Genomic DNA, 57,671 nt, shown 5'->3' on the forward strand with positions numbered 1-57,671 from the left:
GTGCATTGCGTAAAGCTATATCCTGAATAATCTTTTAAAATTGTTCCTATTACTTCATCATATGTCATATTAACATTTTGAAATGACCTGCTTTTTTCTTTTATATCTAATTCAAAACTTGATGTAAATGCTTGTATTTCTAAATAATAAATTCCATTCATATGGCTTGTCCTTATATTTTGTACTATTCCATTAAATATTATTTTGCTTTTGCTTTCATTTACTACATTAATATCTACAGCACTTTTATTATAAGAACTTTCATCTTCTATTTCTTCATAAACCCATATTTTATCATTAGTGGAAGCATTTATAGCAGCCTGAAAATTTACTGAATCATCTATCAAACATTTTAAATACAAGTATCCATGTTCATTAGGTTTATTTTCAATTTCTATATTTTCTATCTTTAGTAATTGATACGGTGATTTAACCCTTAGTGCATGAACTGCTCCCATTTATACTCTCCTTTCTTTGCTGTATTCTCTATTCCAACTACTCTTCTTCTTGACCATTACTTTCAAATATTATTTTTCCTCCATAATAGCAGGCAGCCCATGAGTCTTTTGTAAGTGCTGCTTTTCCTTCAACCAATGTATCTTCTTTAACTTCACTCCAATCCTCTAATATTTGCACACGACATTTTTTTCCAGGTGGAAGTTGTTGTTTTCCATATTCGTCTATCAAATAAATATCTTCACCTTCTTGACATCCTCCCCTGCATATTCCAAAGTAACTAATATTTTTATTTACTACCCTATCACTTTTATTCATCATTGGCTTTCCATTTACATATGATCCATGACTTACTGGCAAATTGATTTTTCTTGGATGAGTTCCTTTGTCACATCTCATTTTTGCCCCTCTAACTATATAATACTTATCTCCATCAGCCATATTTTTCACTTCCTATTTCAACTTTCTTTGTTTTCAACTTTATTCAACTTGCACTCTCTCAAGTTTTATTCCTTTAAAATCACGCCTTAACAGGCTTTCAGCCACATCTAGTCTTACCACTATTAATGGTTTTGAACTTTCTTTTATTTTAAAAATCTTTTTACCTTTTATTTTTTCTTTATCTAAGATGATTTTTTTAACTACTGTTTTATTTAAATTAAGTTCTGCTTTATCACTTAAAGCTTCTATTTCTTGAAAGATGGGTAACGAATAATTTTTTTGCCTATAATGTGCTTGATCTATAAGTGCTAAGCTTTTAAATACTATATCTCTGTCATATTTTTCAATTATTTTCTTCATATCTTCTGATATTAAAAACAATTGAGTATCTAAAACATCTAAAAATTCACAATTTTCATCAGCACTAACTTTAAATATTATAATATCTTCAATTTTATGAGCATTTAAAAGATTAAGGTCTTTTATATTAATTTTTTTAAATACATCTATAAGCCTTGGGGTATTCCCATATCTTTCATCTTGCTTTAATAAAAAGTAATCCATAGCTTCTCCTTTTTTATTCTTTTTCAGGATATATTATCTCTGTTTCATCCATATATTCTCCTGCTAATATCATGATATCTTCTGCTTTGCTCATTTCTTTATAAAAAGGTGTTTCTATAAATTTTTCTATAACACCTTTCAAAAACTCCACTGCTAAAATATGATATTTATCAGCTTCTCTAAGAATTATGCTTTCTATGTCCATATCAGTTATATTTCTTCCGTACTCTTTTTTCTTTTCTTTCAGTTCTTCCATATGCCTAAAATTTGAGTCAAATATAAAATTCAAATCTATATTCATTGAGCATTCTTCCTTATCTAAAAACCAGTTTTCATCATACAAGTCAATTCTGTATTCTCCTTTGTTTTCAAGAATACTCGTTCTAAGAAAAGAAAAATAAATATACTTTATTTCTCCTTTTAATTGTTTTTCTTGAAGATATACAGCCTGTTTGCATACTTCATTGAATGTTGAAATCAAATTTTCTTCTATAGAATTTCTATGACTTTTATAAGTTTCATCAATTTTAAGAAATTCATCAACCCATCTATTAGCAACATACTTTTGTTGAAATTCCATCAATAACTCTTCTTTATTTGGTTTTATTATCACTTTAGCTTGTACACCTCCTTTTCATTTACTTCAAATCAACACAATTATTCAATATTAACCTTTCCACCACTCATAGTTACATTATCTTTTATATTAATCTTCGCACTTGCTTGAGTTAAATCCACTCCCTCACTGCCTTGAATGGATACCTTACCTCCTCCATTTATTTCAATATCTTCTTTAGCATCTAAAACTATTTTTTTATTACTTTTAATTTCTATTCCTCCGTCATCTGTTAATCTCATAAGTAAATTTCCGTTTCCTATAATTTCTACAGCTCCTGGCTTCATAACTACTTCTTTTCCATATTTCGTTCCTATACTTTTTACTGCTGGGTCACTACGTTTCTCTGAATTACCTGATTTAAGATTTGTAGAGCTTATTGCATATGCATTTTTCTCTTCATTGTCTGGAAAATATAGTCTTATTGCATCACCAACTTCCGGCATACAGTACCATCCGGTACCATCTGGGGATGAATAAACTGTTGAATACGGGAACCACCTTGCTTCGCCTTTATTTTGCCTTCCATCTATCTCTAAATTAATTTTAACCACATCATTTTTTGTATCTAAAATATTTCCTTTAAGAGATATTCCTACTATTTTGTTATTATATTGTTTTCTTACTTTTGTGCCTTTCTCATCTCTTAATATATACTTATTTGAAATTCCACCATTTACAATTTCCATTTCTGATTTGTATATATAGAGATTTCTACCTTTAAAATTCACTGAATTATTTAAATACATTATTTTATTTGTTATTACTTCATAACTTATTAAATTAATATCGTCTAAATCATCAACATTATTTTCTGATTTAAGCTTGTATTCTTGTAATCCCTTTTTTATTGAATAATTAAATTCATCAAGTTCATACTTTGTGCTGCGTCCTGAATTTCCTATTGAATACTTTGTATCTTCTAATTGACATTCTGATACTACTGGCACATTAAAATGGGAAGCTAATCTTTTTATAAACTGCCAGTCTGTTTCTTTATATTGAACTATTAGCTTGTCTATTTTAGTCCCATTTGTAATATTGTCTAATCTTTGAATATTTGTATATCCTCTGTTTACACTATTCAAAATATCTCCATAACTAAAATTCTTATTTTGAAATGTTCTGCTCTTTTTCTTTATATCCATTAAAAATGTTCTACTTAAAGCTTCTATTTCTAAAGTTCTAACATCTTTATTTGCATTAATTTGAATATTAGTAACTACTCCTTGAAACACATTGGTTACAGAATTTTTGTCATCCTTTAATGATATTGAAATACTTGATTCCACATCTGCTGTTTCAACATATTTATCAACATTTTCTTCATCAATGATTCCACTTATATAAAGTCTTGCATGCTCATTTAATTCTCTAGTTACTTTTAATTGTGTTATTTTTTGAAATTTATAAGGTTCTATTAAGATATCTCCTTGAGTATACATATATTCTTCACTCATTAGTTCTCATCTCCATTTTCCTCTTTTATTACTCTTACTGTATTTATAACTTGAAAAGCAATATCTCTCCATTCATCATATTTCTTATAAGGACAACTGAAAGTTCCCATTAAAGTTTTTTCTTCAAATTCAAAGAAAAACATCAAATTATATAAAAAATCATCTATTGCAGAACTTTTAAATTCAAAAAACCCTATATTTTTAGAGTCAACTTCTAAAATTCCATCTTCGTAAAATACATTAGATGGATTAGTTTTTCTTATAATCATCTTCATTCCATCTTTTAATTCTTCAACACGTTCTTCATCTAATGGACTATCAATAATGTTCAATGTTATAGTTATGCTTCCATCTTCATTACTCTTTATTATTTCTGGGCGATTTTCTGATGGATATTTAAATTTTCTTTCTTCTAATGGCATGTCATCAAAATCTTTCGGAATATATATTTTTAACTTTTCATTTAAAAATTCTTTTTCTTCAAATTCATAATATCTCTCTCCAATTTTTACTGGACCACTGCAAATATCTTTTTTTGCCTCTCTTTTTTCTGCTTCATTTAAAAAATCTAAAATCTTTTCATCAGCTCTTTTATCCATACTTTCATCACTCCTTAATACTATTAATTAAGACATCTGCATAATTACCTTAAGTCTATTAACATGCAAATGTCTTTTATTAACTTACTCTTTCCCTATTAATCAACTAAAATCTTTTTATATCCAATCCTGCCATGACTGCCAAGAATTTCTCTTCCTTCCTTTATATCTTCTAAAATTCTTACTAAATGCCCATAAATCTGCTGATTTGAATAATCTCTTAATAGTATCTTAAGACGGGCTGCAATATAATTTAATATTAACTCTCTTTCTATGACTTTGGGACTTTGTAAACACATCATACAAAATGAAATGTCTAAAGCATTAGTCAAATTATATTGAAATGCCTCTTTTGCAAAATTTCTCAATATTTCAGGTGACAGACTGCTTTTCTCATATGCTGCAAAAGGAGAATTTATAATATTTACTGTGTCGTATTCCGTTGACATGTCTTGAAAATTAATATAATTCCCCCTAAGCTTGGCTCCCATTTTTACTTTAAATCTGCATAATTCCATTTCATCACTTTGAATTTCTAAATTCTCATCTATAAATATTTCTGTGCTGTATCTTATAAAATCACTGTTTTTTGTTTCTCCTAAAAATCTTATTTTTAATATTGCTAAATCATTTGTATGTCTGTATGGAATACTATGATCTTCTTTTATCATATACATAACATCCTCATGTTTTATTAAGCCTTTAGATATAACTATATAATCTCCATTAACCTTTATATCACAACCTAGAATTATTCCATCTGAGTACTGTGATAAAACTATATCTATAAAATCTCTTGGGAAGTCTCTAAGTTGTTCTAGCATTTCAAGCTTTAGTATTCTTCCGCGGTTAAATAAAGGATATGTATTAAAAAACAACTTTTTTCCTCCTTCCCATTTATTTTAAACCATCAAAGAAATTTGTTTCCCATTGGTCATTTTCAAAAGAATAAAATACTTCTTTTCCCATAAAAAGCCTTTCTTCTTGTCTCAATATAGGCACTACAGAAAATCCCCACTCTTCTTCCCTTGCCCATACAAAGAACTTCACTTCATTATTTATAATATTATCTGTCTCATGTTGATTGACAATATCAGGATATAATTTCTCTAATTCTTCTGCCAAAACAGGCTTAAAGTCTTCTATATTAACTTCATAGTCATATTCATATCTGATTAAACCATTTGTATCCTTAAGGTATAACTTTAAAATTATCCTTTCCATGAAACGGGAAATGCACCCCTTTGTTCTATTCCTGTCTACACTGTGGATTAATATTTTTTCATCTCCTGTATGTGTATAAGCACTTATAACATAAGGTAAAGTAGGAGTTTTAGTATGCAGTGTAACATTTGCATATCCAAATTTCTTAGCCTGTAGATATTTAAGAGAGCCTTTAAGACATGAAAGCTTTAAATCATTATTTTCTTTTGTATCTTTTTTATTTCTTTTAAATTGAATAACTTTTCCAGGTATAAACTCCTTCAACGCTTCTTTAAAAATTTCTACTTTACATGATTGTCCTGTTAATTTAATAATTGAAAAATCAAACAATTTATTTTCTTCATATAGTTTTTCCAAAAACCTTTTTATAATATTGTATATATCTGCTTTAAGTAAAACTGTAACTTCATATACACTTAATCCTATCTCTGGCGGTTCTTTTACTCTCTCCAATATGCCATTGTTCACATAGGATAATTTCCATTTATCAAAGTTAATACTTCTTTCGTCTATACTTGAATTTTGTTGTGAAGTTAAAAGTATCTTCAACAAGCTTGGATTGTTGAAAAATTCTTTTTTTACTCTTTCTGCAAGATCAAAAATAAAATAATAATTGCTTTTTACTTTATAATAATCTTCTTTGCTTTTATCTTCATATTGTTTAAATTTTGTTGGAATTATTGTTTCTACCTTTTCATATTCTTTATTCAACTTGCTATATATTTCCACAACTCCGTTTTCGTCAACACACCTGAAAATATCTATATCAAATTCTTCTAAAATTCTCTTTTTAATATCTGTGTTTTGTTTAATAAGTTTATTTGCCATTATTATTTTTATGAATTGCATAATTCTAAAAGTAAGATTGTTGCCTCCAAAATCTGTGTCGCCATTTTCATAAGCAGTTTCTATATCGATTTTATAGGATACCCTGTTGTTATAAATTGTGAAATTGCAAGATGTTAAATCTGTAGTTCCACCTCCACAATCTATAATAAGTGCTTTACATTTTTCTCCTTCAATATACTTATTTTTATCAATCAACTCTGATATAGTATTGAATAATACTGCAGCACCTTCTTCTAATGTGTTTTCACTTTCTATTATGTAATCTTGTAATATGTCTTTAAATAATGTATCAAACTTGTATTTTTGCTTTACTGGAGAAGATATGTGTATGTATTTAAAATTACATTTAAATCTTTGTTTTGCTAAATTTATAATATATTCCAAGTAAGCTTTTATAATATCTTTTCTCTTTATAAATGTTCTTTCACCTGCTGCATCAGTTACTTTTTCCATTTTTTCAAAATCATTTATCCATCTTTTAATATCATAGAATATACTTAGTCCATCATCTATGTAACTCATTTTAGAGGTTTTAATAGCATCATATCCAAAAATATATTCTATCTTTTCATTATTAACAGCTTTAATTCCTACTACACTTGGAATTAAAGGAGTAAATTTAAAATTATTATTTGTACCGTCTATAACTTTAACAAAATTCACTTCGTTTGTTTTTAAATCTTCATTAATGATATTATTTTCATCTAATAAATAAAATGTTTCTTTATTAATATAAATACCCGCTGTAGTATTTGATGTTCCAAAATCTATTGCTAAGGGCGTTGTAGTCTCCATAATTTGTTTAATTTCAAATTGCAATATGGGTAAAGAGTAAAACTTTATGTGTTTTGGTGTAAACTCTTTCTTCCCATGATAAATATCATAAATAAGTTCAGATTCATTTTTTTCAAAATATAATAAGCTGTAATGCTTATCTTCTGATTCTTTAGCAGGAATAGTACCGTCTTTTACAATGAAATATTTTTCTTTTTTATGTTCATTTACCTTTATAATGTTAAAAATAGTACATACTTGAAAGTTATTATCCACTAAAATCATATTTGACTCTTCTAATTTACTTTGGGTATTTACCATATACTTATCAAAAACTTCAACATTTATAGAATCATAGATAGTAATTTTAGCTGGATATTGTATTTCTTTTTTATCTAATACAATCTTTTCTACACCATGTAAAAAACTTTCTATTCTTTCAATACCCTCTTTTTCATAATGACGAATTAACAGACTTTCTTCTTCTCCTCTATATCTCATAATAAGTCTTATTAATTCTTCTTTATCTAAGGGATTAACAATACTTTTTACTATCTTCTCTCTATTACATATCTCTCTTAGTTGAAATGTTGTCATTAACTGCAGTTCTTTTTCTTTATATTTGCTTTTTTTAGTTTGTTCATTTTTATTATTCTTATATAGCTTATATGAATATGTACTCATTTTATCATCCTTAACTTTCTATTAATTTATTACCATTTTATCAATCTTCATGGTTTCATTAACACCTATAACACCAAAATGATGTTCCCAATATACATATACTTTCATATCTATAGGCAAGAACAGATCTATTATCATATCCATTTTCCTCTTTAAATTTTGTGTTTTAGCTTGTCCTAAATAAATTAATATTTCTTTGCTATTTTCTTTATTTGTATATGTAAGGTTATCTTTGAAAATATTTCTCATTACCTTATTAAATAAATGTAATGAGACACCAGTAAGGTATAAAGTAACTAATCCATTTAATAAACAATCCAATTCTTCTTTTTTAAATTCATATATATTTTCTGATAATTCTTTGCCAAATACACCTTTGCATATATCTTTCATAATAAATTTTTTATAAAACTCTTGTTTACATAGACCTTGTTTAAGATCTATTTCTGCTAAATAGTGAATTATTATGTCAAAAAGTACTTCTCTAAGTTTCATGCTTTCTTCAATATTAACATTAAGTAACTCTTTGAAAATATCATAAAACCTATAATAAGGATTCACTTCAATAATATGATTATCTAGTAATGATTGGGTATTAAGATCTTTAAAAGAAATTTCCATATATGGACTATATCTTTTAGCTGGCACAAAACTTATTTTTTCTGCAGGTATATTTTGTTTGTCAGCTTTTAAGAGTACATCCCAAATATAATTCATAGTAATCTTCCTTCACATTTGTATTCTGGATAAAATAATTGAATTTCAGATACTAAAAAACTTAAAATATCACCAGTAAGATAATTAGTATCTATTGCTTTAAAATATAGCACCAATACTTTTTTAATATTATCCTCTCGTATTTCATCAAATATGAAATAATTCATATTGTATGTTTCAATATCTGCTGTATTTGGTTTATCTTCTAATCTTGCATACTTAAATTCAAGATACTTGGAAACTTCAAAGGAATTAATAATTCGGTTCAACTCTGCTTTAGTCTTTACAGTAGTTGTATTCTTTAAGTATACTTTTTCAATAAAACTTGCATTTTTAGCATTTGACAATAGCTCATAATTATACTTCTCTATTTTAGATTGAACAGGATATATGATTTTCCATATATCCCAATTCTGAGTTTCTTCAGCTTTTGCAGATATTATTAAAGAATCTTTATTTCGAATTACATATTGGAGGTTAGCAGAATCACACTCAACTAAATACCCATGCTCTGTACCCTCTTTCTGTAAAGATATAACATGTTCATAATTAATATGATCTTCGGAAGGCATGGGGAACCCGCTGCTTTTTAATGACAGTTTTTTTACATTCCAAAGAGGCACCATGTCATATTCTACAAACTTACTATATTCTCCAAAGTCTATAGATATTTTAGTTATTTTCTCATCTTCATTTATGCCATCCTGGCATTGAATTAAAATGACATCAGCGATTTTAGAAATATAAGGATTATTTATGGTTACCCATGGAATATTATTATCTATAAATCTTCTATATAGCTCACTTGTTTTGTTCCAATATTCTATATTTTTACGTAAAATAAAGTAACCTTCATAATTTCTCTTATTTGTCTCTATTATCCCTTTAAATGTTTTCTTGTTATCAATAATATCTCTATATGTTAAATAGTCACATTTGAAGAATACTTTAAACATTGTTGTTTCTTTTTTTTCAGTAACATTTTGTAAAATTTCACTTATATCATATACTTTTTCTTCTATATCTTCATCTGAAATTGGATATAAAAATTCACTAGTTGGGTCTAAGTGCAGTCTTTTGTTTATAGTGCAAAATATGTTATAGTTTCCCTGTGAATATTGCATTTCTTTAAATACTCTTTCTTCCAAACTATCATATCTTTTTTCTGAATATTCTTGTACACTGGTAAATAAATCATTTAATACTTTTTTTAATAATAATCTATCATTTAAATTATCAATATTACTTAACTTTTGATAAATTTCATCCTTCATATTTTCACCTTATTTTTTAGTTATAGCTTTATTTACTATATCTAATTTTTCTTGTATTTTTTTTGCTTCTTCCACTAATCCTTCTTTTTCATATATATCTTTTGCTAATAAATATAACACTTTGGCTGTATTGGCATCTCCTTTAATATATTTTTCATCTCCATCTTTAGCATATTTATCTGCTTGTGATTTTTGTGTTTGAGCTTCATTTATTTTTTTATCCATGAGATGTATTTTTTCTTCTAAATCATTTAAAAAACTCTTTAAATTTATTTGTTCATACATTTGTTTTGCCATAGTATAATACATTTTTGCACTGATATAATCTCCTGTACTATAACTCATGTCACCTTGTTTAGTGTTTTCTACAGCCTTATCTTGAATATCTAATTTTTCTTTTTCTTTTTTTTCATCTTCTTTTTCTTTTTTGTCTTTTTCATCCTTAGCTTGTTTTTCTTGTTCAGCTTTTTCATTATAAACCTTATCTAATTTATCCATAGCTTCTTTTCTCTCATCTACTAAGTAAAAATCTGTTGCTAAATCTTTTGCTTGTTTATAAGCACTTTCTGCATCTTGTATATTCTTTAGTTCAAAATTTTTGTCACCTAGAGTTAGTAAATCAGTTACTTTAAGAGCATTTCTAACTATTTCTAATTTGTGTGAAATATACTTTGATGTAATATTATCTACATTTTCTGATTGTCCTAAGGCTGCTAAATATTTATCTAGTGCTTCTTTATATTTCTTTTCTTTTAACTTATCATCAGCATCTAAAATTATATCTGTAAACTTATAGTATTTATCTAAGCTATTTTTTTCTGGATTAAGTTTATATTTAGTTGCTATATCTAAAGCAGCCTTATATTCCTTATTCGCCTTTATCATATTGCCATTTTCTATATATTCTCTTCCATTAACCTTATGTGTGTTCATTTCATTAATGCTATTAATTCTCTTGTTTCTATTTATATTCCACATTACTCCACCTATAATTAAGATTATAAGAATAGGTAGTAATATTGTTATTATCTTTTTTATCTTCTTCTTTCTATTTGGATTAACAAATACTTTATCTACAAATGTAAAGGAGAGCGTATAATTTTCTATTTCTTTAAGTTGTTTAGACAACAACATATCTTCAATATTATTACATAATTCTTCTGGGTCTTTTGCCTCGTCAACAGCATCTTCCATTTCTTGTTCATCAATATTTTCCCAAATGCCTCTTGTTAATAAAGCAATGATGTCACCCTCCATTAACTTTATTTTTCTTGATATATATGGTTTTCCTAACTTATTCTGACCCAGATAGCAATATAAATTATTTCTTTCATTATGCTTTGCTATTTTATCAAGCGGTACTTCTTCTTTGTCTGCTAATACTTGAGTTAAAGACTGATCTTCACTTTTATACCTAAGAAATCCATTCCTAAACAAATAAAATCTTGTGTTACCAGCAACTGCATACACTACTTTAGTATAGTTGGTAATCATAATTGTAATCGATGCTTTTAATCTTACATTGCTGCTTTTTGAAATCATTTCATCATTTGCTTGTTTTATAAATCTCTTTATATGTCTTTTTTTAATAGTAGGTTTTTCAGTGAAATTTCTTATAATACTCGTCACTGCTATTTTTGCACTTTCTAATTCTAAATCATTATCTATACCATCTGCTATAACATAACATGCATAATCATCTAGTTCTACAAAAGCAAAGTAATCTTTATTTTGCAAAAAACTGCCTGCTTCTGATATGAAGTTGGTTTTAAACTTTGAATTTAATTTTCTCATATTTTCACACCCTAAACCTATTTAATTACCTACATATTTCATAAGTATAATACTAGCGTTATATTTATTTTGTTTTTTAGTTTTTTTAATAGCTTCTATTATTTCATTTGATAAATGTTCAAATTTTCTATTTTTAATAATTATTTGTTCCAACTGTACCCATTTTAAACAATCATAAACACCTTTATTCATTAAAACAACTATATCCCCTTGTTGAAGTATTACGGGCTTTTCAAACATTTCAATGTCATTAAACCCTTCTTGTCCAACATAATGCAAAAGTCTTTCTTCTTTTAATGCCGCTAATGCGTGCTCTTTAGTAATTTTGCCCTTGTAAAACTCCTTTTTAGCTAATACATTAACAGTATGACCTTCACTTAATTTAAATAATTCTCCTTTTCTATAAACTGCTATCATGGTATTTCCTGCTAACCCATAGTATAATAAATTATCAATTACTATTGCACTTACTACACTTGCACCGCCTTGATTATTATCTACTCTTTTTAAAATCTCACTACTAGCAATATTAAAGGCTCTTTTAAAAAAATATTCTATTTTCTGTCCTATTCCTAATTCCGAAAAAAGACTTGTAAAAGTCTTAACTGCCACAATACTTGATATTCTTCCTGCTTCATTTTTACCTATGCCATCTGCTAGAACAGTTAGTATTCCATGGGGTGAATAAACTATATCTAAATAGTTTTCTTGTATCTCTTCCTTACCAATAGTAGTACCATTTTCTATTTGTATACTAGGTCTTTTTATTTTTTTTATTAATAGATTTCTTAATATTAGCAAAATTGATAATAGGATTACTAAAGCAAGGATAAATATGTAATATTTTTCATGAATGAACTTTAACATAAAAGACTACCCCTAATCATTATCTTCCCATTCAAAATGTTCTCCACAGAATGGTACAAAAAGAAATTTACTTTTACCTAATTCAATAACATCATATGCAGATAATTGAGTTGGCACATATGCTGCTTCTCCATTTAGATATGCAATTCCAGAAGACTCACCTGGCAGCAGCACATTGTTTTTTTTCTTTGGGTCATATACAATAATGGCATGATTCCTTCTGGAAATTTTATTATCCCCTAATATTTGTATATCCATATCATCTGCTCTTCCTATAAAGTTTTTTCCCGTTTTTATTTTGTAGTCTTTTCCTACTCTCGTACCTTCAATACATACAAGCCATCCACAAACTGGTTCAATTTCTTGGTATAAAAGCTCTGTTTCTATATCAAAATTTTGTGGTAAAGCCGAAGTATTATTTTCCTTTGAAGCAGTTTCTATATTGCAATATGGACATACAGTTCCATAGCGTCTTTCACTAAACATATGCCCATTTTTACATCTAATAAGGCTCATTTATATCACTCCGTTTCATATAAGTAAAAGCTTGGTTTTTGCAATAAATAATATATCTCCTTTAGTTATTGAACAAGGACTATATTTTACCAATTTATATTGCATGCCATCCTCTGTTTTTTGTATACTCACACCATTATTGGAACATAAATCTTCTATATACCATGTTCCTCCTGCATAATTTAGTACAGCATGTTGTTCTTCAATTAAAGTCGAATATATAGATCCACTTAAATCTATATCTACTTCATTATCTACAGTACTTTTACCTATAAGCATTGATATTTTTTCTGATACTGACCATTCTTTTATAATTTGATTGTCTTCATTTACTAATGCTATTGTATTGATTATATTTGCATTAGATAAATCTTTTTTATTTATTTGTTGAAATGATTTCACAAAACATATCATTCCAATTATAATCACTGTTAAAACTAATATGTATTTTATCCATGTTGCTTTTACTGTAAAATAAATTAAAATACATATTAAAGTAAGAATTATACATATACATAAATTAATTATTTGCAAACTAGCTAATAATTTATTATTCTGATTTCTATTATTTGAATTTGTATATTTCAAAGTAATTCCTCCATTACTTCTTTTTTACTTTAAAAAAATTATTAAAAAATTGAGATGTATCAATTGGGTTCTTAGTATTTTTCTTAGAGAAATTTTTCTTTACTTCATTCCCATTAGGATTAAACCCAAAAAATTGTTCAAATTGACTATTCAAATTTTCCATAGTACTGTTTATATCATTGTTTTTTTCATTATCTGACTTTCTTCTTGTACTATAACTTTTTTGTTGCTTTGTAGTATGTTGACTATTAAATAATTTATCATCATACTGCTTTCTTGATTTTTCATCGCTTAAAACACTATAAGCCTCATTAATCTCTTGGAACTTTTCTCCTAAAGTTTTATCATTGATATTTGTATCTGGATGATATTTTTTAGCTAGTTTTCTAAAGGCTTTTTTTATTTCATCATTAGTTGCTTCACGTGATATTTCTAATATTTCATAAAAGTTTTTCATATTTTACCTCAATTATTTTTCTTAAATATTACATATAGGTTTAAAAGGCAGAAATATGCCTTTTAAACCTATTAAATACTAAAAACAATTTTCAAATATATTTTTAGTTTGCAGGATATCCACCTTGTATTTCCACAAATTCATTTTTGTCTCTTTTTTGCTTAATTACAAGTTCAAATGTTCCTACTCCTTCGTTAAATCCAAATTCTTCAGTATAATCAACTACGAATGCATTTGGAATATGAATTTTTCTTACTACTTGATCTGCAGCTATTGTTTCAAGAGTAACTTTTCTATAACAATCTGCTTTTTCTGCTGATACAAGTGACCATTTAGCTAACTTTAAAGTATCATCAGCCTTATCACCATCTGTAGCTGTAATAATCTTACCTCTTACTGTAAGGATAGAACCTACATCTGTAGATCTTGCATTTGAATCATCTGGAGTATCAGTTTTATACTTTACAGTATCAATATTATCTGCTCCTAACATGATAGTTTCTGTACCCTCAATTTTTAATCTGAATCCCATAAAATTTCCTCCTTTATTTTTACAATAAATTAATCTATATTAATACTTTGAAAGTATCAATAGCAAAAGTTAGTATAGCTTGTACCCTTTTCATGTATTTTATTTAGCTGCACTTGTACTTTTTGTAATAGCCACTTCAAGATTTTTAACATTACCATTGAATACAAGATCAATCTGACATAAATTACTTGCATCATCTATAATATAATTTAAGTCATCTCCATCTTGAATAATTGAATTTACAAAGCTTGAATTGTTAAGCCATTTGCTTTTTTGGCTGCTTGGATTATTACTAAAGAATTTTACAATGTTGTCTTGTTTAAAATCACTTGTTTGGAATCTTAAAATTCTCTCTATATAAGTACTTACGCTTGTCTTATAAATCAAATCAAATCCATCTTCTGTAAGAGCAAGACTTCTTGCTTTATAAACAGTTATTCTATTTATATTCTTTCCTTGTAACTGTGCATTTTCGGATGAAAAAACAAATCCAAAATTTCTTCTATTTATAACATCCTTTATATTATTTGTAAAACCTGATATTTCTTTTGCCATAGTTGTAATTACTTTTAGATTGTTTTCGCCTGACTCTATATCAAATCTTATTCCAGGATAATTTCTACTTACATTTTTGAAAGATTCTTTTAAATATTCTGGACATTGATAAGCTGTCACAATTCCAGCAGCTACATAAGCAGCATCTACATATACACCTTCTATCCATAACTTCAACATATCTTCTTTTTCCTGTGACAGCTTTACACCTTCTTCTGTATGCATCATTTTACTATCTATCAATACACCTGATTTATCTTTAGGTATGATGGTAAAATTAGGCATACAAGGTATAGCAAATTCACTATAATCTTGACCAGTTAACAACTCACATTTATCTATGTATTTATCAACTCCAGCTATAGCCATATTATCAAATGTAGTTTCTTCATTAGCTTGAAAATTGAAAAACAACTGTACTTTGTATTTTCTCAATGCTTCAAGCAGTAAAGTCAATGATTCAATTGTATTACCTTCTTTTTGTATAGTCTTTTTATTTCCTTTGAATCTTTCTCTTATATTATTTACTTTTTTTACAGATTCCATTTCTATAGCAGGCGCTATAGCAAACCATATTGTATCAGCAAAATCATTTTTTGCATTTACCGTATTCAAATATGTTTCTAATCTAGGCATATTATTGTTTTTTACTGTCATATCAAGTTTATTGTTAGTAACAATAAGTGTTGGCTGCATTCCTTTATTTTTAGTGTTATATTGGTCAAAAAACATTTTTACACCTAGTATTTTTTCCACTAAAGGCTTAGCAGTTTTTACGAAATCATCTTTTGCAGTCTTATAAAATTCAAGATAAGTATTATAATTTTCCACTTCTCTTTCTATGTCTATTTCTGTTTGTACTGTTGGCAAAGGACAAAATGTTCTTACTACAAGGTCTTGTACATAATCAGAAGCATTTTCTGTAATAGCATTATAATCATCTTCAAATACACCAACAAGACTATTATTTTTATCTTCATCCATTACCATAAGTTCACTGCTGTCAGTTTTAGGAGCTTCTATTATTTTCAATTCACCATTGTCTCCCATTGTTAACATACCTATTTGAATATCTGCAGTTTCATTGTCTTCCTGAGTTTTTCCCAGTAAAAGTCTTGTTTTAATGTCATCTATTGCTAACGGCAGCATAGCCATAACATTGTTATAATTTTTACTTGCTTCTTCAAATTTATAATTCAGTTTATCACCAAGTTCCAATTTTTTTGGATCTTCTTCATCCAATTCTTCATATTTATTGTATAAATAATGAATTTCCTTTCTCACCTGCTTTATATCTTCTATTACTTTTTTAGGAGATATCATATCCAAAACTTTTTCAAATTTAAAATCAACATTTTTTATACCTTGACTCCTCTTTGTATCTATAAGAGTAAACAACATTTTTAAAAAATCATTGTTTTTATCAAGTTTAATTTCAGAAATACAGTCTTCTGAAATATTTTCTGGTTTTTTTAGTGTATAAACAACTTTTTGATTAGTAGTATTATAGAATGAGTATACACTTGGAGAAAACTTTTCTAAAAATTCATCAAAACTTTTTATGAGAAGATATTCATTAATTTCTTTAATTTTCTCATCACTTAAGCTGTCGATTCCTTTCACATCTCCTACAATTGTAATAAGATCAAGTTTTTCTGGATTAATTTCTTCAAAAAGTATACTTCTATTTGTTTGATAAATGGTCTCCATTTTTACCCCCCTCATTTTTTTAATATATATTGTAATAATTATTGTATACTTGTATTAATCTTTTATCTAATTTAAGTAAATAATTATTTTTTTTACCATATTGATGTAATTGAAATTTATAATTCAAATTTTAGCTTAATCTTTATTCTTTATATATTTTCAAAATTTATTAAATTTATTCTAATTTAGTTAATATAAGTATAAATTCATTACATATTTTTTAATATATTCATATTATTTCTACATGCTAAACTTTTTATTATTTTATCATAAACATGTATATAACTTCAATATTTTACAGTAAATTTTTTCATGTAATTACAATTATATTATTTTTAAATCCATTTTATAATTTAGTTCATGCTTTTCCATTTTCTAATTACATTTTTTAACATTTTAAAAGATTATAATAAAAATTAATTATAAAATGTATTCTGCAGAATTGACAATTTCCAAAAGTCTATATTATAGTAATAATTACTTTTTACAACGCTTGCGTGAGAAATTATTTGTTATATTTTTCAATAAATTAAATAATTTTCATTTAACAGTTTTAACTTCTTCGATGTCGAAAGATGTAAGATATGCATTTGACTAAATTTGACTAAGTTTTACTAAGTTTAAAAAACATAATTCTTTAACTTATCTTAAATAAACAAAATATTTTATAGTATATAAGTTCTATTAAAGTTCCTACATTCTTACACATAGCCTATCTACTGTTTGTGTAGGAACTTTATTTATATGCTTAATAAATTTCTGTATAGTCCTTCTTACTTGAGATAGTGTTTGGAAAAATACATTATTAATTACAGATGATTTTAGCCATCCCCATAACCCCTCTATTAAATTCAGCTCTGGGCTATATGGTGGCAAAAACATTAATTCTAATCTGTTCTTCATTTCTTCCAAGAAGGGTTGTACCATTTTTGCATGATGAATTCTAGCATTATCTAGAATCATCACTATTTTCCCATCAGGATACCGATTTAGCGTAGCTTTTAAGAATTCAAGGAATACTGTTGCATCATATCGTTCATGTTCTTCGCAATAAACAGTTCCTGTTTCATAATCTAATATTCCTATCAGCTTTACACCTGCATTTTTGCCGTAGGTAGGTATTTTCTTCTGCTTTCCTTTCAAAAACCATGTCTTTTGAATAGCTTGATAATCCCTAATCATAGATTCATCTTCAAATAGAATATTATCTATATTCCCATTAAGGAGTTTTTTTTAGAACTTCAAAATCTTCTTTAAACTTTTCTTGCTTTGATTTATCTGCTTTTGCCAATACATAGGTGGGTCTTGTATAGCTTAAATTTAGCCTATGTAGAATTTTAGCCATTCCACTATGACTGATTTTAACCGTAAATTCATTAATAACCCATTGTCTTATTATTTCTATAGTCCAGTTTTTTCGTCCTTCAAAGCCGACTTCGTCAGGAGTGTTATTTGTAATAACTTCAATCATTTTAGTTTCTTGCTCTTCACTAAGTTTTTTAGGAGCACCAGTACTATATCTCATTTCCAATCCTGCTAATCCATTCAGCTTGTAATCTCTAATATAATTGCCTACGGCATGGGGCTCTAAGCCCTGCATTTCAGCTATTTTTTTATTTGTAAATCCTTGAAAATGAAGTAATAATATTGAGTATCTTTTATGCACTCTTATATTTTCAGTTTTCTTTAATGCTTCTTTTAAAATTTTAATATCTTCATCATAACCATTAATATCTTTTAGCACTATAGTTTCCATATAAAATCCTCACATAAATTCTTTTTTCTATTATTTTGGATTTTTATATAGGTTTATATTAANTATAAGTTTCAATAAATAATTTCATCGAAATTTTCTTATTGATTGATCATTGAACAATGGTAGTAATAATTGTAATATATATTATGGTTTATATAGAATTGAATTTTATTGAACTGTTTTGTTATAATCATATTAATATGAAAAGACGGAGGAATAAAACATACATATGAATAAACAAAATTTAACTAAATTAAAACTATTTTTTATGGGTTTAGAAAACAGATTTTCAGAAAATTATTCTATTTTAAAAAGTGTTTCTATAAGCTTCAAAACAGGAATTAAAGAATTTAACGGTCATGGTATTTATGATGATGGAAAGATAAAATATAACTTTAATGGTGTTACTGAAACTTTAAGCATAAAAAATATGTTTGAAAAAATATGCAAAGATGCTGAAAAGTATGACTCATTGCAATTTATATATTGTGAAAGAGGCACTGATATTTTAATTTCTGCTGATAATAAAGCTGTAACTATGAAAAATATTGAAATGAAAGAAACTGATAATACCAATAAAATTAAAGAAAATATCAGCAACTCTAATTTAGGCTGTCACCACACTGATGGAACCTCTACTATATTGAATAGAGATTATTATGTTAAAATAGGTAAGGCAGATAACCTTCTTAAAGAAATTAATATAATGACTAAAGACGGGAAAATAAAGAATGATAAAATAAGAAAATACAATCAAATAGATCATTATGTGGAACTTTTAGATGGAATATTTAATAAACTTTCTACCGATGGTACTATAACTCTACTTGACTGTGGCTGCGGAAAATCTTATCTGTCCTTTGTTCTTAACTATTATTTGACAGAAGTAAAAAAAATTAAATGTCATTTTATTGGTCTTGATTATTCTCAAAATGTTATTGAAAGTTCTAAAAAAATGGCAAATAATCTGGGATATAGAAATATGGAATTCCACGCAATAGATATAAAAGATTATGTGCCTGATAAAAAAATAAACATTGTTTTATCTCTTCATGCCTGTGATACTGCTACTGATATGGCTCTTGCTCTAGGTATAAAAGTAAATGCAGATGTTATTATTGCAGTTCCTTGCTGTCATAGAGAACTTTTAAATCAATACTCTTATGAGCCTTTTAAAAGCATAACTAAACATGGAATTTTAAAAGCTAGAATGGCTGACGTACTGACAGATGGTATGCGTGCTACTATGCTTGAAGCAAAGGGCTATGATGTTTCGGTAGTAGAATATATCTCTCCACTGGAGACTCCTAAAAATCTTATGATTAGAGCCATAAAAGTAAAGGACGAAGACCAAAGCGCTATGGATCAATATATTAACTTAATGAAGTCCTTAAATGTATATCCTGCTTTGTATAGATTTTTAAATGAATGGTAAAGTAATATAAACAAATCACTACATAAAAACATGAAGCAGTATAATATATAATGTATTATACTACTTCATGTTTTTACACTAAATCTTAGTATTTACGCCTATCTTTTTCAAAATATCATGAATAGAATTAGAACCTCGCGATATTAACATTCCCGTTATAATTTGACCTATATAAGATATTCTACTAGTTAAACCTAACCTAGCTGGGAAATCCCATCCATATGCAATACTCAGTAAAATTCCTATTCCTATACTAATACTTCTTAGAACGACATTTTTATATTTTATATTTTTTGTTTTAAAATATGCATTAAATATAACTTTCACAAACTCAACTACCACATCTACCAGAACAGACTCAATAATTAATTCAAACATAGTTGATTCTAGATTCAAAATATATTACCTCTTTATAGAATAAAGTTTGATATATTATACGCATCATTAACGCCTTATGGTACACTGTTAACTAAATATTAAGACTCACTTAAATTTATTGTACTACTCTAATTTACTTGCTGAAAACTCTAAAATATTGAATCTATACAAAGCATGTCCTTTAATATTGTCCATTGAAATTGTTCCTATTTTTCTACTATCTACACTGTTACCTCTATTATCTCCTAAAACAAAAACTTGGTTTTCAGGAACTGTAACCTTGATTTCTGGGTATGTTTCAATACCAGCTTTTAAATAGTTTTCTTTTAATTCATCTCCATTTACATAGACTTTTCCATTAGAAATTTCTACAATATCATTTGGTACTCCTATAATTCTTTTCACATAAATATCTTTATTTTCTTCATAAGGCTTAAATATTATTATTTCTCCTCGTCTATATGATTTTGTATAATTACTTATCTTTTCTACTAGCATTCTATCATTATCCACCTTATTATTTAATGTAGGATACATAGATTTTCCTTCAACTCTAACCGCTCCTATAACAAATATATTAATGCAAATTACGCATAAAAATATTACTAATGTTTGAACTAATTCTTTACATTTTTCATTCATTTTTTCATCCTCCACTAATTTAAGAAATTTTTTCATATTGTATTTATACATTTTCGTTTTTAAATCAAGTCTTTTTTATATTTGCCTAATTTTACACAATTTATCATCCTTATCTTTAAAATACTATTATACCATATAATTCAATATATGTATTTTAACAATTTATTAATTACACTCTAATGTAATAAGCATAAAAAGATTATGTCAAAACAGTTACTATATATTTTAAAAATTAGCTAAATTAATAGTAAAATACTTTAGCAATGAGATTTTTTAATGACCTAGAAATTATGTTTTTCAGATCATTTTTTAACAAATAAAAATATTAATTTGGGATACACTAGCATTGAAGGGAGGTTAAATTAGTGAATCTAGCAAAAAACTTAGATGAAAATAAGCGGATATTAAAAGAAAGATTAGCTATTGAACAAAGCTTTGATATAATAGGTAGAGATTGGAACATAGGCGATTTAAACGCCTATTTAGTCCTCATTGATGGATTTGCCAAAGATCAAATCATGCTTTTTATACTTGAAGAATTACAAAACGTAAAAAAAGAAAATCTTTCTGCGGATACCCTGCAAAAGCTTATACAAAACCATATTGCATATATAGAAGTTGACCAATTTGATACTTTTGAAGCTATGGAAACATCAGTACTTTCTGGAGCTATTGCACTTTTTATAGATGGCGAAAACAAAGGTATCATTATAGATGCTAGAGAATATCCTGTACGAGGTCCACAAGAACCAGACTTAGAAAAAGTCACAAGAGGTTCTAGAGATGGACTTGTAGAAACCATTGTTTTTAATACAGCATTAATCAGAAGACGACTTAGAGATCCAAAATTGATTTTTGAACTTACAAATGTAGGCAAACAATCAAGAACCGATGTAGCAATAGGTTATATAGATAATGTAGTAGATCACAAACTTTTAGGCGAATTAAAAAAGAAACTGGAAGAAATAGATGTAAATGCACTAATAATGGCAGAGAAAACACTTGAAGAATTATTAATCAAAAAGAAATGGTATAATCCATTGCCTCAAGCAAGGTTTACTGAGAGACCTGACGTAGTTGCAGCTCACCTTCTGGAAGGACATATTGCAATTATTGTTGATACTTCTCCCAGCGTAATGCTCCTGCCTGTTACCATATTCCATTTTTCACAGCATGCAGAGGATTACTATCAAAATCCAATGGTTGGAACATATTTAAGATGGATTAGATTTTTAGCCATATTTTCTTCTTTATTAATTACCCCCTTATGGCTTCTTTTGGTTTATAATCAAGATTTTTTACCTGCATGGCTACAATTTATTGGACCTAAGGAAACAGCATCGATTCCTATTTTTATACAATTTATAATATTAGAATTTGGTATTGATTTTCTTCGTATTGCCTCTATTCACACACCTAATGCTTTATCAACCTCTATTGGTATTATTGGTGGACTACTATTAGGAGATTTGGCTGTAAAAGTGGGATGGTTTGTTCCAGAAACCATTTTATATATGGCAATTGCAGGCATGAGTACCTTTGCAACACCTAGTGTTGAATTTGGTATGGCAATTCGAATTTTTAGGCTATTTCTTTTACTTTTAACAGGAATGTTTAGAAATATTGGTTTTATTATAGGTATAATAATTATATCAACTGTGATTTTCACAACAAAAGCCTTCGGAAATCAATCATATTTATGGCCCTTATTCCCCTTTGACAAAAAGGCTTTTTCTAATATGTTCTTTAGAAAGCCAATTCCTGAAATAGGTAAAAACAAAAGACCTAAATAGTAACCAGTACCTACCAACTGGTTACTATAAATACTATCTTACTTCAATTTTATCTTTAAATTTCTCAATAGTTTTTTCTCCAATTCTACTTATCTTCTTTAAATCTTCAACTGATGAGAATCCACCATTTTGCTCTCTATAATCTATTATCTTCTGGGCAGTTACTTCTCCTATTCCAGGAAGTGTTTTTAACTCTTCCTTTGTAGCCGTATTTAAATTTATTTTTCCTCTCTCTTCTTCTCCAGTAGTTGAATTTATTCTATTCAATTGATTAGGCATTCTGGAATTTTTAATTTCCTCCTTGCTATATACCATAATACAATCTTCATCCTTTAGCTTCATAGAGCCGTTTACTGAAAAAGTATCTGCCTTGACAGTATATCCTCCAGCCTTTTGAATTAGTTCATAAACCCTGCTTCCAAATTTCATTACATATACATTAGGATTTTTAACTTGACCTTTAATTTCAACAACAATTGTCTTATAATCATTTGAAGTGATTTCTGTTGGTTTTGTATTTGAATTCTGAGAATTATCTACAATAACTTCCTGCTTCTTTTTTTCTGCAGTTTGGTTTTTAAAAACAACATCTGTATTATACGCTTCAGGTTTAGAAGAAAAATAACCTACTAATAAGAATATTAAACATCCCGTAACCATAACTATGGAACCAATTAATTTTTCTTTTTTATCCATCATTATTCCTCCATTAATTATATTGATTACATTAATTATTGACATTTATTCCTTAATTAATAGCTTTTTATGAAAATTATATATCAATACCTTTCTGAAACGACTCATTTTTTTGTAAATATTATACAATTTTAACACCAACTTTGATATACTTAAAGTTTTCTGATATACTATTGTTATAAAATCTAGGAGGTAACTGATGCGTAAAATATTAATATGCTTTATGACATTTTTATTATCTGTTTCATTTATATCAAATAGTGCACAAGCTAGCAGCTCACCCCCTAAAGTTTCTGCTGATGGTGTAGTTTTAATGGATGCAACTACAGGTGATATTTTATATTCTAAAAATGAAAATACTATATATCCACCAGCCTCAACCACCAAAATTATGACGGCTCTTTTAACACTTGAAAATTGTAAATTAGGCGATATTGTAACAGTAGGAAAAAAACCTCCTTTTACCGAGGGAAGTAAAATATATATATTTGAAGATGAAAAATTAACGATAAAAGATTTGATGTACAGCCTGCTTTTACAATCAGCTAACGATTCTGCCGAAGCCCTGGCAGAACACATATCAGGTTCTACAGAAGAATTTGCAAAACTTATGAATAAACGTGCAAAAGAACTAGGTTGCAAAAACACAAATTTTGTTAATCCTCATGGGTTATATGATGATAATCATAGAACAAGCGCTTTAGATTTAGCTTTAATACTAAAGGAATTAATTAAACATCCTGAGTATAAAGAAATTTCAACTACCCCAATGTATTACATACCACCAACAAATAAGAGTAAAGAAAAACGCTATATTGGGAATAAAAATAGGTTAATTCAAAAAAACTCCTCATATTATTATGAGGGTTGTGAAGGTGGAAAAACAGGTTATACCATACAATCTAAGCACTCTTATGTAGCTACGGCTTCAAGAAATGGTCAAAGACTTATAGCAGTACTTCTTCACGATAGTGAGCATACATACTGGTCGGATGTTAGAAAATTGTTTGACTATGGATTCGATAACTTTTCTCTAGAATCTTTTCACTTAGAGGGGGATTCCTTGGGAGATTATGCTATTGATGAAACTTCTAAAATTCCTATTTTAAGTGCTGAAAATTTTTACTACGTAAAAAGTAAGGATTCTACGGAAATTCCTACTTTTAAAATAAATAATAAGGACTTAAGTAAAAAATCTTTTAAAAGAGGTGACAATATTCTAACTGCTGTTGTAACATATAACAACGAAGATATCGGTACTTTAAATATTGCTAGTGGGATAGATTATTCTTCAAAACATTCTCTTATATCCTTTGGAAATAAATATTCAAACATTTTAAAAACCTTGAAATATTGTGGTGGAGCTTTATTGATTGTTGTAACTCTTTTAAGAATCAGAAAAAAGAGAAGAGATAGAAAGAGAAAAAAATATAAGAATAATATTAATATGTATAATAATTCAAGAAACTAAACTAAATTAAGGTCAGATTACACTCTAATAATTGTAATCTGACCTTTTATTTTTTAATATATTTTATTTTAGCTTACTTAGAAGCTTAACCATATCCGCTGGTAAATCACATTGAAATTTAAGTATTTCACCAGTTCTTGGATGTGGGATTTGCAATCCACATGCATGTAACGCTTGCCTGTCTATGTAATCTTCTTCATTCTTACCATAAAGAGAATCTCCAACTATGGGATTACCTAAGCTACTTAAGTGAACTCTTATCTGATGAGTACGTCCTGTTTCAAGAACAAGCTTTACTAAGTCAGCCTCTTTAAAACTTTCTACTACTTCAAAGTGGGTAATACTTTTCTGACCTCTTTGATCAACAATTCGTTTTAAGCTTCCATCATCAACTTTATATATATGTCTATCTATAGTCCCATTTTTTTCTGAAAGGTTTCCATGAACTATAGCTAAATAAGTTTTTTGAAATTCTTTTCTATTCATATCTCTTGCCAAAGACATATGACTAAAAGCATTTTTTGCAACAAGAATAAGCCCTGAAGTGTCCATGTCTAACCTGCTTACCAGTCTAACAATACTCTTTTCACCTTTTTCTCTTAAATAATACAAGATTCCATTAGCTAATGTACCATTAATGCAGCTTCTAGTTGGATGTACAATCATTCCTTTTGGCTTATTAATTACTAATATATCAGAATCTTCATATATTATGTCTAAAGGCATTTTTTCAGGAATAATATCTTGTTCCTCTTCTTTTTCTATTTGTACTTCTATTACATCTCCACTTTTTAATTTTGAAAATAGAGTTGCATTAGTACCGTTAACTTTAACTCCTCCGCCTCTAACAACCTTTTGAGTAAATCTGCTAGAAAACTTTGCTACACTTCTAAGATATTCATTAAGCTTTAAACCATCTTCCTCTTTTTTAACTAGAAATTTCAATCCGATATTTTCACTATTCAACTACTGCTATTACCTCAACTTCTAGTAGTGCATCTTTGGGAAGTTTTCCAACTTGAAAACAAGATCTTGCTGGTTGTTCTGAGCTAAAATATTTTCCATATACTTCATTTACTTTACCAAAATCATTTATGTCACTTAAAAGTACAGTCGTTTTTACAACCTTTTCAAAACTAGTTCCTGCTTCTTCTAAAATAGCTTTTAAATTTTGCATTACTCTTTCAGATGCATTTTCTATACTATCATTAATTAATTCACCAGTTTGTGGATCTAATGGGATTTGACCTGAAGTAAATAATAAATTTCCTACTTTAACAGCTTGTGAATATGGACCTATTGCTGCTGGTGCATCTACTGTACTAATAATTTGTTTTTCCATATTTTTTCCTCCTCGTCTTCTATTGAATATTCTCATGATTTTTTCCTAACATAACTATTATATCAAATTTTATACTATTGTCATCAATTATTCCTGTTTTTTTTATATTTAAGTCTTCTTTTATATATTCTATCTCTGGCTCATTCAATCCTTTGAAATAAATTTTTGTAATATCACTACCTTTTCCATTACCTATAGTAATATTAGTGTAGCCTTTTTTATTTAAATATTTTCTATACTCGGCAGCTAACCCATTTTCGTTTGTACAATTCAAAACTTTAATTTTTATGGTATTTTTATCAATATCTATCCCTTGTTTAACTACTTTTGTATCATGAAGTACATCTAAGATTTCTTTATTAAAACTTTTGTCATAAAGGAAATATGAAATACCATTAATATATTGTGCATCTCCCTTTAGAGTCTGCATTTTAACTTCATCGGCTCTAATGAAATCGCAGCCATATTTAATTATATCCTCAGCAGACATATTTGTTTCACAATATTTAGGAACCGTCATAAAAATTGCAGGTATTCTAGGTATTATTTTAGGGCTTTTTAGCTTTTCAATAACCGTTTCTATAAACATATGTTGATTTTCAATTCTGCCAAGATCTCCTTCTGCCAAACCAGTACCATTATTATTTTTTCTCCATCTAAAAAATTGTTCAGCCTTTTTCCCATCTAAATGTACCTTTTCTCCTTTTTTGAAGTGAATATGTAAATTTTGAGAATCATCATCGTAATTCATACTCCTGCTTATTTTCATATCAACTCCTCCAATAGAATCTATAATCTTTCTAAAACCTTCATAGTTTATCTTTCCATAATAATCTATTTCTACATCAAGAAGTTTTTCTACAGCATCTATAGCATAGGCGACTCCCCCCAAAGCATGTGCAGCATTAATTTTAGAATCTTTTTTATTTATTCTTATTAAAGTATCTCTTGGTATAGAAATTAAATTTATAAACTCATTAACAGGATTATAGTGGATAAGAATCATTGTATCTGTACGTTTTGGGTCATTTTTACTGTTAGATGTTGGATCACCAATATCTACACCTAAAGCTAAGATGTTTATTGAATCATTCTTATTCTTTTCAATAACTATACCTTCTTCTGTATTTATTACATTATCTTTTACCTGTGAATTCTCACTCAATTTAGAAAGACTCTGGTAAATATACGTACCTCCAGCAACTCCTATGCATATAGTTAAAGTTATAATGAATAATATAATTTTCAACACTGAACTTCTCTTTTTTTTGCTCATATATCCTCCATATATTTTAAACATACCATATGATTTCTTGCTTCCACTGTATCGCAATGCAATAACTGACCATTTTTAATTATATATTGCATTGTATTTTCAAGAGATACAATTAAAGCCTTATCTATATCTTCATATGTCAATTTTCTTACTTCTTCAACTCCTGGGAAAGATCTCAAAGGCTCAATATAGTCTGCCATATAAATTATCTTCTCAAGAAGACTCATATTTTTTCTTCCAGTAGTATGATAAGCTATAGAATTCAATATATCTTTGTCCTCTATTCCCATTATGTTTTTTGCTACATAAGCTCCCGCAGCTCCATGCAGCAGACTTGGAGTTTTTATACAAATCTCATTTATATTATACCCATATTTTTCTGCAATATTTACCATTTTGTCATTTTCCATGTATTTAGCACAATCGTGTACTATGCCTGCCATTCTTGCTTTTTCTATATCCGCTCCATAAATTTCTGCTAATTTTACTGCTGTATCTCTAACACTTAAGCTATGCTTAAATCTTTTCATATTTAAGTTTTCTTTTAAATATTCAATAATCTTTTCTTCCGACCACATGTTATAATGCTCCCCCTCTTAATATAAATTATTTATAAAGTTCCATTTCATTTAAAAGATACTTTGCCTTTTCCGGAATCAAATAGCCTATACTCTCTCCTTTTTTTATTTTTTCTCTTATTTGAGTAGATGAAATTTCTAAGATAGGTATATCAAGAAATATTATTTGTTTATCATATTTCTCTTCAATTTTCTTTTTTTGATTTTGTATATCTTGTTTACTATATCCTGGTCTATTAAACACTACAAATTTGCACTGACTTAAAATCTGATCAACATTTTTCCAAGTATCTATCTGCATCAGACAATCTACTCCTGTTATAAAATACCATTCAGTTTTAGGTTGCAGAAAATTGAAGAATTTTAAAGTTTCATATGTATAACTTAAATTTTTCTTTTTGATTTCATAATCACTAACTTCAAATTTTTTTTCATTTTTTATAGTTTCTTTAACTAATGTAAATCTTAACTGAGCATCAGTTACAATTTTATCAGTTTTATGTGGAGGATTCCCCGACGGAATAAATATAACCTTATCCAGACCTAATTTATATAATGCCTCATATGCTATATGAAGATGTCCATTATGGATTGGGTCAAAGGTTCCTCCAAATATGCCTTTTCTCTTCATTTAAAATCATTCCTCTTCTAGCAGTATATTATTGTTTCCTACCTTAAAAAGTATATCATAAAAAAATAAAAATTAAAGGCAAGAAGTTTCTATATCAAACTTCTTACCTGATTTACTTAATAAAATTCAATGTATCACCAGAATGTGTAATTTCAACATCTGCATTCACAATTAACTCAGTTATCTTTATAGGATTATTCTTTTTTACTTTAGGATATTTTCTGTGTAATTCTTCCTCTATATCAAAAATATCTATTCCATCATCTTTATATTGATTAAAAATTATTCTGCATGCTTTCTTAATATTCTCTTCACTTGTCATTTCTAATACTTTTAAAGTATTATCATTGATTACAAGCTTTTCCTGTACCTCACCTACTGATGCCTTAACCTTTATATTCTTAATTAATTTTATCTTGTCTTCTTCATATTTTATTTCTGTTTTAGTCTTACTTTTTAAAATCTCTAATGTTACAAACTTATCTTCTGCTTCAGGATTCTTAGGTTCTAAGGTTCCAGATTTAACAGAATTCATTAAAAAATTAAATCCCTGTCCCTCTTGTTTACTTATAATACCTACCATTTTATCCTCTTTCAATATTGCTCCACCATCTATTTCAACCTTGTTTCCCATTCCACCACTCTGCAGCTTTATTAATGGTGCTATACTAGTCTTGTCACCTACTAGTCTTTGATTCAAATATTGATTTAAAGATAGTTGTATAGCCCTTGAAGATGCTCCTACATTATTAATAAGTTCCATAACATATACTCCCAAATACTTTTCTTCATCTAAGTCTGCTTGTAATAACATTTCACACTCTCCATCATAAACACCAATGAAAGGTCTTATAAGCATCTCTTGATCCCTGTCAAAAAAATCCATGAAATTGTCTAAACCATACTCCGCTGCCCTACTTCCAAAAATTAGAACTTTATTTTGAGTGTAATTTAATTTAAAACTAGAACCTAAACTTATTTCTCTTACAGCTTCAAAGCATGTTTTCCCTTTGCCTTTAAAAATGATTCTATCTCCCTCCCCTTTCTCATCACCTCCTTTTGCTTTAAAAGCCTCACAATAAACTATAGGTTTATTGTCATTATCAATATCTACAAGTACAGCAGTAACAAATAAAATTTTATTAATATCCTTATAACTAAAGCATCCTGTCATCAATATACAGTTTACAATCGCAATAACTAATCCACTCCATATTTTCTTCATTTGTTTTCATCCTTATCAAATATAGTATTAGATATTTCATCAAGGCTGCTTCTTATGAATACATCTTTTAATTTATAAGATTGTAATGTTCCAATAGGAAATAAGTAAGGGTATCCACAGCTCTCCAAAGAAGCTAAATGAGATAAAAGTAAAAAAAATCCCATATAGAAGCCTGGAAGTCCTAATAAAGATGAACATAATAATATTATATTACTCCAAACTACTATAGCCTTATATAAATTTGGTACCAGAAAAGTAGAAATAGCGGATACAGCAACAATAACTATAGTAGTTTGTGAAGTAAGTCCTGCTCCTATAGCTGCTTCTCCTAAAATTAATGCTCCTACTATACTTAATGCCTGCCCCGTGGGCTGAGGTAATCTTATTCCCGCTTCTCTTAATAATTGAAAAAATAATATCATAATTACTACCTCAACTATGGTTGGAAAAGGAACACCCACTCTTGAATTAGCCAGCCTGACTACGAAAACTGTAGGAAGCAATGCAAAGTGGTAGGTGCTCAAAGCTATATATAACCCCGGTAAAATAATTGCTGTTATTAATCCAATCCATCTTTGAAATCTTGAAATACTAGTAAAATATTTATTTAAATAGTAATCATCTGCCGCCTGTAAATTTTCTATAAAAAAGAAAGGCGCTATAATAACTGAAGGTGTACCATCTACCATAACTATTACTTTTCCTTCAAATAATTTAGAAGCTGCAATATCTGGTTTTTCTGTATATCCAATAGTATCAAAAACAGAGTAATTGTTTTTTAATTCTTCTTCAATATAGTTTGTATCTAATATGAAATCTGAGTTTATATCTTTAATTTTGCTTTTTATATATTGAACTAATTTTTGTGAGGCTGTTCCTTTAATATAGGAAATTACCACAGTGGTATTTGACTTTTCACCAAAATCCATGCTTTCGAACTTAAGATTCTCATTTTTAATCTTTCTTCTTATCAAGGCTATATTCTCTACAATAACTTCATTAAATCCTTCTCTGGGTCCCTTAATAACAGCTTCTGTAGGTGGAATAAATACAGGTCTTTTAGCAAATCCTTTAGCTTCACAATAAAGAATAGTTTTTTGGAAGTTGAACACCAAAATTACATCTCCAGATAAGATATGCATTATTGCCTCATTTTCTGAATTTACTTCTCCTACATTATTAGCCCATAACACTTCTTTTTTTACATTTTCAGTATCTCTAACTCTATGACTTTTTAATAGAGGCTCTATTATATATTCACTGATGAATTTTGAATCACACAAATTATCAATATATATAGCATATATTATTCCCTGTGAACATTCGATTTCTCTATATTTAACATCGAAGCTGTCTTTTAATTTTTCCTTTAAGTTTTTAACATATTGTTCATTCACATTATCACCACCTCATAGTTACCCTTAAGTGTAGTTATTTTTTGTAGTTTTTAAGAATACTATTCTCTTTTTTGTAAATAATATCATAATAGTTATTGTTTATATTTCCATTAAATTATTAATTTTCATTTAATGGAATAATATTTTATAAGGTGGGAAATAGATGAACAATTTAAATGCTCGTCATTTTATTTTTATAATTCTCGGAACGTCAATAGTTGCCTTAAAAACCTATCCAAATATAATCGTGAAATATGGTGGAAGAGATTCTTGGATAGCAGTCTCAATAGCTTCTTTACTAATTTTATTATTTACTGTCTATATATTATGGATTTGCAAAAAAACTAATACATATAATATATTTGAAATATATAGTTCAACATTAGGTCAAAGATTAGGTACTATATGCTTATTTTTGTTCATTTTTGCTTTATTCTTAACTTTAATTGAATGTGCCTCAATTGAATCCAGTGCAGTGCATCAAAATATGCTTTTAGATAGTCCCCCTTGGTATATCCTTTTATTCTTTATAGTAATTGCAATATACTCAGTAGGTAAGGGCCTAAGGTCAATAATTGTTATAACCATATTAGGCATAATATTTATAATGTTTGCAGGAATTAATTTAGGGATAATGACTATTAAATATAAAGAAAGCAAATATCTTTTTCCAATATTAGAGAATGGATTAGATTTGAATTTTGGGATTGCTACATTAAAGTCCTTAGGAGGATATGCTGGTATAACTATTTTCTTGCCGTTTTTAGTAAATATAAATGAAAAAGAAAAAAGTAAATTAATTAGGAACAGCATCATAGCCCTAATAATAGTAATTCAAATGGAAATAGTATCAATGACAGGAGTAATAACCACTTTCGGTGCTAACCGAGCAATCAATATATGGTATCCAAAATTAATTCAAACTCAATTGGTGAGTTATTTTGGTTTTTTAGAAAGTGGAGAATTTTTTGTAATGCTTCAGATTGTAGGAGGATGGTTTGTAAAATACATTTTAACCTTCTACGGACTTATAAATCTACTAAAAAAATTTGATTTAATAAATAAGTACAGCATATACATTATTTCTATTTTAACTTTTTTATTTTCTTTCTTAATATCTAAAAATAGTTTCATGCTTTTAAAATTTTTAGTTTATTATAATTACATCAGCTTAGTCAACTTTATAATAATACCCTTTATGGTTTATACTATATTTTTGATAAAACATAATATTAAAAATCCCAATAATAAAAAATAGGAAGAAAAATCATCTTCCTATTTTTTATTATATATTATTTAGGTAATTCTATTTTTGCCTTTTTTGCTCTTTTATAAAGAACTAAAATATTTCCTATTGCTTGAACTCCTTCGCATTTTATCTCTTCACATATAATGTCTGAAGCTTCTCGCGCCGTAATACCACTGTTATTTAGTACTTTTATTTTTATAAGTTCTCTTTTCTTAAGTGCATCTTCTACTTGTTTTAAAAAAGTATCCTCAACTCCATTTTTACCTACTTGAAAAATAGGGGCGATTGTATTTGCTAGACCTCTTAAATAACTTCTTTGTTTACTTGTTATCATATGTTTCCTCCTACATTAAAAACTCAAATTCAAAATCGTCAAGTCTTACAATATCTCCATCTTGGATACCAAGCTCTCTAAGCTCATCCATAATACCTTTGTTCTTTAATACTTTATGAAAGTATCTTAAAGAATCTGGATCATATACATTTACACTTTGAAGAAGTCTATCTACGAAGCTTCCTTCTATAGAATATACATTATCTTCAACAGTTATCTTATAAGTAAATCGTTTTTCTTCAGGTATATATCTGTCTACTTCTTCTATTTCCATATCTTTTACAGGTATTGTACTCAACATTCTAGCAGCTTCTTTAATAAGATCATCTACTCCTTCTCTTGTTGCAGCTGATATCTTAAATACCTGTGTATATCCCATTTTATTAACTTCTTTCTTGAATCTTTCAAAAACTTCTTCATCATATAATACATCACTTTTATTCGCAGCAACAATTTGAGGTCTATCCCAAAGCTTCACATTGTAGTTCTTAAGCTCTTCATTAATCTTAATAAAATCCTCTACTGGATCTCTACCTTCAATTCCTGATATATCTACAACATGTATTAAAAGTCTAGTTCTTTCTATATGTCTCAAAAAGTCAAGTCCAAGTCCAACACCCTCTGAGGCACCTTCAATTATACCTGGTATATCAGCCATAACAAATGCAGGCGCTCCTTCTGGCTTTATTACCCCTAAATTTGGTTTTAAAGTTGTAAAATGATAGTTTGCTATTTTAGGTTTTGCCTTTGACACCATTGACAGTAAAGTTGATTTTCCTACATTAGGAAATCCTAACAAGCCTACATCAGCTAATAATTTCACTTCTAGAGAAATCCATCTTTCTTCTCCTGGCATTCCTGGTTCTGCAAAATTTGGTGCCTGCCTAGTTGGAGTTGCAAAATGATAGTTTCCTTTTCCGCCTTTACCTCCTTTGGCAACTATATATGTATCACCATCATGAGCCAAATCAGCCATTATTTTATTACTTTCCACATCTTTAATCATAGTTCCCATTGGTACTTTAATAACTAAATCTTCACCTTTTTTTCCAAAACACTTGGACCCAGTACCATCTTTTCCATTTTCCGCAGAATATTTCTTACTGTATGTAAAATCAAGTAAGGTCGTTAAATTCCTGTCCGCTTGCAAAACAACAGTACCACCACTACCGCCATCTCCACCGTCTGGTCCTCCTAATGGAGTATACTTTTCTCTTCTGAAAGAAACACACCCATTACCACCATTTCCTGACTTTACAAATATTTTGGCTGTATCTATAAACATTCTTATCACCCTACCTTAGTTAGTTTATTGTTATTGCCATTTATCTATGTAAATGTTAATCTATAAGCAAAATTCTTATCATAATTATATTTATGTATTTTTATGTATGTCTCCTCTGAATAAATCTGTTCCCACTCTTCAATCCAATCCAATTCATCCACTAAAGATTCCTTATTAGCTATAAATAAACTTTCCCCTAATTCGTCTTCAAAGATATATATATAAACAAAATCAGATTTGTAATTCTCTACTTCATTAAATATATTATTTACTAAAATTCTTTTTTTATTGTAATCTTTTTGAAATGTAGTTTTTAAAAATCCATCTATTTCTATGTGTAACTCTACTTTAATTCCCTTATTCAAAAACTTTTTTAAATTCTCTTCTATTAAAAATCCAAAATACTCATTCCCCAAAGCATATACTCTACTTATGCAGCTGTTCTTTTCAACTATTTTCTGTATATATTGTTTTGCTTCCTTATTTCTTTCTAACTGAATGTACCCATAAATAACCTGTATATCATTCATGAAATCATGTCTTTCTTTTCTTAAATAATTTATAAAATTATTCAACCCCTCCATTATAAGCCTCCATTAATGAGTTTTAAAAAAGCACCCTATTGGGTGCCTTTAATTATTCAGCTACATTTTCGAATACTACTGGGTAAACACTAGCTTGCTTTTTACTTCTTCCAACTCTTTCGAATTTTACTATACCGTCAATTTTAGCAAAAAGTGTATCGTCTCCGCCTCTACCAACGTTAGTTCCTGGATGTATTCTTGTTCCTCTTTGTCTTACTAAGATATTTCCAGCAAGAACAAATTGACCATCTCCACATTTAGTTCCAAGTCTTTTAGATTCAGAATCTCTACCGTTTTTAGATGCCCCTTGACCTTTTTTGTGGGCAAACATTTGAAGGTTTATTCTTATCATTCTTCACACCTCCTTAACAAATAAACGTATGTAATCTTCATAGCCGTCTTTAATAAGACTCTTTATTCCTAATAACATAGTTTGTAGTAAGACCTGACATTTGTTGATATGCTCGTCTTCTTCATTCTCTATGCTAACACTTAAGTATCCATCATCATCAAATTCATATTGCACATCTACTTTTAACACTTCAGAAAGTCCATTTAGAGTAGTCTGTGACAAAAATGATACCGCACTGCATAGAATATCATTTCCAATATCATCAAACCCTGCATGACCCTCTAATTCGTATGCTACAATATATCCTTTTTTAAATCTGAATAATACATCAATCATAAAATTAAGCTTCTATCTTTTCTATTTGTAACTTAGTATAAGGTTGTCTGTGTCCATTTTTCTTTCTTGAGTCTTTCTTCGCCTTGTATTTAAACACGATAACTTTTTTAGCTTTTCCTTGTTTAATTACTTTAGCAACAACCTTAGCGCCTTCAACTACAGGAGCTCCAACAACTAATTCGCCTTCTTTGTTTACAGCAAGAACTTCATTTAGTTCAACGTTTGAATCAACTTCAGCGTCTAGCTTTTCAACAAATAAAACGTCTCCTTCTTGAACTCTGTATTGTTTTCCACCAGTCTTAACTATAGCGTACATCAAAATACACCTCCTTATAAGAGTCTCGCCGCCTTCGGTACACAAAATAATTTCGTGATTTGAAAAACCTTATGCGCGCGGTTTACAAATGCCATTTTATCACATCTATTTATATTTGTAAAGAAAAATTTAACCATATATCTTAAGCTTTTCAAATTTATTTATTTGACTATTAAATAACAAAGGTTCAACCTTGAAATACTCTAAATTTTCCATAAAATTTACATATATCTTCTTGTCCAAAGCATCTATATCTCTTATAAACTCTATAATATCTCCTAATATATCTTTTTCATAAATTCCATCTAATTCTATATATATATCATTAATATCATACTTGCTGCTTATCTTAATAATTTCATTTCTTATTAAACTATTTAAATACGAAAGATTTATTCTTTTTCCTTTTCCTTTGCACAGGGTACAATCTTCTTCTATAAAATCATATATAGATTTACCTCTCCTTTTCCTTGCTATCTGCACCAAATTAAGTTTTGTAAAAGGATAAATTATAGTCTTCTTTTTATCATCTTTAAATCCTTCTTTTAATGCATACATAATTTTTTTCTTATTTTCAATATTGTTTATATCTATAAAATCAATTACAATTATCCCGCTTAAATTCCTAATCATTATCTGTCTTGCAATTTCTTCTGCTGCCTCTATGTTTGTAATCAAGGCAGTTTTATCTATAGAGCTCTGCTTTGTATTCTTAGCTGAATTAACATCTATAACATACATTGCTTCCGTTTTCTCTATAATAATATTTCCTCCACTTGGAAGAACTACCTTACTATTTCTTAAAGATAGGATTTCCTTTTCTATATTATAATAACTAAAAAGATTTTGTTTTTCAGAGTATAACTCTACACTTATATTTAAATCAGATTTATTTTTTATGAATTCTTTGATATATTCATAATCTTCTTTTTCATTTACTAGTACTTTCTCTGTATTTTCACTTAATATATCTATTAATATTCTTCCAAGACTTCCTCCACCATTATACAAAAGTTTTGGCTTTATGGAATAAGTTCCTTCTTTGTTAATTCTTTTATAAATTTCATATAACTCTTCTATTTCTTTATTTATATCTTCTATTTCAGCATTTAAGGCATTAGTTCTAATCATAACACCTATTTCATTTGGCTTTACTATATTTTCTACTATATACTCTGTAAAATTATCATTATCTTCAATTTTTTTCGAGAAATTAATATAATTGTTATATGTTATAATAACTACGTATCTACCCGGAACACTTATTTGACTAGTAACTTTAGCCCCTTTTTCTAAAATTGGTTCTCGCATTACTTCAACCAATACTTCATCTCCATTTTTCAAATGTGCATTACCAAATTTCTCATGAAGATACATATACGCATTTTTCTGAAATCCTATATCGAGAAAAGCACATTTAATTCCTGGTACTATATTTTTAACTACAGCTTTATATATTTCACCAGAGCATGGTTCAATACTTTCTTCTTCTATAAAGCATTCCTTAAGCGTATTGTTTTCTCTAAGAGCAATTCTTAAAATATTTTTCTGTCTTTCTATAAAAATTTCTTCCAATATACTTCACCTCATCTAATAAATAACATACATTTTTCAATATATTTTCTCAATTTCATATCCATCCATAAGCATTGTTTTAACTGTTTGCATTAAAACTCTTGCATCAGGTAATGCCTCATGTCTATCTAAGGAAGGAATACCTAATATATTTAATGCTTTATCTAAACTTAAATTTTGATTAATATTATAAAACTTTTTGAATTCTATAGATAAGTCTAAATAATCTTCTTTCAAAAAAGGTATTGCTATTTCATAACTTTTGCATACAGTTCTTAAGATGTCATATTCTGATTTTCCCCAAGATATCCAAATGGTCTCTTTAGGAATATATATTTTTTTTAATTCTAAAAACGCTTTTTCCAAATCTACACCATTTTCAATTTGTTCTTTAGTGAAACGTTCTGCATAAATTCTATGAACATTCTTATCCTTAGAGTTTATATATTGCCTTGGTTTAATAATCCTTTGGAATTCTAGAGTCTCATCCTCATCTTTACTCAATACTGCTCCAATTTCCACAATTTCTTGAAAATATTTTTTTGCTTTATTTTGAACAATTCTTGTAGTAATAAATTCAAAATCTATAGCCAGTAAACTATAAGGACTGAATTTCATTTCCCAATCTTTTATAATATAAAAACCCATTAAATATATACCCCTTTAAAAATATTGCAAAATTTTTTACATTACTAATTATACCCTATTCATGGATAAAGTAAAACTATTGAGTAAATTATCAGATATAATATAACTATAGAATAAAATTATGAAGCAATTTTATTCTAGTAAGCAGTAGCCAGTAACCAGTAAATGAAGTTTTGCTAAGGCAAAACCTAAATTTAAATAATGAAAAGAGCAAGAACATAGAAATTTTCTATGTTTTTGCTCTTTTTTATGTTTATTTTTACTGAATTTAAATTATTTAGTCATCTTTTTTTCTTTCGGGTTACTGGTCACTAACTATTGAAAAGTATTCATTAATCGGAACAAGTTTCTTTCCTTTATAGGCAAACATGTTTTGTCTTTCTATAGCAATAAAAGCTTCTTTATTCACTCCTTGTATATTAGCCTTTATAAATTCACCAAGTAATTGAGCCGATAAATTGTCTTTACTTCCACAAGTAACCAAGGTATCTATTTCTAGAATATTATCATTTAAATTATAACTAAATTTCTTAATCAGAGATTTTATATTAACCTCTTTACTCCCTTTTTTGCTTTTCTTTATAGTAATCCAGTCTTCATTACTCATTAACTCTTCTAATTCTTTTTCTACTGTTTCAGGATGTATACACTTAATTTTAAGATTATACTCTGCTGCTTCAATAGCTGCCATTGATTGTGGTGCTTTTTTATCTCCTATTTTCTCTCTAACCTTTATTACATCCAATATTCTTATTCCTTTAGGTGAGTTTTCACTTAACTTTTCTTTTATGCAATCAACATCCAGCTCTTCTCTAAAAAGTAAATCCATATATTCCCCTTTTGAATATACTCCAACTGAAAGTGGTTGAGCAATAGATAATATTATATGTGGATTAAATCCTTGAGAATATTGAACTGGAAGCTCAGCTCTCCTTATTATTCTTTGTATAGTTCTCATTAACTCTAAATGAGAGACATATTTTATACTATCTTCCTTAGTGTACTTTATTAAATATCGCATTTTCAAAACACGTCCTCTCTTTAAAGTCTTCATTTGTATTTATTCCACAATTTCTGCACCCTTGTCTGCAATCTACCGTAAGTTCTTCTTTTTTAGCTTTTTCATTTTCTCTAATTAAGAATTCCTTTGATACTCCAATATCTATAAAATCCCAAGGAAGGACTTCATCGTAGCTTCTTTCACGACAAGCATAAAAATCTCCGTCTACTCCGCATTCTTCCATAGCTTTTAGCCATGTTTCAAAACTAAAATGTTCTGCCCATCCATCGAATTTTGCTCCCGTTTCAAAAGCCTTAATTATAACATCACAAAGCTTTCTATCACCTCTTGCTAAAATCGCCTCCATATAACTTACAGGAGACTCGTGCCAATTGTATGTAATTTGCTTACTTTTTATTGCCCCTCTTAGACACTTAATCTTTTCTTTTACAACTTCCATTCTATCTTGTGGAGCCCATTGAAAAGGTGTAAAAGGTTTAGGTACAAAGATAGATGTGCTTAAAGTAACTCTGAGTCCTTTCTTTCTTTCCTCCTTAGGTACACTGTAATACTGCTCCACAACTTTTTTTCCTAACTCAGCTATACCTAAAACATCTTCATCTCTTTCATAAGGAAGACCGATCATAAAATATAACTTAATAGTTGACCATCCAGACTTAAAAGCACTGGTTACAGAATCTAAAAGATTTTGTTCAGTAACGCCCTTATTTATTATATCTCTCATTCTTTGACTTCCAGCTTCCGGAGCAAAAGTCAGTCCTGTTTTTCTCACCTTTTGAATCTCTTTTATTAAATCTACTGAAAATGCGTCTATTCTAATTGATGGAAGTGAAACTCCCACCTTTTTTTCTTTGTATTTTTGTATTAAAGACATAATCAAGTTTTGTATATCTGAATAATCACAAATACTTAATGATACAAGTGAAACTTCTTCATATCCAGTAGCTTTTAATAATTGCTCCGCTTGTTCTAGTAGTTTTTCAGTAGTTTTTTCTCTAATAGGTCTATAAATCATTCCAGCTTGACAGAATCTACATCCTCTTGTACATCCCCTAAAGGCTTCAAGAGTAACTCTATCATGAACTATTTCAGTATAAGGCACTAGTAGCTTATCTGGGAATTCAACTTCATTAAAATCTTTAATTACAGCCTTTGAAACTTTTTTTGGTACATCTACATATTTAGGATTAAACTCTTTTATAGTTCCATCCTCATTATAAGTAACTTCATACAGACTAGGAACATATATACCTCTTATTTTTACAGCTTTTCTTAAAAATTCTTTTTTGCTTATTCCTTGTTTCTTGCACTCCTTATACAGGTCCATCAACTGATCAAGCTGTTCTTCCCCTTCCCCTAAAGCAAAAATATCTGCTATATCATAAAGCGGTTCAGGATTATATGCACAAGGTCCTCCACATAAAATAATTGGTTCTTTTTCTCCTCTTTTTGAAGCCCTTATAGTTATATCAGCCATATCCAGCATATTAAGTATGTTTGTATAGCTCATCTCATACTGAAGAGTAAATGTTACAAAGTCAAATTCTTTTAAAGAATCCTTGGTTTCCAGAGTATACATAGGTATATTATTTTTTCTCATTTGCTTTTCCATATCTGGCCAAGGTGCATAAGCTCTTTCGCAGTAAGTATCTTCTCTTTGGTTTAATGTATGGTAAAGTATTTTAGATCCTAAATGAGACATACCAACTTCATAAACATCTGGAAAACAAAAAGCAAATCTTATATCCACATTGTTTTTATCCTTATAAAAACAATTTAACTCTCCGCCTGTATATCTAGCAGGTTTTTCAACCTTGTATAGTATATCATCTGAAATTTTGTTCATTAAACTTCCTCCTAAGTTAGGTTACATGTTTTATACATTTTAACACATTACCTGCAAAAATTAAATAATATTTAATATCAATTAATCTTATGTAAAATTGATTTTATTCTTCCCTCATACTTTCATCATGCCAATTTTTCCATTCTTCAACAGTAAGCTTCGCCCACTTATCCATTTTATCTATTTTATCTTCATCTGAATCCTTTAGGTAATCTTCTAAAGAAATATTCCCATATAATTTAAGTGCTTCAACAAGTTCTTCCTCATATATAGTACTAATCACTTTCATTTCTTCATTTAATACTACAAAAATATTATACCTATTCTTATCAAGTATACTTAAAGCCTCCAATAGAGTCTTTTTGTAATAAATAGATAAATTTCTATTTTCGATATATCCTCTTTTTATAAATCTATATTTCTTTCTAATAATATCTCCCATAATTATATAAACTATCCTTTCTTTTTCTTTATATGATGACATCATAATAAAAAGTCCAATAATTCCTATACTCAAGTTTTTTTTGCCCACTTCCAATATACTCAACGAAAAAGTTGTTATTAAAAAACCTATTATCAAGCTAATATTAACTGTAATTTTATTAGCTCTTTTATAAAAAGTTTTAAAAGCTAAAATATCTCTCAATATTCTGCCTCCATCAAGTGGAAAAGCCGGTATTAAATTAAAAATTCCTAATGCCAAATTACTCATGTATAATAAATTTAAATAATGATTTGAAAACTTTTTATTTATAAAATAAAAAACACCTGCCATAATTAAGTTGGTTAAAGGTCCACTTATAGAGATTATTAAATCCTCTTTAGGGTCAGCATCATCTAAATCTTTTAGCTTTAATACTGTACCAATAGGAAGAATTTCTATATCAAATCCTTTAAACCCTAATTTTCTTGCGGTCAAGTAATGTGCTAATTCATGAAAAAACACTAATAAAAACGAAATTAAAAATTCACCTCTAAACCCAATTATTAACAATAATATGATGTAAGGAATAAATAATCTACTAATCTTGATTAATAAACGCCCTTGTTTTTCCATATCTTATTTCTTCATTTCCACATTTTTTTCTAAATTCTTATTTTGACCCATAAATAAAATTTCAAAATGTACAGTACTTTGAGAATTATTATCTTGTCCCATTGCTATAATTTGGCCTCTCTTTACCTTTTCCTCTTTTTTTACAATTATATCTTTCAGATTAGAATATCTGGTTTCCACACCAGCTCCATGATCTATTAAAATGTATCTTCCTTTTTTTTTATCTACACCGCATTCCTTTACTTTTCCATCATAGCTTGCAGCAACCTGACTTCTTCCTATCGTTTTAATATCTATTCCCTCGCCTGTATTCTTCATTACATCTCCATAAGCAGGTAAAGAAAATTTCTCTTTTATTTTATTCTTTATTGTTTCTTCACCAGTAAATTCACTTTTAATTTTATCTATAAAATCCACAACTTTATCTTGAATATTTTTACTGTTATCTACCTCTATATATTTAACCTGCTGAATAACTTGTTTATAATCATAATTTGTATTTACTACTTCTTTACAGTACTTATATGCAGCAGCAGTTTGTGGAGTAACAACTAATTTACATATAAACACAAAAATAATCATAGCTAAAACTCCACATAAGTCTTGAATTATTTTTTTTATTATTCTGTTTTTATTTGTTTTTTTTTCTAAATTTTTATTATAATAACCACTAGAGTTAGTTCTTTTGTTAACAATAGTATTATAGTAATTTTCATATTCTGAATTAAAGTTTCCCATTGTATACCCCCTAAAGCTTACTACTATAATGTATATTTAATAAAAACTTATTCTATTACATAGAGCAATAAAAAAATAACACCCATGTATTTTACATAGATGTTATTAATAAATATGGTTTTTATTAAAATATTTGCTATTCAAAAGTTCTATTTATTTAACTCTTCTAATAAAGCATTTAAATCTATCCCGTGAACCGTAGCTGCTTCTTCAAGTGTTTCACCTTGAGCTGATGGGCAACCAACACACCCCATACCAAAGCCCATGAGAACCTCTGCCTTGGACATATCTTGTCTTACTATTTCACCTATAGTCATATCCTTAGTAATCTTCATCCTATCTACTCCTTTTATATTTTTATTATTTAATTGCTAATTGTACTTTTTTATTATTTCCAATAAAATTTTACTTTAAGCATTTTTTCACTAGGTATTTTAAATATATATATTGCAATTATCAATATTCATTACTCAATGATCAATTTATGAAAAAACTTCAACGAAGTTTTAATATAATGAATAGTATTTATTGCAACTTATATATATAATAATACTATTAAAATAAAAACACATTAATTATACACTATTTGATATAATTAAATAAAACCAAAGGGACTGACTTTTACAAAAGTCAATCCCTTTGGTTTTAGAGCGGTTTTCATATAAAATTACTTTAAAAATCCCTGTAATATAGTTTCTTGAGCCTCTTCTTCAGTAAGTCCTAATGACATAAGCTTCATAACCTGATCTGAAGCTATTTTACCTATTGCTGCTTCATGAATAAGCTCTGCATCTTCACAACTAGCTGAAAGAGCTGGAATAGATGTTACAACAGCCTTGTTCATGATTATAGAATCACATTCTATATGTCCTCTACTCTTGTTTTTACCATTCATCATAAAATAAAAAGTTTGTTTTGATTTATCCTTTGCTACTGTACGAGATATAATTTGAGCAGAAGAATCTTCACCAACTAAATTGATAGTTACATTAGATGCTGCTTCTTGCTCATTCTCTGTAAATATTCTTTCTGTAATAACCAATCGTGCATTTTTATGTAAATTTACTTCCATATCTTTTTTACTATCGTCAACACCCTTAATTTGAACTAATTCCATTTCAAGGGAACCATCTTCTTCTACATCAATAATAGTCTTAGTATGAAAATTCTTTTGAGCCTTGCCTTCACCTTCAGCATAATGCTTTTCAACGTATTTAACCTTTGAACCTTTTCGTATAATTATATCATGAATTCCTTCATGCTCAGTCTTTTGTGCAGTGCAATTATGAATACCGCATCCAGCCACAATAATAACATCTGAATTTTCACCTATATCAAAAGTATTATAAACAGTATCTACAATGCTTTTATTTGTAATTATTACTGGAACGTGCACACTTCTATTCTTTGTATTAGGCTGCACTACTACATTTATACCTGCTTTATCTTCCTTATTTGTAATACTTATATCCTTTGAAGTACTTCTGCTGACAGCTTCGCCATTACTTCTAATATTATGTTCACCTTTATATAGTTCATCTATATCATCAATTTTACTTAATATTCTTTCTTCAACTGAACTTACCATATTTCTTACATTCTCCCCTCACAAGTTTCGCAATAATCACAAGCTGCTTGATCCTTTATCTCTCTAATAATCGCTTCCTTACTTGTAGTTCTCTCAATGGAACCATTAGATAACACTATAACCTCATCTGCAATATCTATTATGCGTTCTTGATGTGAAATGATAACAATAGTTGACTTATACTTACTATGCATATTTTTAAAAGTTTCTACAAGTCTTTGAAAACTCCAAAGGTCAATTCCAGCCTCTGGTTCATCAAAAATAGCAAGTTTTAAATCTCTTGCCAAAACAGAAGCAATTTCAATTCTTTTTAATTCTCCACCTGAAAGGCTGCTATTAATTTCTCTATCTATATAATTTTTAGTACAAAGCCCCATATCTGCTAATAACTCGGTTGTATCTACTTTTTCTTTATTATCTTTGCTAGAAAGCTCTAATAATTCTTTAACTGTCATTCCTTTAAAATGAGGCGGCTGTTGAAAAGCATATCCTATTTTCTTTTTTGCCCTCTCAGTAATACCTAACTCAGTAATATCTTCTTCATCCAAAAGAATTTTTCCAGATGTAGGTTTATAAATGCCCATCATAAGCTTGCATAATGATGATTTCCCACCACCATTAGGACCTGTAATAACATAAATTTTGTTATTTTCTAATTTTAAATTGATATCCTTTACAATATTAACCTTTTCATTTTGTTCTCCAACTTCTAATGATACATTTTGAAATTCTATCATTTGAAACTTCTCCTTACATAAATTTTTTTGTATAATTAATCCTGCTGTTAATATGACTAATTAATTATAAAACCATACTTATTTATATTACCATTATGAAGATACTCTTTCAATTATTTTGATATAAATTGTTATAATACGTATAATATTATATTTTAATTAGTTTAAAATAAAAAATTCTGTGATATTTCACCACAGAATTTTTTATTTAATCTCTAATTATTTCTACCATACGTAGAAGTTGTTTTTTATTTTTTTCATTTTTCCTACTTAAAACATTTAAAATCAAATATGAAACAGTAAGCAGCATCATACCTAATAAAAAACTGAACATCTCGTAATTTGCATAACCTGCTCCTTTAAAAACAACAGTTCCAATTCCTATTCCTAATACCATCATAACTAAAGGGAATACATATACTAAAAGAACCATTTTATTAAAAGTTTTTTCTTCAATAGAAACCCTTACTCTATCCCCTTTGTTAGCTCCTATGGTATTCTGTATCTCAGTGACATGTGATGCACTTTCACATCCACCCTTACAACTTCCACAATTTCCACCACAGGCTGATTTTCTTTGAAAAACTACTGAAGCACACTCTCCTTGTATAGAATCTATATATCCTATTTCTGTCATATTTATCAACTCCTAAATAAGATTTACTCTTTACTAATAATTATATCATTTATATTCTTTTTTTCTACATATTTTTCATAGTATTTAACACATATTTATACACTGATGCCTGCAATCTCCAGTCACATCACAGAACTAGTTATACTATTTTAGTAGTCCATTCTTCGCAATTCCAAATTTCTGTTACTACATCTTTATAGAATTCAGGTTCATGACAAACTAAAAGAATGCTTCCCTTATATTCCTTAAGAGCTCTTTTAAGTTCTTCCTTTGCCTCTACATCTAAATGGTTAGTAGGCTCGTCTAGAATCAATATATTGGTTTCTTTATTAATTAACTTGCAAAGTCTTACTTTAGCCTGTTCTCCCCCACTTAGTACCATAACCTTGCTTTCAATATGTTTTGTTGTAAGTCCGCATTTAGCTAAAGCTGCCCTTACTTCATATTGAGTATATGAAGGGAACTCACTCCACATCTCTTCTATACATGAATTGTAATTATCTTTTTTTGTTTCCTGTTCAAAATATCCAATATATTGATAATCACCCAACTCAACTTTTCCACTTAATGATTTTATTTCTCCCATTAAACTTTTAAGTAAAGTTGTCTTACCAAGTCCGTTTGCACCACTTAAAGCTATTTTTTGCCCTCTTTCCATCTTTAAATTCAAAGGCTTAGACAATGGCTCATCGTATCCTATTACAAGATCAGTTGTTTCAAATATTAATTTTCCTGAAGTTCTTGCAGGTTTAAAATTAAATTCCGGTTTTGGCTTTTCTTCAGGTAATTCTATCATTTCCATTTTATCCAATTTCTTTTGTCTTGATTTTGCTCTACCTGTAGTAGAAATTCTAGCTTTATTTCTAGCTATAAAATCTTCGAGTTTTTCCTTTTCCTGTTGCTGTCTCTTATAAGCTGCTTCTAATTGCTTTTTATTTGCCTCATGTATTCTTTTGAAATTCTCATAATCCCCTACATACCTTGTCAATTTTTTATTTTCTACATGATAAATAAGATTTATAACACTATTTAAAAATGGAATATCATGTGAAATCAATATAAAAGCATTTTCATAATCCTGAAGATATTTTTTTAGCCACTCTATGTGCTCCTCATCTAAATAGTTGGTAGGCTCGTCCAAAAGAAGTATATCAGGCTTTTCAAGTAGCAGCTTTGCAAGAAGAATTTTTGTTCTCTGTCCACCACTTAATTCAGTAACATCTCTATCTAATCCTATATCACGAAGTCCTAGACCACCTGCTATTTCCTCAATCTTAGAATCTATTATATAAAAATCATTATGTTCTAATAAATCCTGAATTTCTCCCATTTCTTCCAATAGCTTTTCCAGTTCTTCTGGAGATGCTTCTCCCATTTTTTCAGTTATCTTTATCATTTCCTCTTCTAAATCAAAAAGATATTTAAAAGCTTCCCTCAATATATCTCGTATAGTTTTACCCTTTTCTAACACTGCATGTTGATCCATGTAACCAACTCGTACCTTATTTGACCAAATTATTTGTCCTTCATCAGGCATTAAATTTCCTGTAATTATATTCATGAAGGTTGATTTCCCTTCTCCATTTGCCCCAATAAATCCAACATGTTCCCCTTTTAAAAGTCTAAAGGATACATCTTCAAATATTGCTCTGTCGCCAAAACCGTGATTCACATTTTTTACCGTTAATATACTCATATAACTTCTCCTTCTAAACTATTTAAAATACGTAATATATACCCATATATCCTATATAGTTTAAATTAAAAAAATGCCCTTTGTCAATTAAATAATGCTGCTAAATAAATCAAACTCTAGATATTCTAAAAATAAAAGAACAGCAGAATTTTTTTTTCAAAAACACTTCTACTGTTCTTTTATTTTCTATGGAATTATACTATACCTTGTGCCACCATTGCATCTGCAACCTTTAAGAAACCTGCAATATTAGCTCCTACAACATAATTATCTTCATATCCATATTCTTTAGCACATTTTACTGAGTTTTGGTAAATATTCTTCATTATATTCTTTAACTTCTCATCAACTTCTTCAAAGCTCCAAGAATATCTCATACTATTTTGAGACATTTCTAATGCAGATACTGCAACTCCACCAGCATTAGCTGCTTTTGCAGGTCCGAAAAGAACTCCATTTTCTAAGAAAGTATGAACTGCTTCTAGTGTAGAAGGCATATTTGCTCCTTCTCCTACTGCAATTACTCCATTATTAACTAGCATTTTAGCCTCTTCCTCATTTATTTCATTTTGAGTAGCACTTGGAAGAGCTATGTCACATGGTATTGTCCATATTCCTCTGCATCCTTCATAATATTCAGCTTCTTCATGATACTTAACATATTCGCTTATTCTTTTTCTTTCTACTTCTTTTATTCTCTTTACAGTATCCAAATTAATTCCATTTTTATCATATACATATCCATTTGAATCACTGCATGCTACAACCTTACCGCCTAATTGATGTACCTTTTCTATAGCATATATAGCCACATTACCAGATCCAGACACAACTACAGTTTTCCCTTCAAAACTCATACCTTTTCCCTTAAGCATTTCATCAACGAAATAAACTAAACCATATCCTGTAGCTTCTGTTCTAGTAAGACTTCCTCCATAGTTTAATCCTTTTCCTGTTAAAACTCCAGCTTCATAAGAACTTTTCAGTCTCTTATATTGACCATATAAATATCCGATTTCTCTTCCGCCTACACCTATATCTCCAGCAGGTACATCTATATCTTGACCAATATATTTACAAAGTTCAGTTATAAAGCTCTGACAAAATCTCATTATTTCTCTATCAGATTTTCCTTTAGGATCAAAATCTGATCCTCCCTTACCTCCACCTATTGGAAGTCCAGTTAAAGAGTTTTTAAAAATCTGCTCAAATCCTAAAAACTTAATAATACTTAAATTAACCGTTGGATGGAATCTAAGTCCTCCCTTATAAGGACCTATAGCATTATTAAATTGAACTCTAAAGCCTCTGTTTACTCTTACATTCCCATCATCATCTGTCCAAGGAACTCTGAATATAAATTGTCTTTCTGGTTCAACTAGCCTTTCTAATATTCCATTTTCAATATACTCCGGATGTTTTTCTAAAACTGGTACTAAAGATTCTAAAACTTCTTTAACAGCTTGATGAAATTCAGCTTCACCTGAATTTCTCTGTAAAACTTCATTATATATATTTTCTACATATTTTTTAATTTGCACAATAAAATCCCCCTTTTGAATTTAATCACCCTATTTCTATAATAATAACATAAATTCTAAAATATTTACATAGTTTTTTGAGCATTTTATAAAAAAAATAGTTATTTTTTACATTTTACTAAATATATACACTATAATATTATTAATTTACCATTTTAATTGTTACTCTTTTTTGTTCTATTCTGTTTATAAATCAACACATATTTATACATTTATTTTTTCTCCAAAACTACTTATAATTTAGCTTATATAGTGAACTAGCACCACTTATAGAAGATGAGTGACTTTTGCTAGTTACGTTAAATACAGTGAACCTCAACGATAACATCATTAAAGTTCACTGTATTATTTAATACATATTATTTCTTGATTTTATAAAAATATTGCTAAATAAAGAAAATCGTATATTATTCTATCTTTCAATATCTATTCCAACTAGCTCCTGTATTTTTCTAGCTAACTCATCACTTATTTTTTCTACATCAGCAGAGTTTTTAGCTTCAGCATAAACTCTACATACAGGCTCTTCTGCATCTGGAAGGATAAGTGCCCAAGCATCTGCATAATTTAACTTTACGCCCTCGATAAGTTCTACTGAATCTGAAGAATTTTCCTCTATTAAATTTCTCATTACCTTACCTTTCATATTCCACGGACATAGAACCTCTTGCTTTTTTTTATAATATTTAGGAAATCTTGATATTATTTCAGAAAGAGCTATATTGCAATTTGCCATTAGGTTTAAAGTAAGCATCACTATTTCTACAGCATCAAGTGTAATTAAATAAGAATTAATTATAACTCTTCTGCTCAAAGTTTTTTCATTATTTATATATTCTTCTAAGATACTCTTTTGAGAAGTTTTAGTTCTTATGAATTTAACTCCACACATATGAGCTATTCCTTCCATAGAGTCTGAAGATGTTACTGGCACCACTAATGTCTTAAGTTTAGTTGATTTTAACATAATGAATGCTTTAAGAACATCATATGCATCATCCTTAATTATCTTTCCTTTTTCATCAACTAAAACTGCAAAATTACCTTCGTCAGAAATATAAACCCCTAGATTTGCACCACTCATTAAGACCTCTTTACTAAGTCCTATTAAATCCTTTGAGTCATTGTGCAACTTAACATTTACCTTAAGTTCTGATAAAATATTCTGCATTACTGACTTTATTAAAGTGTTCCTTGAACTAAGTACAACTTTATATCTTTGAAAGCTTATATTATGAACCTGTAATTTATTTACCAGGTCTCTAACATAATATTCAACGGTATCTGATAGCTGAATAATCTTTTTAAATTCATCATTTTTAACTCTTCTAAAATCTTCTCTAATAAAGCTATTCTCTATATTTCGTTCAACAGCTTTATCAATGTCAATTCCATAACTATCCATGAATAAAATATTCACTCTTTGAGTATCATCTTTATCAACTACAACATGAATTGCACCACTTACTCCAAAAAGCATTATAGCCTGCCTTACCATAGCCGTAGTCATCGTTTTCAAATCATAAACCTGAATCCCCATAGAAAGAAGTCCTGTAGCTAGTGAATATTTAAACATCTGAGCAGCACCATCATCACTACAGCTTATTACAACCTTAGCCCCTGATTTTAAAATTGATCCATATGAAGAACCTAATTTAGATACAAACTCTGGAGTAATATCTACATTTATTCCACCACTAATACCTTTTTTTCCAAATAAGGCTTTGGAAAATTTTCCTCCCCAGATTACATTGGAATTTACTACTGAACTGGCTCCAATCAATTTATTTGGCCATATCTTAACTCCTGGTTTTATTATTGCTTTAGTTTCTATTAATGTATCATCCCCAATTGTTGCTTCTTCAAAGATTGCACTCTTTGACTCCAATTGTACATTTTTACATAAAACTGCTCCTCTAACTTGGCTATTATCCCCAATATAACAGTTATCAAAAGCTATACTTCTCTTTATTGTTGCCCCTGAAGAAACTATATTATTTTTTCCCAAAATGGTATATGGTCCTATTTCAGCATCAGCATATATTTTTGTATTGTTCCCTATGTAGGAAGGTGATATTATATTTGCTTTAGTACTTATTTCACAATTTTCACCAATCCAAATCCCATCTCTATATCTTTCACCTTTTATTTTTACATTTACAAGTCTCTTTAAAATGTCAAAATGACATTTTATATATTGTTGTATATTACCAATGTCACACCAATATCCCTGAGCTATATATCCATATACAGGTTCATTATTATTTAGTAAAATAGGAAATAAGTCATTGCTAAAATCAAATTTCTGATTCTGCTGATAATAATTAAAAATTTCCGGTTCCAATATATATATACCTGTATTTACTTTATCACTAAAAACCTCACTCCAACTTGGTTTTTCAAGAAATCCTGTAACTTTTCCTTCTTTATCAGTTACAACAACTCCATATTCTAATGGTATAGGTACTTCTTTTAATACCAATGTACCTATGGCATTTTTCTTTTTATGATAAGAGATTGCCTTGGATATATCTATATCCGTTAATGCATCTCCACTTAAAACAATAAATGTATCATCTAAAAATTTTTCTGCATTCTTAACACTACCTGCAGTTCCCAATGGATATTCTTCCATAAAATAATTTAAATTAACCCCAAACCTTTTTCCATTTTCAAAATAACTTACAATCTCATCAGATAAATATTGAAGAGTTATTGCTATATCAGTTATTCCATTTTTCTTAAGCAGTTCTATTGCATATTCCATAACTGGTTTATCCAATATGGGTATCATGGGTTTCGGAATATTACAAGTTAAAGGTCTTAGCCTTGACCCTTCTCCCCCTGCCATAATTACTGCTTTCATAAACTCCCTCCTATATGCAGCACCTTATTTTTTCTGTATATTTCCCTTCTCTTTACTTCCTTTTTATTCTTTTAACTTTTTATCTTATTCTTACTTATTTACTTTGAACTCCCATTTAGTCCCTTTAGCTTCTTCTTTAACCTGTTCATACATCTTTACAGTTAATGATGCAACACTGTCCCAAGAATATTTTTCATAAACACATTTATATGCATTTTCTTTTAATGTCTCTGCCAATTTCTCATTGCTTAAAATTTCCAGTATATTGTCCTTTAAACTTTCAGCTAAACCTGGTATAGACTTCATTCCATTAACCTTATGTTCTACAATTTCAGAAAATCCTCCTACGTCAGAAACTACTATTGGACATCCTGCAGCCATTCCTTCTAAAGCAACAATTCCAAAAGGTTCATATAAAGATGGGAAAATTGCTGCATCTGATACTCTATATAGTTTATTTTTACTTTCATCTTCCATGTACCCAGTAAATAAAACTTTTTCCTTTAATCCCATGTCGAGTACCCTATCCTTTAATTCTTCTGTCATTGGTCCAGTGCCTGCAATCACAAATTTTACCTTATCATATTTTTCAACTATTTTAGAAACAGCATCTATTAAAATATGTACTCCTTTCTCAAAAACATGTCTCCCTACATAAAAGACTATTTTTTCATCATCTTTAGCATATTTTCTTCTAAAATCTTTACTATTAAATTCTAATTGAAAATCCTTTGGTTCTACGCCATTAGGAATAGTCCATATTTTTGCTAAAGGTGTAGAAAATACATCTTTTATTTGATTTCTCATATAATTACTGCAAGCCACAACCTTCCATGACTCATATGTGAGCATCCATTCTACTGAAGATATGTATCTCTGCATGTCAGTCTTTATTCCATTATTTCTTCCATACTCTGTAGCATGCATTGTACATACCATTGGAATTTTAAAAGCCCATTTTAATGTTTTTGCTGCATATGCTGTAAGCCAATCATGTGCATGAATAATATCTATCATTCCTATATCTTTTATCAATCGTATACATTCCTCAATCATTGCAAAATTCAACTGCATAGTCCATTTTGTAAAATCTTGTGTTTCAATTTTATAAGGTGCTACTCTATGAATTAAAACCCCATTATCATTTTCTTTAATAGGGGCTGTCCCATCTTCACAAGTAACCACATGAACTTCATGTCCCATCCTTGCTAAACTATGAGATAAATAATAAACATGATTTGATAGTCCTCCTACGTTTTTAGGTGGATATTCCCATGACAACATCAATATTTTCATATCTTACACTCCTTTGATTTATAGTTAATATAAAATTAGTTTCTACCATTTTTTTCTATAATATATATTATAATGTATAAACATATATTTTCAACCATTATTTGTAAATAAATTTGAGATTTTAAAATAAAAACAACCAATCAAATTCTGTAGTTAAATTGGGTTGATTTCTAATTATACATCTGCCTTTGAAAATAATCTTCTAGCCTCAATAATTCTCTGTAAAGCTGTAACAGCAACTAACAAAGCAAAAAATAAAGTAATCCCTGATAAATATTTTGAAAATAAAATCATAAAAGTAAACATAATAAATCCCTCTGTTCTCTCAACAAGTCCTGCTTGGTAATAAAAAGATTTTATACCTTTATTTTCACTTAATGCACCTACTGTTAAAAATACTGTCATAGAAAAAATAATTGATGCTATTAAGATTAACAGCTCAAGTCTTACATTAGAAAAAATTAATGCAAGAGATAAAATAATTCCTATTTCAACCAATCTGTCAAAAACTATATCCAACAAAGTTCCCCAAGCAGTACTTTGTTTTCTATACCTTGCAACAGCACCATCAACTGCATCTAAAAGTCCTGAAACCCACAAGCATATACATGCCATTATAGGATAACCCAAGTAAACTAATACACTTGTAATTAGCCCAATTAAAAGGGCTAAAATTGTTATTCCATTGGGTGTGAATCCAATATTTACAAATACTTTTGCTATTACATTAATAAATGGGTTTACATATTTTCTCGCATGTGTATCTAACATTTTTAATCTTCCTTTCAAAATCAATTTGGAATCCAACATATTTTCTTTGGTTCATAGTTTACTGATATTTCTTCCCCTAATATAAACTTCTCTCCCACACTCTCTTTTTGTATAGCCTTAAATGTTTTTGAATCACTCTTGAATTTTATATTTAAAAATCCTTGTTGAAATGAGCATTCTTCAATGGTTCCAAATAATTTATTTGTATTTCCTTCTAATACTTCTTCATTAATATTATGATTAATTTTCCTAACTTCTAAGCTTTCAGGAGGTAAAAATATATATCCTTCTCCTAATTCTTTTTTTAAGTTTGTTAAAGAAAGTTCTAAATTATCACTTATAAAAACACCTTCGTTTATTGTTCCATAGTAAATATTTTCTCCACCCAGAAATCTTGCTATATATACATTACTAGGATATTTATATAGTTCATCAGGCTTTCCCACTTGTAGAATCATTCCATCTTTCATAATTGCCATTCTATCTGCTAAACTGAAAGCCTCGTTACGATCATGAGTTACAAAAATAATTGTAATTTTATATTTTTTATGTATATAACTTATTAACCGTTTCATTTCTTCTCTTAAACCTGGATCTAAAGCACTAAAAGGTTCATCCATCAAAAGAATCTTAGGTTTGCATACAATAGCTCTAGCAAGTGATACTCTTTGCTGCTGCCCTCCGCTTAATTCTATTGGATATCTCTCACCAAAACCTTCAAGGTCAACACTTTTCAAAACTTCTCTAGCTCTCTTAACTCTCTCTTTTTTAGGTATTTTCTTCATTTTAAGTCCAAACATAACATTTTCTTCTACGGTCATATGGGGAAATAATAATGGCTGTTGAAACACCATTCCCAACTCTCTTTTTTCTGCCTCAACTCTAGTAATGTTTTTATCTTTCAGATAAATTTCACCTTTATCTACATTAGTTAATCCAGCTATTATCTTTAACAAAGTAGTTTTACCACATCCTGAAGCACCTAGTAGGGCAAAAAATTCTCCTTCTTTAATTTCTAAGCTATTAACTTTTAACTTATAGCTTTTATAGCTTTTTTCAATTTTTTTTAATTCTAAGTAAGCCATATTAAATCACCTATTCTTTTTTAATTAATTCTTTTATTTCCATAATATTTTTTCAAAATATTATCCATAAACCATAACAATATAAAAGCTAAAACAGCAAAAATTATACAGTAGACTGCCCCAATACTTTGATCTCCACCATTAATAAAAGGTACCATAAGCATAGGCAATGTCATAATTTGTCCGCCACCAATAAGTACAGTAATTATATATTGACTTAGTGAAATTAACACAGTTAAGCTTGAACCTGCTGCTATTCCTGGTAAAAGATAAGGAAAAACTACATAAAAGAAACGATTTATATATCCTGCACCTAACATTTTTGCTTGTTCTTCTAAATTAAAACCTAAATTCTTAAAACTAATACTTAATGCTTTAATCATATAAGGTAAAGTAGAAATAGTGTGGGTTAAAACAACGCCTTCCATAGTATCGACTAAATCTAAGTGAATAAACATTTTGTGCATTCCTATTGCTGCAACAATAGGTGGAATTATAACAGGAGTTAATAATATTCCCTCTGTTATTTTTTTCCCTTTAAACTCGTATCTGCCTAAGGCATTCGCTGCTGGAATCCCAATGATAATATTTATTATTGTTACAATAAAGGTAATATTTAAACTTGTTAAAACTGCTTTTCCTGTACGAGATGAAACTGAAAAAACATATTTCCATGCACGCATGGCAAAAATATTAGGAAAAATCTCTGGCCATTTCCATCCACCAGAAAAACTCCACAAAATCAGAGGAATAATAGGCACAATAATAAAAAAAACTAATAAAATCAATAATATGAAAACTATATTTTCAACTGCTTTACTATTCATGTTTATTCTTACCTCCATATGCTGTCCATTTTTTGCTAAAGAAATATGTAAAAACAACTAAACTTAAAGTAATAAAAATAAAAATTGCATTAATTGCTAAAGCTATTGGTCTTTCTCTTAACTCTCCCTTAGTATAAATTTCACAAGATAGAACAGCTAAAGTTTTAGGATAAGTAACTCCTAATAAAAAAGGAACTTCAAAATCTGAAAAAGTATATGCAAAAATAATAAAGCTTGAAATTTTCCAAGCTGGAAGTAACATTGGAAAAACTATTTCTAAAAAAGCTTTTCTTTTATTTGCCCCAAATACTTTTGCTACCTCAATCCATGAAGATTTTACTTGTAATAAAACAGGATATAACATTAAAATAATAAAAGGAGTAGCTTTCCAAACGTAAGTAGTAATAATTCCCCATCCACTAGAATCATTTATGATAATTGGAAAATCATTTATTTCTGTTATAAAACCTAAATTTAATAAAATTCTAGATATCCAACCACTTTGCATAAACATAATAACCATTAAATAAGCGGAAACCAAATAAGGAATCAGCATTGGTAAGATAAAGAAACGCTGCAAGATTAAAGTGAATTTGTGATTTCCATTACTGCTTATGATGAACAAGCAAAATATCACAAATAATCCTAAAATAGATGATATAATTGTTGATATCGTAGAAATCTTTAACGTTAATAAAAAAGATTTCCAGAAGTCATAACTATATAATATTTCTTTATAAAATTTAAAAGTAAAATGGTTTTTCCCTATTACAGGGAAAAAACCAAAGCTTTGAAGTAATCCACAGCAGATTCCTCCAAAAAAGAATATAACTATAATACTAAGCGCGGGTAATACTAAGAAATACGGTTTATTTTTTTGCCACATTTTCTATCCAACCTTTTTCTAATAAATCTACATATTTTGAAGGTATTTCTGACAATCTAGCACTTTCTAATTCCTCTTGTGACAATACTTGTGCTCCACCTTCCATAGAAGTTAATTTAACTTTATCTTCTTTTGAAAGTTTTTTGTAATCTAGAATTGTTCCATCTCCCCAATTTTTAGAATCAAACTTAGCAAGTTGCGCTTCTGGAGATAGAAGAAAATTAATAGTAACCATTGCTGCTGCTTTATGTTTTGCATTAAAAGGTATTGATAAATAATGAGTATTAGATAATGTACCTTCATTTAATACAAATGTTCTAACAGACTTAGGGAACTCTCCTGTTTTAAATTTATTGGCTGCATGTACAGGATTATAAGACATAGTCATCCAAATTTCATTTCCTGCAAAAAGTTGATCTAACTTTGCTGAACTTTCAGGATAGGTTTTCCCTTCTATCCAAAGATAAGATTTGATTTCATTTAAATAATTCCATGTAAGCTTAGATGTATTTTTAAAATCTTCATCTTCCATTGGATCTAAATATTGTTTATATCCTCCTGTGGTTTCATATAAAACATGTCTTATAAATGCACTTCCTGTAAAATCTGGTGGGGCTGGGTATGTGAATTTCCCTGGGTTTTCTTTTACCCATTTTTTTAATTCTTTCATAGATTTAGGAGGAGTTTTAATTTTATCTGAATCATATATAAAAACAAATTGAGCCTTTCCAAAAGGTGCTTCTAAACCTCTTGTATCTTCTCCAAAATCAAATTTAATATCATAAGCTTCCTTATTTACATACTTATTATAGTTTGGCATTTTATCCACAAAAGGTCCCCACAGCAAATCATTATCTTTAGCTATTTTAAAGTTATCTCCATTAAGCCAAAAAATGTCCATGCTTCCTTCTTGTTTAGCAGATTGTTTCTCAGTTAAAAGCTTATTAAGCATATCCCTTGCATCTTCAATAGGTACACGATTTAAACTAATTCCAAATTCTTCTTTAAGCTTAGGTACAGCCCATTCGTCAATATACTTATTTACAGAACTATTTCCACCCCACATATAGATATTAACTTGTTCTTCTTTACTTTTAGATACT

General features: G+C 28.6%; 56 protein-coding genes and 1 pseudogene (1 of these 57 running past the window's edge). 4 read left to right on the forward strand and 53 right to left on the reverse strand.

All coding sequences use genetic code 11. The features are described 5' to 3' along the window. The 18 genes and pseudogenes from OIO11_RS10870 to OIO11_RS10955 all read right to left on the reverse strand — a co-directional run. Positions 1–458: pseudogene (locus tag OIO11_RS10870) on the reverse strand (late control protein D); the annotation flags it as partial. A gap of 37 nt (positions 459–495) precedes the next feature. Further along, positions 496–897: a DUF4280 domain-containing protein gene (locus OIO11_RS10875; protein ID WP_268071494.1), complete on the reverse strand. Its 402-nt coding sequence runs from the start codon at positions 895–897 to the stop codon at positions 496–498. A 39-nt stretch (positions 898–936) separates the two neighbouring features. Beyond that, positions 937–1,461: a hypothetical protein gene (locus tag OIO11_RS10880; RefSeq protein ID WP_268071495.1), complete on the reverse strand. Its 525-nt coding sequence runs from the start codon at positions 1,459–1,461 to the stop codon at positions 937–939. 13 nt (positions 1,462–1,474) lie between these two features. Beyond that, positions 1,475–2,074 carry a hypothetical protein gene (locus OIO11_RS10885; protein WP_268071496.1) on the reverse strand — a complete coding sequence of 200 codons (600 nt, stop codon included), beginning with the start codon at positions 2,072–2,074 and terminating at the stop codon, positions 1,475–1,477. 44 nt (positions 2,075–2,118) lie between these two features. Further along, positions 2,119–3,537, reverse strand: coding sequence for a contractile injection system protein, VgrG/Pvc8 family (locus OIO11_RS10890; RefSeq protein WP_268071497.1), 1,419 nt, complete (start codon positions 3,535–3,537; stop codon positions 2,119–2,121). Next, a complete protein-coding gene (locus OIO11_RS10895; RefSeq protein WP_268071498.1) occupies positions 3,537–4,136 on the reverse strand; it encodes a hypothetical protein in 600 nt (199 codons plus the stop codon). Before OIO11_RS10895 ends, OIO11_RS10890 begins: the two co-directional genes overlap by 1 nt. A 98-nt stretch (positions 4,137–4,234) precedes the next feature. Continuing rightward, on the reverse strand, positions 4,235–5,014 hold the full coding sequence (locus OIO11_RS10900) for a hypothetical protein (protein ID WP_268071500.1): 780 nt from the start codon (positions 5,012–5,014) through the stop codon (positions 4,235–4,237). 19 nt (positions 5,015–5,033) lie between these two features. Further along, positions 5,034–7,667, reverse strand: coding sequence for a molecular chaperone (locus tag OIO11_RS10905; protein ID WP_268071502.1), 2,634 nt, complete (start codon positions 7,665–7,667; stop codon positions 5,034–5,036). 21 nt (positions 7,668–7,688) lie between these two features. Beyond that, positions 7,689–8,384 (reverse strand): hypothetical protein, encoded by a 696-nt coding sequence (locus tag OIO11_RS10910; protein ID WP_268071503.1) that lies wholly within the window; start codon positions 8,382–8,384, stop codon positions 7,689–7,691. Then, positions 8,381–9,658 (reverse strand): normocyte-binding protein, encoded by a 1,278-nt coding sequence (locus OIO11_RS10915; protein WP_268071504.1) that lies wholly within the window; start codon positions 9,656–9,658, stop codon positions 8,381–8,383. Before OIO11_RS10915 ends, OIO11_RS10910 begins: the two co-directional genes overlap by 4 nt. A 9-nt stretch (positions 9,659–9,667) precedes the next feature. Further along, a complete protein-coding gene (locus OIO11_RS10920; protein WP_268071505.1) occupies positions 9,668–11,452 on the reverse strand; it encodes a PP2C family protein-serine/threonine phosphatase in 1,785 nt (594 codons plus the stop codon). 21 nt (positions 11,453–11,473) lie between these two features. Then, positions 11,474–12,319 (reverse strand): PP2C family protein-serine/threonine phosphatase, encoded by an 846-nt coding sequence (locus OIO11_RS10925; protein WP_268071506.1) that lies wholly within the window; start codon positions 12,317–12,319, stop codon positions 11,474–11,476. A gap of 12 nt (positions 12,320–12,331) precedes the next feature. Beyond that, entirely contained in the window at positions 12,332–12,835 is a 504-nt protein-coding gene (locus tag OIO11_RS10930) for an FHA domain-containing protein (RefSeq protein ID WP_268071507.1), read from the reverse strand. A 15-nt stretch (positions 12,836–12,850) separates the two neighbouring features. Continuing rightward, positions 12,851–13,423 carry an FHA domain-containing protein gene (locus OIO11_RS10935; protein ID WP_268071508.1) on the reverse strand — a complete coding sequence of 191 codons (573 nt, stop codon included), beginning with the start codon at positions 13,421–13,423 and terminating at the stop codon, positions 12,851–12,853. A gap of 13 nt (positions 13,424–13,436) precedes the next feature. After that, positions 13,437–13,880: a J domain-containing protein gene (locus OIO11_RS10940; RefSeq protein ID WP_268071509.1), complete on the reverse strand. Its 444-nt coding sequence runs from the start codon at positions 13,878–13,880 to the stop codon at positions 13,437–13,439. Between the two features lie 103 nt (positions 13,881–13,983). Next, positions 13,984–14,412: a membrane-associated protease 1 gene (locus OIO11_RS10945; protein ID WP_268071510.1), complete on the reverse strand. Its 429-nt coding sequence runs from the start codon at positions 14,410–14,412 to the stop codon at positions 13,984–13,986. A gap of 99 nt (positions 14,413–14,511) precedes the next feature. Next, a complete protein-coding gene (locus OIO11_RS10950) occupies positions 14,512–16,677 on the reverse strand; it encodes a transcriptional regulator (protein ID WP_268071511.1) in 2,166 nt (721 codons plus the stop codon). 693 nt (positions 16,678–17,370) lie between these two features. Beyond that, a protein-coding gene (locus tag OIO11_RS10955) for an IS630 family transposase (RefSeq protein ID WP_268071512.1) occupies positions 17,371–18,433 on the reverse strand; the annotation gives its coding sequence in 2 pieces (ribosomal slippage) (positions 17,371–17,910 and positions 17,912–18,433; 1,062 coding nt in all). Positions 18,434–18,662: 229 nt separating this feature from the next. Here OIO11_RS10955 and OIO11_RS10960 point away from each other — a divergent pair. After that, entirely contained in the window at positions 18,663–19,868 is a 1,206-nt protein-coding gene (locus tag OIO11_RS10960) for a class I SAM-dependent methyltransferase (RefSeq protein ID WP_268071513.1), read from the forward strand. A 78-nt stretch (positions 19,869–19,946) separates the two neighbouring features. Here the strand turns inward: OIO11_RS10960 and OIO11_RS10965 are convergent, their stop codons facing one another. Continuing rightward, complete coding sequence (locus OIO11_RS10965; RefSeq protein ID WP_268071514.1) at positions 19,947–20,264, reverse strand: hypothetical protein; 318 nt, start codon at positions 20,262–20,264, stop codon at positions 19,947–19,949. A 105-nt stretch (positions 20,265–20,369) separates the two neighbouring features. Then, on the reverse strand, positions 20,370–20,888 hold the full coding sequence (gene lepB, locus OIO11_RS10970) for a signal peptidase I (protein ID WP_268071515.1): 519 nt from the start codon (positions 20,886–20,888) through the stop codon (positions 20,370–20,372). Positions 20,889–21,253: 365 nt separating this feature from the next. Between lepB and OIO11_RS10975 the strand changes: the two genes are divergently transcribed. Then, on the forward strand, positions 21,254–22,681 hold the full coding sequence (locus tag OIO11_RS10975; protein WP_268071516.1) for a spore germination protein: 1,428 nt from the start codon (positions 21,254–21,256) through the stop codon (positions 22,679–22,681). A 33-nt stretch (positions 22,682–22,714) separates the two neighbouring features. On the opposite strand, the gene OIO11_RS10980 is transcribed toward OIO11_RS10975, so the two are convergent. Next, entirely contained in the window at positions 22,715–23,377 is a 663-nt protein-coding gene (locus tag OIO11_RS10980; protein WP_268071517.1) for a helix-hairpin-helix domain-containing protein, read from the reverse strand. 199 nt (positions 23,378–23,576) lie between these two features. Between OIO11_RS10980 and OIO11_RS10985 the strand changes: the two genes are divergently transcribed. Further along, positions 23,577–24,848 carry a D-alanyl-D-alanine carboxypeptidase family protein gene (locus OIO11_RS10985; protein ID WP_268071518.1) on the forward strand — a complete coding sequence of 424 codons (1,272 nt, stop codon included), beginning with the start codon at positions 23,577–23,579 and terminating at the stop codon, positions 24,846–24,848. Between the two features lie 63 nt (positions 24,849–24,911). Here the strand turns inward: OIO11_RS10985 and OIO11_RS10990 are convergent, their stop codons facing one another. The 7 genes from OIO11_RS10990 to OIO11_RS11020 form a co-directional block, all read right to left on the reverse strand. Further along, a complete protein-coding gene (locus OIO11_RS10990) occupies positions 24,912–25,814 on the reverse strand; it encodes an RluA family pseudouridine synthase (RefSeq protein ID WP_268071519.1) in 903 nt (300 codons plus the stop codon). Then, entirely contained in the window at positions 25,807–26,190 is a 384-nt protein-coding gene (locus tag OIO11_RS10995; RefSeq protein WP_268071520.1) for a RidA family protein, read from the reverse strand. Before OIO11_RS10995 ends, OIO11_RS10990 begins: the two co-directional genes overlap by 8 nt. 19 nt (positions 26,191–26,209) lie before the next feature. Next, positions 26,210–27,466 (reverse strand): LCP family protein, encoded by a 1,257-nt coding sequence (locus OIO11_RS11000; protein ID WP_268071521.1) that lies wholly within the window; start codon positions 27,464–27,466, stop codon positions 26,210–26,212. After that, on the reverse strand, positions 27,463–28,044 hold the full coding sequence (gene yqeK / locus OIO11_RS11005; RefSeq protein ID WP_268071522.1) for a bis(5'-nucleosyl)-tetraphosphatase (symmetrical) YqeK: 582 nt from the start codon (positions 28,042–28,044) through the stop codon (positions 27,463–27,465). The genes OIO11_RS11000 and yqeK overlap by 4 nt, the downstream gene beginning before the upstream one ends. Positions 28,045–28,072: 28 nt before the next feature. Then, the gene (nadD, locus tag OIO11_RS11010; protein WP_268071523.1) at positions 28,073–28,675 is read right to left on the reverse strand and encodes a nicotinate-nucleotide adenylyltransferase; all 603 of its coding nucleotides are present in this window, start codon (positions 28,673–28,675) and stop codon (positions 28,073–28,075) included. Positions 28,676–28,787: 112 nt separating this feature from the next. Beyond that, positions 28,788–29,900 (reverse strand): Ger(x)C family spore germination protein, encoded by a 1,113-nt coding sequence (locus OIO11_RS11015; protein WP_268071524.1) that lies wholly within the window; start codon positions 29,898–29,900, stop codon positions 28,788–28,790. Continuing rightward, positions 29,897–31,297, reverse strand: coding sequence for a spore germination protein (locus OIO11_RS11020; protein WP_268071525.1), 1,401 nt, complete (start codon positions 31,295–31,297; stop codon positions 29,897–29,899). Before OIO11_RS11020 ends, OIO11_RS11015 begins: the two co-directional genes overlap by 4 nt. Positions 31,298–31,460: 163 nt before the next feature. Here OIO11_RS11020 and OIO11_RS11025 point away from each other — a divergent pair, with 163 nt between their 5' ends. Beyond that, entirely contained in the window at positions 31,461–32,555 is a 1,095-nt protein-coding gene (locus tag OIO11_RS11025) for a GerAB/ArcD/ProY family transporter (RefSeq protein ID WP_268071526.1), read from the forward strand. 34 nt (positions 32,556–32,589) lie between these two features. Here OIO11_RS11025 and yhbY read toward each other — a convergent pair whose 3' ends face one another. From yhbY to OIO11_RS11150, 25 genes are all read right to left on the reverse strand, one after another. Then, positions 32,590–32,880: a ribosome assembly RNA-binding protein YhbY gene (gene yhbY / locus OIO11_RS11030; RefSeq protein WP_268071527.1), complete on the reverse strand. Its 291-nt coding sequence runs from the start codon at positions 32,878–32,880 to the stop codon at positions 32,590–32,592. A 10-nt stretch (positions 32,881–32,890) separates the two neighbouring features. After that, positions 32,891–34,165, reverse strand: coding sequence for a GTPase ObgE (gene obgE, locus OIO11_RS11035; RefSeq protein ID WP_268071528.1), 1,275 nt, complete (start codon positions 34,163–34,165; stop codon positions 32,891–32,893). Positions 34,166–34,209: 44 nt separating this feature from the next. After that, the gene (locus OIO11_RS11040) at positions 34,210–34,749 is read right to left on the reverse strand and encodes a Spo0B domain-containing protein (RefSeq protein WP_268071529.1); all 540 of its coding nucleotides are present in this window, start codon (positions 34,747–34,749) and stop codon (positions 34,210–34,212) included. Positions 34,750–34,801: 52 nt separating this feature from the next. Beyond that, complete coding sequence (rpmA, locus tag OIO11_RS11045) at positions 34,802–35,101, reverse strand: 50S ribosomal protein L27 (protein WP_268071530.1); 300 nt, start codon at positions 35,099–35,101, stop codon at positions 34,802–34,804. Positions 35,102–35,104: 3 nt separating this feature from the next. Next, positions 35,105–35,437, reverse strand: coding sequence for a ribosomal-processing cysteine protease Prp (locus OIO11_RS11050; RefSeq protein ID WP_268071531.1), 333 nt, complete (start codon positions 35,435–35,437; stop codon positions 35,105–35,107). Between the two features lie 4 nt (positions 35,438–35,441). Then, entirely contained in the window at positions 35,442–35,753 is a 312-nt protein-coding gene (gene rplU, locus OIO11_RS11055) for a 50S ribosomal protein L21 (RefSeq protein WP_268071532.1), read from the reverse strand. Positions 35,754–35,882: 129 nt separating this feature from the next. Next, a complete protein-coding gene (locus OIO11_RS11060; protein WP_268071533.1) occupies positions 35,883–37,328 on the reverse strand; it encodes an Rne/Rng family ribonuclease in 1,446 nt (481 codons plus the stop codon). A gap of 36 nt (positions 37,329–37,364) precedes the next feature. Then, a complete protein-coding gene (locus tag OIO11_RS11065; protein WP_268071534.1) occupies positions 37,365–37,976 on the reverse strand; it encodes a 3'-5' exonuclease in 612 nt (203 codons plus the stop codon). A gap of 301 nt (positions 37,977–38,277) precedes the next feature. After that, positions 38,278–38,997 carry a TIGR03936 family radical SAM-associated protein gene (locus tag OIO11_RS11070; protein ID WP_268071583.1) on the reverse strand — a complete coding sequence of 240 codons (720 nt, stop codon included), beginning with the start codon at positions 38,995–38,997 and terminating at the stop codon, positions 38,278–38,280. Beyond that, positions 38,972–40,843: a TIGR03960 family B12-binding radical SAM protein gene (locus OIO11_RS11075; RefSeq protein WP_268071535.1), complete on the reverse strand. Its 1,872-nt coding sequence runs from the start codon at positions 40,841–40,843 to the stop codon at positions 38,972–38,974. Before OIO11_RS11075 ends, OIO11_RS11070 begins: the two co-directional genes overlap by 26 nt. Positions 40,844–40,946: 103 nt before the next feature. Next, positions 40,947–41,900, reverse strand: a complete 954-nt coding sequence (locus tag OIO11_RS11080; RefSeq protein WP_268071536.1) for a M50 family metallopeptidase — start codon at positions 41,898–41,900, stop codon at positions 40,947–40,949. 3 nt (positions 41,901–41,903) lie between these two features. Next, the gene (locus OIO11_RS11085) at positions 41,904–42,638 is read right to left on the reverse strand and encodes a M23 family metallopeptidase (protein WP_268071537.1); all 735 of its coding nucleotides are present in this window, start codon (positions 42,636–42,638) and stop codon (positions 41,904–41,906) included. 149 nt (positions 42,639–42,787) lie between these two features. Then, complete coding sequence (locus tag OIO11_RS11090; protein ID WP_268071538.1) at positions 42,788–42,973, reverse strand: DUF1858 domain-containing protein; 186 nt, start codon at positions 42,971–42,973, stop codon at positions 42,788–42,790. Between the two features lie 332 nt (positions 42,974–43,305). Next, positions 43,306–44,226: a SufB/SufD family protein gene (locus tag OIO11_RS11095; protein ID WP_268071539.1), complete on the reverse strand. Its 921-nt coding sequence runs from the start codon at positions 44,224–44,226 to the stop codon at positions 43,306–43,308. Positions 44,227–44,231: 5 nt separating this feature from the next. Further along, positions 44,232–44,963, reverse strand: a complete 732-nt coding sequence (locus tag OIO11_RS11100) for an ABC transporter ATP-binding protein (protein ID WP_268071541.1) — start codon at positions 44,961–44,963, stop codon at positions 44,232–44,234. Between the two features lie 208 nt (positions 44,964–45,171). Next, positions 45,172–45,600, reverse strand: coding sequence for a SoxR reducing system RseC family protein (locus OIO11_RS11105; RefSeq protein WP_268071542.1), 429 nt, complete (start codon positions 45,598–45,600; stop codon positions 45,172–45,174). Positions 45,601–45,739: 139 nt separating this feature from the next. Further along, positions 45,740–47,296 carry an ABC-F family ATP-binding cassette domain-containing protein gene (locus OIO11_RS11110; RefSeq protein ID WP_268071543.1) on the reverse strand — a complete coding sequence of 519 codons (1,557 nt, stop codon included), beginning with the start codon at positions 47,294–47,296 and terminating at the stop codon, positions 45,740–45,742. A gap of 194 nt (positions 47,297–47,490) precedes the next feature. Then, positions 47,491–48,837 carry an NADP-specific glutamate dehydrogenase gene (gdhA, locus tag OIO11_RS11115; protein ID WP_268071544.1) on the reverse strand — a complete coding sequence of 449 codons (1,347 nt, stop codon included), beginning with the start codon at positions 48,835–48,837 and terminating at the stop codon, positions 47,491–47,493. Positions 48,838–49,249: 412 nt separating this feature from the next. Then, a complete protein-coding gene (locus OIO11_RS11120; RefSeq protein ID WP_268071546.1) occupies positions 49,250–51,703 on the reverse strand; it encodes a sugar phosphate nucleotidyltransferase in 2,454 nt (817 codons plus the stop codon). Positions 51,704–51,793: 90 nt separating this feature from the next. After that, positions 51,794–52,999: a glycosyltransferase family 4 protein gene (locus tag OIO11_RS11125; protein WP_268071547.1), complete on the reverse strand. Its 1,206-nt coding sequence runs from the start codon at positions 52,997–52,999 to the stop codon at positions 51,794–51,796. A gap of 174 nt (positions 53,000–53,173) precedes the next feature. Further along, a complete protein-coding gene (locus OIO11_RS11130; protein WP_268071548.1) occupies positions 53,174–53,770 on the reverse strand; it encodes a CDP-alcohol phosphatidyltransferase family protein in 597 nt (198 codons plus the stop codon). Positions 53,771–53,790: 20 nt separating this feature from the next. After that, positions 53,791–54,855: an ABC transporter ATP-binding protein gene (locus OIO11_RS11135; RefSeq protein ID WP_268071549.1), complete on the reverse strand. Its 1,065-nt coding sequence runs from the start codon at positions 54,853–54,855 to the stop codon at positions 53,791–53,793. Between the two features lie 20 nt (positions 54,856–54,875). Next, on the reverse strand, positions 54,876–55,682 hold the full coding sequence (locus OIO11_RS11140) for an ABC transporter permease (RefSeq protein WP_268071550.1): 807 nt from the start codon (positions 55,680–55,682) through the stop codon (positions 54,876–54,878). Beyond that, entirely contained in the window at positions 55,675–56,568 is an 894-nt protein-coding gene (locus tag OIO11_RS11145) for an ABC transporter permease (RefSeq protein WP_268071551.1), read from the reverse strand. Before OIO11_RS11145 ends, OIO11_RS11140 begins: the two co-directional genes overlap by 8 nt. Further along, positions 56,552–57,671: the 3' portion of an ABC transporter substrate-binding protein gene (locus OIO11_RS11150; RefSeq protein ID WP_268071552.1), read on the reverse strand. Its footprint extends 140 nt past the window's final position; 1,120 of the gene's 1,260 nt are visible here — the last part of the coding sequence; the start codon falls outside the window, past its right edge; its stop codon occupies positions 56,552–56,554. The genes OIO11_RS11145 and OIO11_RS11150 overlap by 17 nt, the downstream gene beginning before the upstream one ends.

It is taken from the genome of Clostridium sp. ZS2-4 (assembly GCF_026719745.1).
GTDB lineage: Bacteria > Bacillota > Clostridia > Clostridiales > Clostridiaceae > Clostridium_H.

Coding starts and splice junctions, on each gene's coding strand:
- OIO11_RS10875 (WP_268071494.1), bottom strand. CDS start 897: ATGGCTGATGGAGATAAGTATTATATAGTTAGAGGGGCAAAAATGAGA.
- OIO11_RS10880 (WP_268071495.1), bottom strand. CDS start 1,461: ATGGATTACTTTTTATTAAAGCAAGATGAAAGATATGGGAATACCCCA.
- OIO11_RS10890 (WP_268071497.1), bottom strand. CDS start 3,537: ATGAGTGAAGAATATATGTATACTCAAGGAGATATCTTAATAGAACCT.
- OIO11_RS10895 (WP_268071498.1), bottom strand. CDS start 4,136: ATGGATAAAAGAGCTGATGAAAAGATTTTAGATTTTTTAAATGAAGCA.
- OIO11_RS10905 (WP_268071502.1), bottom strand. CDS start 7,667: ATGAGTACATATTCATATAAGCTATATAAGAATAATAAAAATGAACAA.
- OIO11_RS10910 (WP_268071503.1), bottom strand. CDS start 8,384: ATGAATTATATTTGGGATGTACTCTTAAAAGCTGACAAACAAAATATA.
- OIO11_RS10915 (WP_268071504.1), bottom strand. CDS start 9,658: ATGAAGGATGAAATTTATCAAAAGTTAAGTAATATTGATAATTTAAAT.
- OIO11_RS10920 (WP_268071505.1), bottom strand. CDS start 11,452: ATGAGAAAATTAAATTCAAAGTTTAAAACCAACTTCATATCAGAAGCA.
- OIO11_RS10925 (WP_268071506.1), bottom strand. CDS start 12,319: ATGTTAAAGTTCATTCATGAAAAATATTACATATTTATCCTTGCTTTA.
- OIO11_RS10930 (WP_268071507.1), bottom strand. CDS start 12,835: ATGAGCCTTATTAGATGTAAAAATGGGCATATGTTTAGTGAAAGACGC.
- OIO11_RS10940 (WP_268071509.1), bottom strand. CDS start 13,880: ATGAAAAACTTTTATGAAATATTAGAAATATCACGTGAAGCAACTAAT.
- OIO11_RS10945 (WP_268071510.1), bottom strand. CDS start 14,412: ATGGGATTCAGATTAAAAATTGAGGGTACAGAAACTATCATGTTAGGA.
- OIO11_RS10950 (WP_268071511.1), bottom strand. CDS start 16,677: ATGGAGACCATTTATCAAACAAATAGAAGTATACTTTTTGAAGAAATT.
- OIO11_RS10960 (WP_268071513.1), top strand. CDS start 18,663: ATGAATAAACAAAATTTAACTAAATTAAAACTATTTTTTATGGGTTTA.
- lepB (WP_268071515.1), bottom strand. CDS start 20,888: ATGAATGAAAAATGTAAAGAATTAGTTCAAACATTAGTAATATTTTTA.
- OIO11_RS10980 (WP_268071517.1), bottom strand. CDS start 23,377: ATGGATAAAAAAGAAAAATTAATTGGTTCCATAGTTATGGTTACGGGA.
- OIO11_RS10985 (WP_268071518.1), top strand. CDS start 23,577: ATGCGTAAAATATTAATATGCTTTATGACATTTTTATTATCTGTTTCA.
- OIO11_RS10995 (WP_268071520.1), bottom strand. CDS start 26,190: ATGGAAAAACAAATTATTAGTACAGTAGATGCACCAGCAGCAATAGGT.
- OIO11_RS11000 (WP_268071521.1), bottom strand. CDS start 27,466: ATGAGCAAAAAAAAGAGAAGTTCAGTGTTGAAAATTATATTATTCATT.
- yqeK (WP_268071522.1), bottom strand. CDS start 28,044: ATGTGGTCGGAAGAAAAGATTATTGAATATTTAAAAGAAAACTTAAAT.
- nadD (WP_268071523.1), bottom strand. CDS start 28,675: ATGAAGAGAAAAGGCATATTTGGAGGAACCTTTGACCCAATCCATAAT.
- OIO11_RS11015 (WP_268071524.1), bottom strand. CDS start 29,900: ATGAAGAAAATATGGAGTGGATTAGTTATTGCGATTGTAAACTGTATA.
- OIO11_RS11025 (WP_268071526.1), top strand. CDS start 31,461: ATGAACAATTTAAATGCTCGTCATTTTATTTTTATAATTCTCGGAACG.
- yhbY (WP_268071527.1), bottom strand. CDS start 32,880: ATGATAACAAGTAAACAAAGAAGTTATTTAAGAGGTCTAGCAAATACA.
- obgE (WP_268071528.1), bottom strand. CDS start 34,165: ATGTTTATAGATACAGCCAAAATATTTGTAAAGTCAGGAAATGGTGGT.
- OIO11_RS11040 (WP_268071529.1), bottom strand. CDS start 34,749: ATGGAGGGGTTGAATAATTTTATAAATTATTTAAGAAAAGAAAGACAT.
- rpmA (WP_268071530.1), bottom strand. CDS start 35,101: ATGATAAGAATAAACCTTCAAATGTTTGCCCACAAAAAAGGTCAAGGG.
- OIO11_RS11050 (WP_268071531.1), bottom strand. CDS start 35,437: ATGATTGATGTATTATTCAGATTTAAAAAAGGATATATTGTAGCATAC.
- rplU (WP_268071532.1), bottom strand. CDS start 35,753: ATGTACGCTATAGTTAAGACTGGTGGAAAACAATACAGAGTTCAAGAA.
- OIO11_RS11065 (WP_268071534.1), bottom strand. CDS start 37,976: ATGGGTTTTTATATTATAAAAGATTGGGAAATGAAATTCAGTCCTTAT.
- OIO11_RS11070 (WP_268071583.1), bottom strand. CDS start 38,997: ATGCGATATTTAATAAAGTACACTAAGGAAGATAGTATAAAATATGTC.
- OIO11_RS11075 (WP_268071535.1), bottom strand. CDS start 40,843: ATGAACAAAATTTCAGATGATATACTATACAAGGTTGAAAAACCTGCT.
- OIO11_RS11080 (WP_268071536.1), bottom strand. CDS start 41,900: ATGGAAAAACAAGGGCGTTTATTAATCAAGATTAGTAGATTATTTATT.
- OIO11_RS11085 (WP_268071537.1), bottom strand. CDS start 42,638: ATGGGAAACTTTAATTCAGAATATGAAAATTACTATAATACTATTGTT.
- OIO11_RS11090 (WP_268071538.1), bottom strand. CDS start 42,973: ATGAAGATTACTAAGGATATGACTATAGGTGAAATAGTAAGACAAGAT.
- OIO11_RS11095 (WP_268071539.1), bottom strand. CDS start 44,226: ATGGTAAGTTCAGTTGAAGAAAGAATATTAAGTAAAATTGATGATATA.
- OIO11_RS11100 (WP_268071541.1), bottom strand. CDS start 44,963: ATGATAGAATTTCAAAATGTATCATTAGAAGTTGGAGAACAAAATGAA.
- OIO11_RS11105 (WP_268071542.1), bottom strand. CDS start 45,600: ATGACAGAAATAGGATATATAGATTCTATACAAGGAGAGTGTGCTTCA.
- OIO11_RS11110 (WP_268071543.1), bottom strand. CDS start 47,296: ATGAGTATATTAACGGTAAAAAATGTGAATCACGGTTTTGGCGACAGA.
- OIO11_RS11120 (WP_268071546.1), bottom strand. CDS start 51,703: ATGAAAGCAGTAATTATGGCAGGGGGAGAAGGGTCAAGGCTAAGACCT.
- OIO11_RS11125 (WP_268071547.1), bottom strand. CDS start 52,999: ATGAAAATATTGATGTTGTCATGGGAATATCCACCTAAAAACGTAGGA.
- OIO11_RS11130 (WP_268071548.1), bottom strand. CDS start 53,770: ATGTTAGATACACATGCGAGAAAATATGTAAACCCATTTATTAATGTA.
- OIO11_RS11135 (WP_268071549.1), bottom strand. CDS start 54,855: ATGGCTTACTTAGAATTAAAAAAAATTGAAAAAAGCTATAAAAGCTAT.
- OIO11_RS11140 (WP_268071550.1), bottom strand. CDS start 55,682: ATGAATAGTAAAGCAGTTGAAAATATAGTTTTCATATTATTGATTTTA.
- OIO11_RS11145 (WP_268071551.1), bottom strand. CDS start 56,568: ATGTGGCAAAAAAATAAACCGTATTTCTTAGTATTACCCGCGCTTAGT.